The 57,671-nt window shown below is 54.7% G+C and carries 49 protein-coding genes; 13 read left to right on the forward strand and 36 right to left on the reverse strand.

Features of this window, described 5'->3' with window-relative positions:
- Positions 1 to 540: 540 nt before the first annotated feature.
- The 12 genes from G5221_RS18885 to G5221_RS18940 form a co-directional block, all read right to left on the reverse strand.
- Positions 541 to 1,620: a glycosyltransferase family 61 protein gene (locus G5221_RS18885; RefSeq protein ID WP_421263707.1), complete on the reverse strand. Its 1,080-nt coding sequence runs from the start codon at positions 1,618 to 1,620 to the stop codon at positions 541 to 543.
- A 70-nt stretch (positions 1,621 to 1,690) separates the two neighbouring features.
- On the reverse strand, positions 1,691 to 2,827 hold the full coding sequence (locus G5221_RS18890) for a polysaccharide pyruvyl transferase family protein (RefSeq protein WP_421263708.1): 1,137 nt from the start codon (positions 2,825 to 2,827) through the stop codon (positions 1,691 to 1,693).
- Positions 2,824 to 3,522 carry a CatB-related O-acetyltransferase gene (locus tag G5221_RS18895; RefSeq protein ID WP_421263709.1) on the reverse strand — a complete coding sequence of 233 codons (699 nt, stop codon included), beginning with the start codon at positions 3,520 to 3,522 and terminating at the stop codon, positions 2,824 to 2,826. The genes G5221_RS18890 and G5221_RS18895 overlap by 4 nt, the downstream gene beginning before the upstream one ends.
- 6 nt (positions 3,523 to 3,528) lie before the next feature.
- Positions 3,529 to 4,866, reverse strand: a complete 1,338-nt coding sequence (locus G5221_RS18900) for a glycosyltransferase family 4 protein (RefSeq protein WP_421263710.1) — start codon at positions 4,864 to 4,866, stop codon at positions 3,529 to 3,531.
- Entirely contained in the window at positions 4,787 to 6,634 is a 1,848-nt protein-coding gene (locus tag G5221_RS18905; protein ID WP_421263711.1) for a glycosyltransferase family 2 protein, read from the reverse strand. Before G5221_RS18905 ends, G5221_RS18900 begins: the two co-directional genes overlap by 80 nt.
- A 100-nt stretch (positions 6,635 to 6,734) precedes the next feature.
- Positions 6,735 to 9,179 carry a glycosyltransferase family 2 protein gene (locus G5221_RS18910; protein ID WP_421263712.1) on the reverse strand — a complete coding sequence of 815 codons (2,445 nt, stop codon included), beginning with the start codon at positions 9,177 to 9,179 and terminating at the stop codon, positions 6,735 to 6,737.
- 23 nt (positions 9,180 to 9,202) lie between these two features.
- Positions 9,203 to 11,200, reverse strand: a complete 1,998-nt coding sequence (locus G5221_RS18915) for a class I SAM-dependent methyltransferase (RefSeq protein WP_421263713.1) — start codon at positions 11,198 to 11,200, stop codon at positions 9,203 to 9,205.
- 245 nt (positions 11,201 to 11,445) lie between these two features.
- Positions 11,446 to 12,648, reverse strand: coding sequence for a sugar transporter (locus G5221_RS18920; protein WP_421263714.1), 1,203 nt, complete (start codon positions 12,646 to 12,648; stop codon positions 11,446 to 11,448).
- A 15-nt stretch (positions 12,649 to 12,663) separates the two neighbouring features.
- Positions 12,664 to 13,314 (reverse strand): ABC transporter ATP-binding protein, encoded by a 651-nt coding sequence (locus tag G5221_RS18925; RefSeq protein ID WP_421263715.1) that lies wholly within the window; start codon positions 13,312 to 13,314, stop codon positions 12,664 to 12,666.
- Positions 13,315 to 13,325: 11 nt separating this feature from the next.
- Positions 13,326 to 14,126 (reverse strand): ABC transporter permease, encoded by an 801-nt coding sequence (locus tag G5221_RS18930; protein WP_421263716.1) that lies wholly within the window; start codon positions 14,124 to 14,126, stop codon positions 13,326 to 13,328.
- Positions 14,127 to 14,190: 64 nt separating this feature from the next.
- Complete coding sequence (locus G5221_RS18935) at positions 14,191 to 15,960, reverse strand: polysaccharide biosynthesis/export family protein (RefSeq protein ID WP_421263731.1); 1,770 nt, start codon at positions 15,958 to 15,960, stop codon at positions 14,191 to 14,193.
- A 25-nt stretch (positions 15,961 to 15,985) separates the two neighbouring features.
- A complete protein-coding gene (locus G5221_RS18940) occupies positions 15,986 to 16,360 on the reverse strand; it encodes a hypothetical protein (RefSeq protein ID WP_201996467.1) in 375 nt (124 codons plus the stop codon).
- Between the two features lie 1,172 nt (positions 16,361 to 17,532).
- Between G5221_RS18940 and G5221_RS18945 the strand changes: the two genes are divergently transcribed.
- A complete protein-coding gene (locus tag G5221_RS18945) occupies positions 17,533 to 18,057 on the forward strand; it encodes an acyloxyacyl hydrolase (RefSeq protein ID WP_201996469.1) in 525 nt (174 codons plus the stop codon).
- Positions 18,058 to 18,226: 169 nt separating this feature from the next.
- Here the strand turns inward: G5221_RS18945 and G5221_RS18950 are convergent, their stop codons facing one another.
- The 11 genes from G5221_RS18950 to G5221_RS19000 all read right to left on the reverse strand — a co-directional run bounded on the left by G5221_RS18950 (position 18,227) and on the right by G5221_RS19000 (position 29,234).
- Complete coding sequence (locus tag G5221_RS18950) at positions 18,227 to 19,723, reverse strand: C69 family dipeptidase (RefSeq protein WP_421263717.1); 1,497 nt, start codon at positions 19,721 to 19,723, stop codon at positions 18,227 to 18,229.
- A 437-nt stretch (positions 19,724 to 20,160) separates the two neighbouring features.
- Positions 20,161 to 20,796, reverse strand: coding sequence for a maleylacetoacetate isomerase (gene maiA / locus G5221_RS18955; RefSeq protein WP_335875615.1), 636 nt, complete (start codon positions 20,794 to 20,796; stop codon positions 20,161 to 20,163).
- 139 nt (positions 20,797 to 20,935) lie between these two features.
- On the reverse strand, positions 20,936 to 21,931 hold the full coding sequence (locus G5221_RS18960; protein ID WP_421263718.1) for a fumarylacetoacetate hydrolase family protein: 996 nt from the start codon (positions 21,929 to 21,931) through the stop codon (positions 20,936 to 20,938).
- A gap of 10 nt (positions 21,932 to 21,941) precedes the next feature.
- Complete coding sequence (locus tag G5221_RS18965; protein WP_110302312.1) at positions 21,942 to 23,093, reverse strand: homogentisate 1,2-dioxygenase; 1,152 nt, start codon at positions 23,091 to 23,093, stop codon at positions 21,942 to 21,944.
- Complete coding sequence (gene hppD / locus G5221_RS18970; protein ID WP_335831288.1) at positions 23,086 to 24,222, reverse strand: 4-hydroxyphenylpyruvate dioxygenase; 1,137 nt, start codon at positions 24,220 to 24,222, stop codon at positions 23,086 to 23,088. Before hppD ends, G5221_RS18965 begins: the two co-directional genes overlap by 8 nt.
- 224 nt (positions 24,223 to 24,446) lie before the next feature.
- Positions 24,447 to 25,157 carry an HAD family hydrolase gene (locus G5221_RS18975; protein ID WP_421263719.1) on the reverse strand — a complete coding sequence of 237 codons (711 nt, stop codon included), beginning with the start codon at positions 25,155 to 25,157 and terminating at the stop codon, positions 24,447 to 24,449.
- Positions 25,157 to 25,816, reverse strand: coding sequence for a TIGR01621 family pseudouridine synthase (locus G5221_RS18980; RefSeq protein WP_421263720.1), 660 nt, complete (start codon positions 25,814 to 25,816; stop codon positions 25,157 to 25,159). The genes G5221_RS18975 and G5221_RS18980 overlap by 1 nt, the downstream gene beginning before the upstream one ends.
- 176 nt (positions 25,817 to 25,992) lie before the next feature.
- Complete coding sequence (locus G5221_RS18985; RefSeq protein ID WP_005337302.1) at positions 25,993 to 26,685, reverse strand: ABC transporter permease; 693 nt, start codon at positions 26,683 to 26,685, stop codon at positions 25,993 to 25,995.
- Positions 26,686 to 26,688: 3 nt separating this feature from the next.
- Positions 26,689 to 27,429: an ABC transporter permease gene (locus G5221_RS18990; RefSeq protein WP_005352911.1), complete on the reverse strand. Its 741-nt coding sequence runs from the start codon at positions 27,427 to 27,429 to the stop codon at positions 26,689 to 26,691.
- 211 nt (positions 27,430 to 27,640) lie between these two features.
- On the reverse strand, positions 27,641 to 28,414 hold the full coding sequence (locus G5221_RS18995) for an ABC transporter substrate-binding protein (protein ID WP_005337307.1): 774 nt from the start codon (positions 28,412 to 28,414) through the stop codon (positions 27,641 to 27,643).
- Between the two features lie 49 nt (positions 28,415 to 28,463).
- Positions 28,464 to 29,234 (reverse strand): ABC transporter ATP-binding protein, encoded by a 771-nt coding sequence (locus G5221_RS19000; protein ID WP_005337310.1) that lies wholly within the window; start codon positions 29,232 to 29,234, stop codon positions 28,464 to 28,466.
- A 532-nt stretch (positions 29,235 to 29,766) separates the two neighbouring features.
- Here G5221_RS19000 and G5221_RS19005 point away from each other — a divergent pair.
- Positions 29,767 to 30,669, forward strand: coding sequence for a lysine exporter LysO family protein (locus tag G5221_RS19005; protein ID WP_421263732.1), 903 nt, complete (start codon positions 29,767 to 29,769; stop codon positions 30,667 to 30,669).
- A 103-nt stretch (positions 30,670 to 30,772) separates the two neighbouring features.
- Here the strand turns inward: G5221_RS19005 and iadA are convergent, their stop codons facing one another.
- Positions 30,773 to 31,903 carry a beta-aspartyl-peptidase gene (iadA, locus tag G5221_RS19010; protein WP_421263721.1) on the reverse strand — a complete coding sequence of 377 codons (1,131 nt, stop codon included), beginning with the start codon at positions 31,901 to 31,903 and terminating at the stop codon, positions 30,773 to 30,775.
- A 66-nt stretch (positions 31,904 to 31,969) separates the two neighbouring features.
- Positions 31,970 to 32,752, reverse strand: a complete 783-nt coding sequence (locus G5221_RS19015) for an ABC transporter substrate-binding protein (protein ID WP_407704804.1) — start codon at positions 32,750 to 32,752, stop codon at positions 31,970 to 31,972.
- 385 nt (positions 32,753 to 33,137) lie between these two features.
- On the opposite strand from G5221_RS19015, the gene G5221_RS19020 reads away from it, so the two are divergent.
- Positions 33,138 to 33,746 carry an ACP phosphodiesterase gene (locus G5221_RS19020; RefSeq protein WP_216962089.1) on the forward strand — a complete coding sequence of 203 codons (609 nt, stop codon included), beginning with the start codon at positions 33,138 to 33,140 and terminating at the stop codon, positions 33,744 to 33,746.
- Positions 33,747 to 33,802: 56 nt separating this feature from the next.
- On the opposite strand, the gene G5221_RS19025 is transcribed toward G5221_RS19020, so the two are convergent.
- A complete protein-coding gene (locus G5221_RS19025; RefSeq protein ID WP_139444289.1) occupies positions 33,803 to 34,186 on the reverse strand; it encodes a DUF2069 domain-containing protein in 384 nt (127 codons plus the stop codon).
- The gene (gene arsC, locus G5221_RS19030; RefSeq protein WP_304520777.1) at positions 34,183 to 34,533 is read right to left on the reverse strand and encodes an arsenate reductase (glutaredoxin); all 351 of its coding nucleotides are present in this window, start codon (positions 34,531 to 34,533) and stop codon (positions 34,183 to 34,185) included. Before arsC ends, G5221_RS19025 begins: the two co-directional genes overlap by 4 nt.
- A gap of 60 nt (positions 34,534 to 34,593) precedes the next feature.
- Between arsC and G5221_RS19035 the strand changes: the two genes are divergently transcribed.
- Positions 34,594 to 35,076, forward strand: a complete 483-nt coding sequence (locus tag G5221_RS19035) for a TlpA family protein disulfide reductase (RefSeq protein ID WP_236283215.1) — start codon at positions 34,594 to 34,596, stop codon at positions 35,074 to 35,076.
- A gap of 100 nt (positions 35,077 to 35,176) precedes the next feature.
- Here the strand turns inward: G5221_RS19035 and G5221_RS19040 are convergent, their stop codons facing one another.
- On the reverse strand, positions 35,177 to 36,631 hold the full coding sequence (locus tag G5221_RS19040) for a M48 family metalloprotease (protein ID WP_367948260.1): 1,455 nt from the start codon (positions 36,629 to 36,631) through the stop codon (positions 35,177 to 35,179).
- A gap of 121 nt (positions 36,632 to 36,752) precedes the next feature.
- Here G5221_RS19040 and G5221_RS19045 point away from each other — a divergent pair, with 121 nt between their 5' ends.
- From G5221_RS19045 to G5221_RS19055, 3 genes are read left to right on the forward strand one after another with little or no spacing between them, the layout of a single operon-like run.
- Positions 36,753 to 36,986 carry a sulfurtransferase TusA family protein gene (locus tag G5221_RS19045; RefSeq protein ID WP_040066499.1) on the forward strand — a complete coding sequence of 78 codons (234 nt, stop codon included), beginning with the start codon at positions 36,753 to 36,755 and terminating at the stop codon, positions 36,984 to 36,986.
- Between the two features lie 25 nt (positions 36,987 to 37,011).
- Positions 37,012 to 38,082 carry an AI-2E family transporter gene (locus G5221_RS19050; RefSeq protein ID WP_421263722.1) on the forward strand — a complete coding sequence of 357 codons (1,071 nt, stop codon included), beginning with the start codon at positions 37,012 to 37,014 and terminating at the stop codon, positions 38,080 to 38,082.
- Between the two features lie 35 nt (positions 38,083 to 38,117).
- Positions 38,118 to 38,924: a MipA/OmpV family protein gene (locus tag G5221_RS19055; protein WP_113739277.1), complete on the forward strand. Its 807-nt coding sequence runs from the start codon at positions 38,118 to 38,120 to the stop codon at positions 38,922 to 38,924.
- A gap of 111 nt (positions 38,925 to 39,035) precedes the next feature.
- Here the strand turns inward: G5221_RS19055 and G5221_RS19060 are convergent, their stop codons facing one another.
- Positions 39,036 to 39,836, reverse strand: coding sequence for an alpha/beta fold hydrolase (locus G5221_RS19060; RefSeq protein ID WP_421263723.1), 801 nt, complete (start codon positions 39,834 to 39,836; stop codon positions 39,036 to 39,038).
- Between the two features lie 114 nt (positions 39,837 to 39,950).
- On the opposite strand from G5221_RS19060, the gene ppk2 reads away from it, so the two are divergent.
- Complete coding sequence (gene ppk2 / locus G5221_RS19065) at positions 39,951 to 40,766, forward strand: polyphosphate kinase 2 (protein ID WP_139442065.1); 816 nt, start codon at positions 39,951 to 39,953, stop codon at positions 40,764 to 40,766.
- Positions 40,767 to 40,877: 111 nt separating this feature from the next.
- On the opposite strand, the gene G5221_RS19070 is transcribed toward ppk2, so the two are convergent.
- The 5 genes from G5221_RS19070 to yejK all read right to left on the reverse strand — a co-directional run bounded on the left by G5221_RS19070 (position 40,878) and on the right by yejK (position 47,340).
- The gene (locus G5221_RS19070) at positions 40,878 to 42,014 is read right to left on the reverse strand and encodes an ABC transporter ATP-binding protein (protein WP_421263724.1); all 1,137 of its coding nucleotides are present in this window, start codon (positions 42,012 to 42,014) and stop codon (positions 40,878 to 40,880) included.
- A gap of 68 nt (positions 42,015 to 42,082) precedes the next feature.
- Complete coding sequence (gene malG / locus G5221_RS19075) at positions 42,083 to 42,973, reverse strand: maltose ABC transporter permease MalG (RefSeq protein ID WP_421263725.1); 891 nt, start codon at positions 42,971 to 42,973, stop codon at positions 42,083 to 42,085.
- 12 nt (positions 42,974 to 42,985) lie between these two features.
- Positions 42,986 to 44,638 (reverse strand): maltose ABC transporter permease MalF, encoded by a 1,653-nt coding sequence (gene malF / locus G5221_RS19080; protein WP_005333870.1) that lies wholly within the window; start codon positions 44,636 to 44,638, stop codon positions 42,986 to 42,988.
- Positions 44,639 to 44,713: 75 nt separating this feature from the next.
- Positions 44,714 to 45,895, reverse strand: coding sequence for a maltose/maltodextrin ABC transporter substrate-binding protein MalE (gene malE, locus G5221_RS19085; RefSeq protein ID WP_005333871.1), 1,182 nt, complete (start codon positions 45,893 to 45,895; stop codon positions 44,714 to 44,716).
- Positions 45,896 to 46,290: 395 nt separating this feature from the next.
- A complete protein-coding gene (gene yejK, locus G5221_RS19090; RefSeq protein ID WP_005333872.1) occupies positions 46,291 to 47,340 on the reverse strand; it encodes a nucleoid-associated protein YejK in 1,050 nt (349 codons plus the stop codon).
- A 73-nt stretch (positions 47,341 to 47,413) separates the two neighbouring features.
- On the opposite strand from yejK, the gene G5221_RS19095 reads away from it, so the two are divergent.
- Both G5221_RS19095 and G5221_RS19100 read left to right on the forward strand, forming a co-directional pair.
- Positions 47,414 to 47,641 carry a YejL family protein gene (locus G5221_RS19095; protein WP_005333874.1) on the forward strand — a complete coding sequence of 76 codons (228 nt, stop codon included), beginning with the start codon at positions 47,414 to 47,416 and terminating at the stop codon, positions 47,639 to 47,641.
- Positions 47,642 to 47,688: 47 nt separating this feature from the next.
- Positions 47,689 to 49,539 (forward strand): DUF3413 domain-containing protein, encoded by a 1,851-nt coding sequence (locus tag G5221_RS19100; RefSeq protein WP_421231720.1) that lies wholly within the window; start codon positions 47,689 to 47,691, stop codon positions 49,537 to 49,539.
- A gap of 85 nt (positions 49,540 to 49,624) precedes the next feature.
- Here G5221_RS19100 and G5221_RS19105 read toward each other — a convergent pair whose 3' ends face one another.
- Positions 49,625 to 50,491, reverse strand: coding sequence for a MetQ/NlpA family ABC transporter substrate-binding protein (locus G5221_RS19105; RefSeq protein WP_236303149.1), 867 nt, complete (start codon positions 50,489 to 50,491; stop codon positions 49,625 to 49,627).
- 527 nt (positions 50,492 to 51,018) lie between these two features.
- On the opposite strand from G5221_RS19105, the gene G5221_RS19110 reads away from it, so the two are divergent.
- The 3 genes from G5221_RS19110 (at position 51,019) to G5221_RS19120 (ending at position 56,173) form a co-directional block, all read left to right on the forward strand.
- Positions 51,019 to 52,893: a S8 family serine peptidase gene (locus tag G5221_RS19110; protein ID WP_421263726.1), complete on the forward strand. Its 1,875-nt coding sequence runs from the start codon at positions 51,019 to 51,021 to the stop codon at positions 52,891 to 52,893.
- 18 nt (positions 52,894 to 52,911) lie between these two features.
- A complete protein-coding gene (locus G5221_RS19115) occupies positions 52,912 to 53,370 on the forward strand; it encodes a serine protease chaperone (RefSeq protein ID WP_421263727.1) in 459 nt (152 codons plus the stop codon).
- Between the two features lie 421 nt (positions 53,371 to 53,791).
- Positions 53,792 to 56,173: a beta-glucosidase gene (locus tag G5221_RS19120; protein ID WP_421263728.1), complete on the forward strand. Its 2,382-nt coding sequence runs from the start codon at positions 53,792 to 53,794 to the stop codon at positions 56,171 to 56,173.
- Positions 56,174 to 56,268: 95 nt separating this feature from the next.
- On the opposite strand, the gene G5221_RS19125 is transcribed toward G5221_RS19120, so the two are convergent.
- Positions 56,269 to 57,246, reverse strand: a complete 978-nt coding sequence (locus tag G5221_RS19125) for a helix-turn-helix domain-containing protein (protein ID WP_421263733.1) — start codon at positions 57,244 to 57,246, stop codon at positions 56,269 to 56,271.
- Between the last annotated feature and the right edge of the window lie 425 nt (positions 57,247 to 57,671).

The following is a 57,671-nucleotide window of genomic DNA, read 5'->3' on the forward strand; positions in this document are numbered from 1 at the left end:
GGCATTAGGCATTAGGCATTAGGCATTAGGCATTAGGCATTAGGCATTAGGCATTAGGCATTAGGCATTAGGCATTAGGCATTATATACATACTAGCACGTGGATATGTGTAATAATATATCTCACAAACTCGTTTGCATGCTATATGTAGTACACCATGTATAGTTGAGTAAGCTCCATTGCTGAGGGGGGAGCCTATTATATACCAAAGATTGAAAATTAACTCTCGGTTAAATTTGTTATTCTAGACCATGAATGATGCCATAATCATGCTGTTTATTTGATAACTCAAGCTGCCAGCAGTACTGGTATTACAAGATATATAATAACTTCCTATACATTTATGGCGTGCAATCTATTTTAAAAATAGAGTGTCTTATTTTTAAGGATAGAACACATTGCTATTTTATTGTTATTCAATACAACAAACATCCTCTCCTAATAGGAAAATTCGTCGACTTAAATAAACTGTACGCATATAATAACTAAATTTTACTTTTGACACCAATGTAGTGAAGCCATCAGATGGACGATAAAAATTTACATTGATGATATACATTGTTTGACTCTATGTTCTAGAGCATCAACATCGAGTTCATATGGTGCATGTGTACTCCTATTATCAACGGCCTGCCCCCAAAAAACACCATATTTAAGCCCAAGAGAGGAGAAAAAGCTACAATGCGCATACGTCCACGAACGCTGGCTTTCGATATCTATAACCGATGTTCCAGGCTGGCAGAATACAACATTGAACATTGCGGCACCTGAAGGCCCAACAATAAACTTAGCAGCCGAAAAAGCCTCAACCTGTTCAGAAAATGTTAACTCACCTGGATATAAGATCGAAAAACCATGCCTAATAAGCATAGTAGTAACCGCATTTTCATTAACACATTTACGATTAGATGAATTCCCTCGAGAAACATACAACCGCTCTCCGAATCTAGAATTTTTAGCTCGAGGAATAATAGAAAAAGCGACCCGAGCGAATGTGGAAAGATAGCCACTTGTATTCAGAGCCATCGGATAAATAGCTCCAGACTCTAAAACATATTCATTCTCAGGATAATGACAAATAATATCCCCGTCATTAAACCCTATTGTTCTAATAGCTTGCCGCTGAGTTTCATGACTACAGTAAACCAAGATCTTTTGGCAGCCTAAAGATTTCAATAAAACAAGCTTGGGAATAACCCTAAATATAAAAGAGCCCCAGTTACTTGGCTCAGAAGCCACGGCTATACCAACTTTTTCCTTAATAGAAATACGACGACGTCCAGGTACATATGTAAATGCACCATCATCACTCATTTTTATCGGGACATCCCTATCTGAATTAAACATACTTGATATACGTGTCGGTGTAAAAACCTCATCAGTAAAAAAGTCACCATCATCATTTAACAACCATTTATGGCCAACTAAACGAACACCTGGATCAACATCTAAAGCCCCAGAAAGCATCTCAACAGTATCTGGTAACTTTGGCAGCGCCCTAGGCTCTAAATAGGGGTCGTCATTAAACTCTGGAATACACGTAACATTGTCAACACATCTCATATCAAAAAATAACTTTGCCCAGCTTACCGAAGATCTTGGATCAGTGATAAACTTCACTTAATACATCTCCTTTTACCAAAATATTGTAATGGAAAGTCATCCCCCTGCTTTACAGGGAGATGCTAGTTTAGTTACCGGCCAACTCTCTTAAATATGGAACAAATGGAATTTTGTTATCATTCAAAAAATCTACATATTTTTTAGCCAATACGATCCTGTTTTCATCAAAGTCTTTTTCGTTAAATTTAAACATTTCATGCAACTGCTCTTTATCTACCCCATTTGAAACCTTAGATGCTTCTATAAAAGGAATCATCATAGTCTCACATAGTTCTTTTGTTCTTGAGTCGTGTGCTATACAAACCGCGGGTATTCCCATTTGCAATGCAAGCATCACACCATGAATACGGACGCCAATCACAAAATCAAATCTACGAAGATGCTCCATCCACGCTGGTGCAGAGAAAAAGCTAATAGCATGATCCATTCGCCATTCGTTGAAATCATTCAACTCCATATTTGGCTTGCAATAGTCACGTATTTCTGTGAAATCACTCTCATATGTATTGGACACTTCCCCTCGACCAAATGAGACCATTGGCATAGGACTTTGAATAATATAGTCGTGATTATGAGTAAGAAGGGAGGTCAGTGATGATTCAAGCTTTCCTAAATGCTTCCATTTATAATGCCCAGCTGTTACCGCTATTCTTTTAAAGTTTTTCTCTGAATTTTTTTTAATCAGAGAACCTAAATTTTTGCTCTCATTTAAAAACAGTGTTGGACAACCTAATACTGTTGCACGCTCTGCTAATCCATATTTTTCTAATGCAGAAAGAGTAAATGCTCCACGGACGCCAATATTAGGACCATCACCGGGAGCTCTATTCATTACTGTTTTAAGCCAGCGTTGAGTACCTTCAGGTATATCGACAATACCACCAATATCTGCTTGAGCCCCCAGACCAAGTCCAATCAGTCTAGAATTATGCTTTCCTAATGCATCAGCAAAATAACCTAAGTCAGCGTGTTTACCTAACTGATTCGCAAGTGTAAGGACCCCTGTACATTTTTCATTGAAATATGCAGAATTTCCCTCCAACCATGACTTTGTGGGTAGATTTCCACCCAGATGGCGGGAGAGCGCATAACAAAATGCTAAGTTCCCAGTATTGCCACCAACAGCAGAATCTAGTTCTTGCTCATTCATCATTGGTGCATTATCTATTGATGCGGGAAGCCCATATATAAAAACATTGCTCACTTGATATCCTCATATTTAACTGACTTGAAATTAAATGGTATTAAATTCCCCTGACTTATTCTTTCTTCAAGCAAAGACAACGCATTTTCGATATTAGAAAAATCGATATTATTTATGGATGATATATTATATTCCCACCATTTAATATTGAGTAATCTTTTAATTAAATCATCGGAGAATCTATATTTTTTAACCTTAGCAGGAACACCAGCAGCGATGGCATAGGATGGGATATCATTAACAACAACTGAATGTGCTGCTATTACGGCGCCATGACCGATATTAACACCAGACTTGATAAAAACACCTTGACCTATCCAAACATCATTACCAATATTTACCGGTGTGTTTGACATAAACATTTTTTCTGGATTAATGTAGTCAAATTCGTTCCTTTTTAACCAATCACCCCAGCCGTGCAAATTAGGGACATATTGTATCATCGAAGATGACAACCAATCTGTCGGGTGTTGATCTGATGCAATATCCACACCAGATGCGATTGAACAATAACGACCAATCATGCAATGGCCTATTCGGCCACCATAGATGCCAGTAAAGGCACCTATGCTTATTTTATTGTTTTGTGCCAGTGTTGCTTGAATACAGACCGGAAGTTCAAATGTGCTATCTGGATGTAGTGTCGGCGTATTGGCTGGTAAAATAAGTCCATCAGGGCATCTTTGAATTGTCATTTTGCCTCACAGAGATAATAAAGCCAAGTGCTCATCTGCACACTCTTTATAGGTTAAGGGCCGTTTTATATTTGAAATAACACTATCAAATAGTGCATTAATATCTTCACGCGCCAACATCCTGCGCCACTCCAATCGATTCCCTGCTGAGATGGTCATGCCGTCAACATTATGCTCTATTTTTTCAGCCATCCCACCGATATCAGAAACCAGTAACGGGCGACCGCATACTTTTGCTTCCTGTATCACCATGGGTGAGTTTTCCCACCAAATCGATGGCACTATGACCCAATCAACTCCCGCCATGCGGGCTCGTAACTCATGAGGTTGATAGGGACCCACCCACTGTACCACCCCTTCTTTCATCAATGGCCCGCGCAAGGCTTCAATTTTTTGCTGGAACTCGGCAGATTGATATTCAAGGTTTGCGCCATGAACTTCTAGCACGACTTTTTTTCGCTCATATTCAGGCATCAGGGTCAGTGCCTCCAACAACACATCCAACCCCTTGTAGGGATTTATCTGACCAAAAAAGCCAAAGCGGTTGCGACTCTCTCCCTCGGCCAGCGGGCGGGGTGGAATTGCGGGTTCAGAAGATTGCCCATTTTCAATCACCACAATTTTCTCGGCGGGCAAGCCCCAGTCAATATAACGCTGACGAAGAAATTCTGAAGGCGACACAAATTGATCGACCAATGCAAAGTGCTTCATAAAGGTATGCTTGCGCATCCAGAACTCTTCGGGGGTACGATTAGGGAAGCAGCGGTGACACTCATCATAGCTTTCTCTGCTGCAGAGCTTGAAATCACCGGTTTTAATCATCTGACCATTATTGCTGCAGATCGCCATGTACTCATGCAAGGTCATGACGATTTGGATATCAGGATCAACCTGCTTGATAATCCGGAAAAATTCAAGCCCCATATGGGCATAGTGATGAACATGCACCACTGTCGGCTTCAATGCCCGGATGAGATCGGCAAACCAAGTGCTCAGACTCTCTTGGTGCACGGCTTTCATCATATGCCAATCATGCACTGCTTGTTCCCACAGATATTCATTTTGCCTGCGCAGGGTTATCGCACCAGTGGCCCCGCGTCCGCGATCGGCTCGACCAAGATACCATGCCTCTTCCACATCTTGATGCTGTTGATAGGCCTTGAACAGGTTGTAAGCCGCAATCTCACCACCACCCAGACTGAAATCCGGATGAGCATGGGCCATAACCAAAATACGCTGATTATTCATCATGTTCAGATCGCCTTTACCAATTTTTTGACAGTTTGTGATGTTTATTACTTTCAGCGAGCAGTGCTTGCCAGCGGGCCTGATGACGTGTTGCATTCAAAATAACGACCTTGGTTCTGAAATCACCTTCACCAAGGAGCTTGAACGATTGTCGCTCAAGATGAGTTAACTCAACGGTCGGTAAATAACCGATGGTAAAGCCCGCATCACGTAATTTCAGGCAGAGATCAGAATCCTCAAAATCCCCAATAAGATAACCGGTATCCCAACCACCTACGGCATCAAAATCACGTCGCCGCAACATCATACAGGCGCCGGTTACGGCAGGCACCGTCGTCAATGTTTGGTGCGGATCGAGTGAAGGATCCAGGCCCATATAGGGGTGGTGATTTACCCAAATGCCCAACTCTTCACGGCGCAGGAATGTCATTCCCGCATGTTGTATACCGCCATCGGCAAAAAGTAGACGTGGGGTAATCACACCTAACTCCGGTTGACTCTGGAGAGCCATCATCAGGTTCTCTACCCACCCCGCCTTACGAGGAAATGCATCGCTATTGAGGAACAGAAGAAATTCCCCTGATGCTTCACTAGCCCCCAGATTATTAGCGCCAGAAAAACCCCGGTTAACACTTCCCCATACCCATTTGAAAGGGATGTTGTAAATACGGTGGAGTTTTTCTGCCTGACTAGGGAAGCCCTCCACTAGATCCGGATCATCCAATACATAGATAAGCTCAACATGACGACTAAACCATCTATCTTCAGAAAACTCCATCAGCTGATGTTCGATAAAATCTGTTCTGCCATACAAGGGTACGATAATACTCACCTTTGGTATGGTAACCGGTGAGCCTAACTCATGGACATATACGGGAAGAGCAGACCACTGATCCTGTGTGTGTGACAGTAGTCGACTTAACAGAGGACTATCAACCTTGGCAAATCGCTCATGCAAGCTTGCAAGAGGGGTATGAATCGATGACAACCATTGTGCAGCTTCCACGGGATTATTTGACAACGGAGTGCAAACCAACGTAGCCAATACATGCACGCCGTCTTCACCCAGTACTTTCAAGCTGAGCTGCTGGCCAGGGTTGATTCCGCTCACATAGCAAATAAACCCACTATTTATCACAGGGTAATCTACTAGCTGAGCAATAGCTTGTCTTACATCAGCTCGGACATATCTGAATGCATTTTCAGTTGAATATATATTACCCTTCTCATCTTCCAACCAAGTTGGGACATTTTCAGCCATGGCAAACCAGCCAACAACACAACCTTCACCATTATTTCTACACGCTACAACCGCTTCAAAATGCGCTTTGGCAAACAAGCATGGTCCTTGAGCGCGAGGGGCTTTTGCTATCAATTTTGAAAAGGCTGGATGGCTTGGGTGGATGCCATTGAATTGCTGGAGCATTCCAAACTGGATCGCTACCTCATCTAACTTGGCTGATGCATTCTTATCAAATTTGATACCAAACAGCTCCGTAGGAACAGCACCCGGTGATGGTGCGACACCAATACTAACTACGCTTTTGATCTTCTGAATATCTAGTTGAATGGCAAATCCGTATTGTCCCCCGGGCACCAGACTTAGGCTCTCGGCCACATCAGGTCTTTCATGTCGTTGTAGTTCTGTTATTCTAGCCTTTCCCGAGATATGAAATATGGCATTTTCTTGACTGCACCATCCAATAACAATAGCTCGAGTGCCATCATGTATCGCTTGATCAACTTTAATATGATGCTCACAACCATCACTAATATGCACTCTTGTAGGATTTACTTGCACATCACATAGTACAGTGGAATCATTTATTGTAGATTTACAAAAATCAAATGTTTCTTTAATCATTTATCAGCCTTTAAATGTAAGATAATAGGCGCTTTATAATGGGCTATTTGCTACCACCCAACCCCGTGAAATAAAACAAGATAAAAATACTTTTAAAAAACTATTTTTTCGAAAAATAATTATCGATAGATCCAACACTGAAATCTTCTCGTTCCTTCGTCAGATGTGGGTTGTAAAATGGGTCCCGCTCAAGGTGTTTACCCCACTTGGATTTCATAAAATTCATCTCTTTATTAAATCGAGCAATTTTCTCTGGTGAATCTTCGGCGCCTCGGCTAACTGACTCATAGTGATAAAGCTCGGCATAAGGCGTCCAGATATTGCGATAACCCGCTTCGCGTACTTTCAGGCAAAAGTCCACATCATTAAAAGCAACATGCAGATTCTCTTCATCCAGCCCAGCAACTTCGTTATAAATCTCTTTACGAATAAGGAGGCAGGCTGCCGTGACAGCCGAGAGTGTTTGCGTCAGCAACAAACGACTGAAATAACCCGGATGGTGACGAGGATACTGTTTATGAGAATGCCCTCCTATCCCACCAATACCGAGGATCACACCACCGTGCTGCAAAGTATCGTTACTGTAATAGAGCTTGGCGCCCACACAACCGATCTCAGGTCGCAAGCAGTGGCTTACCATCTCGGTCAACCAATCTGGATTGATCACCTCAACATCATTGTTGACTAATCCGACGATAGAGCCCCTGGCATGGCGGACGCCAAAGTTGTTAATAGCCGAGTAGTTGAAAGGATGATCGTATCGTAATACCTTGACCCGGCTATCTTCCTGTTGGATCTGAGTAAAGAAATCGAGGGTCTCCTGCTCGACGCTGCCATTATCGAGGATCAGGAGCTCGAAATGGGTATAGGTACTGCGTTCGATGATGCTACGTACAGCGGTTTCGGTCAAAACGCGGCGATCTCGGGTCGGAATAAGCAAACTGACCAGAGGTGCCGGTTGAGGGATGGGATAACGAACCCGATAGGTATTAGGCGCCATGCCCGCCTCCACCGTTACACCTGGTTGCTGTTCCGCAAAATAATTGCGTAGTGCTTTAATGCCTGCATCCGTGGTGTAGCTCTTCTCTCCGGAAGCCATCGCCGTGGAGCCCTCTATCATACGCCAATGGTAAAGCACACGGGGAATATGAACGATCTGCTCTGCCGTTACATGAGGAAGACAACGCAGCAGTAGATCCTGATCCTGACTTCCTTCTACCCCCAAGCGGAACCCACCGATCTGTTGCAGCAGGGAGCGGCGATAGACCCCGAAGTGGGAGACGTAGTTTTGTGAGAAAAACAAATCCGGGTTCCAATCGCTCTTGAAATGAGGATCAAAGCGCTCTCCGCGACCATTGAGCTTGTCTTCGTCACTGTAGAGGATCTGAGTGTGAGGCTGTTCACTGATTGCCTGCGCCATAAACAGCAACGCATGCTCTTGCAGCACATCATCATGATCCAGCAAGGCCACAAAATCCCCTTTTGCAATATCCAAAGCACTATTAGAGGCCGCCGAAATATGACCATTTTGCTCACGGTAGACAACTTTTATCCTACTATCTTTGGCCTCATATTCGCGCAGCACCCGCTGCACATGTTCTTTCGTCGAGTGATCATCCGCAATACAGAGCTCCCAGCAGGAATAGCTCTGGACCAATACGGAATCAAGGCAGACTCGCAGGTATATTTCATCCGGGTTATAGACTGGAATCACCACGGAAATCAGTGGCTGCTTACTCATGCTCGCCAGCATTGCGACTACCTTATCTACGCTGGGCTGATTCGGTTTTTCAATGGTGTCAATCCATTCCTGATAATCCAGTGATGGGAATGAAACAAACAATTCGTTATAAAGTGAGAAGAGGTGATCTTGAGCATTTTTTCCAGTATTACAAGAAATGGTAGAACATAACGTTTTAGCGTCATTCTGACAATAAATGGGATGCTCCAACTGAATTTTTTGTATCAAACGTGCTTCTATCTCGTCTGCAGCGACAAAATTGATCTCAAATTTACTGATTGAAAATGGGCCTGATTGTTCTAGTGGGTCGAATCTCAAATTGAGCAGAGGGCGGTCAAGACGAAATAGGCGCTCGGTTTCGATATGGTTTTTATAGGGGAGCACGACAGTATCGAATTCATTAAAACCATTCCCAACATCGAGATAGAGCTTACCCAGCCCCTGCTTGTATTGACTGTGGATAGTTATCTTGAATTCAAACCAGCCAAGGCTCATGATTGGCCATCGATTAAGATCGACAATAAAAAAGGGGTCTTCCCCTTCTGAGCACCAGCCACCTTGTGTTTCGCTATCAATAGATATCTGATTGAGAGCTAAATATGGTATTACACTAGCTTTATTGATATATGACGGCTGTGTTGCCGGTCTCCAATCTGCGCAGGGTTGACGACCCAACAACCATCCGTAGCGTTTGAAATGTTCACTCGCAGAAAGACCGGTAAGTCGTACGTCCAGATAGGTATGTAGATACCAGTGCTCATCTAAATGAGCCATTACCTCGTCGTTATAGTGTTGGATCGTCATTTTTATGATATTTCCGCGCTTTCTCAGGTTTTTGGCAGGCAGTTACGCTGTTCAGCTTGCCCATGCATGATGTAGTGAAGAAGGGGATTGATGGCGCTCTGTGCAACATCAGGATAAGTATTGATATACCAGCTAGTGTCAAATACTGGACTCGGGTTGTAGCCCTGTTCAGCCCCCACCTCCAAGTAGTGCTCAAGGGCAGAGAGTGAGCTGTTTGCTACTTCAGGGTAGTGCTCACGGTACCAACTCTCATCAAACAATCCTGAGTTGACAATCAGCTCGATAGCACTTTTAGCAACGACGTTTGATTCATTTTTCTTCTTGAAGGGCCGAACAATAGCTCGAACAGGGGCGGTCAATTTCCAAGAAACACTTTTCTTGAGCCGCTGAGCACGCTCCTTGGCCTGCACCAGTTGTTTCTCTTTGCTCTCTAACTCTCGGGTAAGGTTCTCTGCATGGCGAGTGATAGCCGCTAACTCATTGAAACGCTCAGCAATATTGGCTTCTAGAACAATGCGTTGATCCGTCAGCGCTGAAACTTGTTGTTGCAGTTGTGTCAGTTCGTCTTTATGACGTTGTTCTGATGCATGCAGTCTCTGATGGCTATCGACCAAATCACGCTCAATTTGCTTGAACTGTGTTACCCAAGTATCCCGTTCACCTTGCAGCACTGTTTGCGCTTGACCAGATTTCCTGATCTGCTCGAGTGTTTGAGCAAGTTGTTGCGAGAGCTTAGTATTTGTGGCTTCCAATTGGTGCTGAAGATGGAGCGCCATATCGCGCTCTTGGACGAGGCGTGCTTGATGAGCCTTGGCTTCTGTTAGTCGTCGAGCTTGGGCAGCTAAATCAGCCTGCAATGTTGTCAATGCACTCTGTTGGGCATCAAGTTTGTGCTCTAGTGCTTGAGCCCGTTTCTGTGAGAGCACTGCATAGTCGGCCTCAAGTTGGCGCTGAGCATCCACTGCCAAATCTCGTTCCTGTGCAAGGCGAGCTTGGTGTGTCTTAGCTTCAGCTAGCTTATTATCCAAGTCGGCATACAAACTCTTCAGAGCGATATGTTTAGCTTCCAACATTTTCTCTCGCTCTTGATACTGTGCAAGCTTAATCTGAAGGGCCTCGATTTCTTGATGCTGTGAATTGAGCAGTGTGGTGATATGCCCTCGCTCAAGTGCGTGTTGCTCTTGTGCATATAACTGCGCCTCCTTATATTCACGGACCAGTCGTTCAATCTCCTGCTTGAGTTCAAGCTTGGCTCGACTATCACTACAAGCCTTACCTAAGCGGGAAAAAATTTCTTTAACTTGCAACAGAATTGATGGTTTAGAAGCAAGTGCATATAAGGCTTGCATTGTAACATTCTGCTTATTACCGACTCCGACCACACCAAGGCCATTACCGTGAGAAAACTCGAAATGAGGATATAGCACCTTAAGTTCATTAAAGAATCGAAAAACACCATTCCCTCGTTTTCGGGTATTTGTATCATGTATGATAACCACTGCTTTTTGAGAAAGTTTTGGCAACCAACTTTCAAAAACATGGTGTATAGCGTCAACAGTATATAACCCATTGATATGCAGTAGATCAATACTCTCTTTTTCGAAATTCTCTAATGCATCTTCAGGATTGCTTATAATTAATTTTGAAAAGCTAGAATAATTGTCTTGGTTATAATTTGATACCTGAGAATACAGCTTTTCACTATCAACACTATTATTTCCTTCTTCACTCCATGTATTGATCGCAAAACATTGTGTATCAAATTCAAGATTAGCTACCGCTTGGCAGAAAGAAAAATAGGAGCTTCCATCATGGGTTCCGAGTTCGACAATATTTCGTGGTTGAAGTACATCTACTAACCAGAATGCAAATGGAATATGTTCTAACCAGGCAGAATGAGCGAGATAAGTGGGCTCCCAAAATATATTGCGCTTCAAAATAAAGTCAATATTGGTATTCCATTCCTTTTCTAATGTAGTGGTTCTACTGGTTGTATCTCGATATTCTTGTTGGTTATCCATATTCCCTCTCGCATGCACGGAAAAGTACCGACAAAACCGTACCATTAAAAATTTTGGTTATTACATAGTGTTTATGTGGCGATATCGTATTGAAAAATCTATGTCCTATCATTTAAAGTTAGTAACTTGAAACCATCTTTTAGTATGATAATAATAGAATTACTCAATGACGTGATTTTATAAACTTTTATATTGATGTACTTACATAGTAACTAGTTGCGGCATCAATGTTTAAATGCCATTTTCTAATCCTGATGTTCACGCAAGGTCGCCAACCCCATCACAATCAGGCCGTAGAAGAGGCAAAGCAGTACGCCAACGGTAGCAAGGTTATAGAGGCGACGCGGATATTCGGCATCTTCAGCTAACGTCGGTTGGGTAATCACCAACAGATGCTTCAACTTGCGATATGCTTCAACCCTGGCTTGCTCCAGGCTGATAAGACCGGTTTTGTAGAGATCTGCAGCCAAGGTTGCCTGGGTTTGCACATCCAGATAGCCGGCGGTGATTTCATTCATGGCGTCCTTGTCCTGGCCGGTCAGCTTGGCACGCTCCTGCTCAAGTTGCCTGGTCAAGGCATCAACCCGGCTCTGGACCGAGACAACGGCGGGAGCGGAATCCTTCATATAGCTGCGTAGTTGTTTCAGCTCAGCCTGCTGGCGCACCAGTTCGCCTTCAATCTGGCTGACCACCCCCAAACGGGCGCTACTGGTAGACTCTGGGCTGATAAGTTGATGGCTGTTTTGAAAGGCCAACACCTTGGCTTTTTCATCTTGCAACCGTTGATAAGCCCGATCGACTTCCTTTTCTACAAAAGCCAGTTGATCGAGAGCCACCTGATGCCCCAACTTGTTGATAAAGCGCTCCGACTCTTTAAGCATTAGTCCCACAACCTGCTGACCATATTGGGGATCAAATGTCTGCAGCTCGACGGTTAACACGCCAGATAGTTCATCAAGGTGTAACGTCAGATGTTTACGGTAATAGTCGATAAAATCCTCTCGACTGCCCCCTTCTGGTAAACGTGAGAAATAATCGGCGCCATCACTCTGATAGTGTGCTTTAAGCGCAAGCTCTTTATCCAGCTTGGCTAACATATCCCATGACTTAAGATAATCCTGGATTAACAATACATCTTGATGATTGCTACCTCCAATACCCAACATGGACAGTGCATCGGGTAGCATTTTAATTTGGTCAGCCTGTTTAATCATCAACTCTGCCCGACTCACATAACGGTCGGATGCCATGAAACCAAAATAGAGTACGGCGATAGAAAAACAGAGTACGACCCAAAGAAAACTGCCGAGTTTCAGACTATGTTGCCAAGAACGATGGGCAATTTTATAACCACTCGAGTCAATAAAGAAACGCTTCGGCTCCTTACCAAGCTTGCGTATTTTGCGCACTAAGCGTGATGTTTTTTCTATTCTGATAGGTTGTGTCATTTTTGATTGTGCTTATTATAGACTTTGATAAATACGGATAGCATCGTCGATATTGTCAAATACCTCCAGTCTGCTATTTCGTAACAAAATACCCATATCACACTGTTGGCGAAGGTTTTTCATATCGTGCGACACCATGATAAGACTGGCGGTTTGGCGTTTTTCCTTAAAGACATCGATGCATTTTTGCTTGAAGCGAGCATCACCCACAGAGGTGATCTCATCGGTCAGATAAATATCAAAATCAAAGGCCATGCTGACAGCAAATGAGAACTTGGACTTCATACCGCTGGAGTAAGTTTTGATCGGCAGTTCATAGTGCTGACCGATTTCGGAAAACTCCTTTACCCACTCCTCCACAACCTGAGTATCACGTACGCCATGGATGCGGCAGACGAAACGGGTATTCTCTCGCCCGGTCATACTTCCCTGAAATCCACCACCCAGTGCAAGTGGCCAGGACACTCGACAAAGACGAGTGACCTTCCCCTTGTTAGGTGTATCCATGCCACCTAACAGGCGTAACAAGGTTGATTTACCCGCACCATTGACTCCCAGAATGCCGATATTACGATCCCGCGGCAGTTCAATATTTACATCCCGCAACACATAGTTGCGGCCAAATTTCGTCGGGTAATACTTGGATACATTATCAAGAATGATCATATCATTTCACGTTAACTGGCAATCAATCGCCGGCGATTGAGACGATAGCAGCTCATGGCAAAGGTCAGTAAAATCAGGGTCACGCTCGAGAAATACAACCAACTCACATTAGGACTGTTATAACCTGTAATCCAGCCACTTCTGATTAACTCACAAGCATGAACCAAGGGGTTCCACAAAAACCAGTGTTGGTATTGGGGGGGTATCGCAACCAGTGGGTTCATTACACAAGAGATAAACATCAATGGCATCATCAATAGATCAAGGAATTTGTTGGCTTCCTGAAATAAATTGCTAATGACACAGAAAATAATCCCCAGCGAGAATGAAAATACCATAAGTAGCAAGTAGCCGAGAATCACCTTAAGCGGGTCTGCTGGTATCGCATCAAACCCAAACCACAATAACCCTAATACCAAAATACAGCCCACGACCATACCAACCATGACCTCTAGCATAAAACGAGCGACAAAGGTGGCAAAAGGGGTCACTTGTCTATAACAAAATAGCCCCATGTTGGCGTTGACTGCAGATTTAAGCTGAGTCACGACCTTATTGAAAAACATAAACGGTAGATAACCCGCGGTAATAAAAACTTGGGCAGGGACACCACCAAAGCCACTTTGGCTTCTCATCCCAAACACCACGCTGAACAAACTAATCATTAATAATGGATCAAGTAATGCCCAGGCATAACCTAGCCGATAACTACCAAAGCGGGTTTTAAGCTCACGAATAAGTAAGCCAAAGACAACATCTCGCAACACTTGGAAGGATGTTCGCGGTGTTTGATTGAGAATCGGTTTATTCATGAAGTCGCTCTACCGTATAACAGACTCGCCGAAGGCGAGTCTGTTTTGCGCCGAAATTAGCGGCTTAGTTAATCGCTACGTTAGCAGCCACAGCGATCTGATAGATGATTTGAGTAATATCCTTGACCGACTGCATGGTTTTGCTGTCAACCTTGGGCAACACCAGGATCTGATCACCGGGCTGGACACTCCCCTTATCTTTAAACTCCACCAATCCGTTGGCATGAACCACGGCAATCCGCTTGTCATTGGCACGCTCGGTGAATCCACCCGCCCAGGCCACATAGTCATCGAGAGTCGCATTGGCGTTATAGACCACAGCCTGTGGCATCAAGACTTCCCCACCGACCTGAATCAGGTCCGTTCTGTTCGGTATGACAATCTGGTCACCCTGTTCCAACTGAATGTTCGCGACAATCCCCTTGTCTGCGACCACCACCTTGCCAAGAGGCTGGATTTTTCTGGCCTTTTCGACAAAGCGCATCACCAGTTCTGCCTCTTTGGCACGGATCGACGCTTCACCATCCGAGCTGGCAGGAGCAGTAAACACACTGCGCTCCAACCGGTTGAGCGACTCTTCCAACATCTCTTTTTGCCGCGCAGCGACACTCTTGCGCATCAGGTAGATGGATTGGTAATCGGCAAGCTGTGGGTCAATGGGAATATGGTTGAGCAGCTCATGCAGCTTGGTCTGCTTGCGCACAGTGAAATATGAGGGCCCCATATAGCTACCTGCGACCTGCACATCATAAACCTGTGCATGCATGTCATCATTGAACAAGACTTTGTCACCATCCTTAAGCTGGAGGCTGGCAAAATCCTTGTAAGGTAAATAGATGGAGAATGGACCACTTGGACGGTCACCTATCACCCCGACATGACTCACCTTGGCAAGCGGCAGTGCGTAGTTAACCAGCTCCGAGCCTAGCGTATTACGCTGAGTCAATTCGAAACGGAAGGGATTACGAACCTTGCCCGCGACATTTATCATCGGGCCCTGTGGCTCTACCAGGATGACATCCTGATCTTTAAAAGAGAGCTTGGGCATTTTGCCCTGCTGCATGAATTCATACAGATCGATTTTTTGGATGACCTGGTTCTGGCGTAATACCTTTATTTGACGATAGCTGCCGCGCTCCGAGTCGATCCCCCCAGCCCGCTTTAGAAAATAGAGCACACTGTCAGAGGATTGACCCGCATACTGGCCTGGCCGTATTACCGGGCCAGTGACAAACACACTCACGGGAGTTGTTGTCAGCAGGTTGACGTAGATATTGACATTATTTGTAAAAACATCGCCAATCCTGCTAGTCACCAGATTATTGACCTGGCTGGCAGGTACATTCTTGACATTTATCGGGCCGACATCAGGGATGAAAATATTGCCCTGATTATCTACCGTCACTACATTTGAAAAATTGACGGCACCCCAGATCCAGATATTAAGCTTGTCCCCTGGCGCTATCAGATAATTGTCATTCAAGCCATCGCTGCGTTCGGTCTCATAGCCACCGGCAAACAGATTGGCGCCATAAGGAGGAGGTAATCCAGCCTCTGCCAGGGGCAGTAATTTACGTACATCTGCCTCACCGGGTAACAACATCCCTTGACGATTCTGTTGAGTAAAACTCCCGGTCGTTGAACTTGTGTTGGCCTGCCCACTCAGTGCTGCTTGACCACCAAGCTGGGTGCCGGTGTTTTCAGCAGCCTTTCCTGAAAGGGTGTAACCAAATGATGATCCATTTGCTTGCGCTAAATCCGGGGCGGCAATGGCCATGGTTGCGCAGGATGTACTGATGAGAAACAGAAGTGTGCCGAGCTGATAAATTTTCATTTTGTTCAAAACATGTGCCTTCATTTTATTGCTCAGCAAGAAGGTTGCTGACAGAGGTCTGTTCCAGTTGAGGTATCAGATACCATTGTTCTTCAGTCTTGCATGCCGCGCGCCTTTGCGAATGGCCTTGCATGCTGTTAAACAACAACTCAACGCACTCAAGACCCAGAGCCGAAACATAGCGTTGCCCCAGGGTATAGGTAACATTGTTTCTACTGAATGCAGCGCCTTGTGGCAGTGTATTCAGCGCCTGCTGCAGATCGGGAGGCATGGCATACAATTCAGTAGCAACTGACGGGTTGACGAGAGGACGAGACGCTTCTACCTGCTTTGGCTCATATGCACAGCCACCAACTTGTATGGCTAACGATATGGCCAATAACCGGGTTGCAAAATTCATGTGTCAATATTTCCCATGGAGTCAAGTGTTGATCTGTTAAAGCCAGGTCGCCTTATGGTCTGGCAACGCTATTGCCGATCGACTCATTATCTTTCATGACCAAAAAACGAACTGACATGTGGCTGTTCATCCCCAGCCCTGCAACTGCAAAAGGGGGTTTTGAGTTCCTCATCAACAGACAATCTGCCGAGACTGCGAAGCGATACCAGGCAGTCTGAACAAGAGGGCTTTGCTCAAAAAATTACCATTTACAGCACACATTTCAGAATGTTCTGAGTGAATCGAGCAAGACACGATATATGATGGATCTCAGACAGAACAGCAATAGTCTCATCAGAAGTAGGCATGAGCTCTAAAATGAGCAATGCTGCTCAATTGCTGTAAAGATGTAGCGATGTTGATGCGAAACACTGTTTTTTTGCCATAGCTACCGCACGGCAATGACATCTTCCCGGACAAAAAACAGACAAAATGGATGTAAAACTAAAACAGGAGGGAAAATAACGATGCCTGCCAGCTCAAAAAGCAGACAGAAATTGATTGCAATGTAAGCACCCACCCCGTGCATGAGAACGTCACAATGTGACGTATATCATACTTATTCTCATTTTTTTCGAATGCTATCAATAAGCCACAATTGGGTCAACACTCAAAAAACTCACCTGCATTCTTCACACGACAAGGAGGGACACAAGACTCTGTTTTTAAAAGATTTACGCTCAAAGCAGCATTGGTAATAAATGTATTCGTACGGTGTAAATATTTTTGACGACAAGCAAGATTAATTTAGAAATTTCTTAATTATCCCTCGCCCCTCCAAAAAGAAATTAATTTTTTTGTGAGTTACATCCATTGAAGTTTCAATCAAAATATGGTTGGCAATACTTTATTCGAGTTCGGCAACCTCTCTGATATCCCCATCAATCCACTCAGCCATTGCCTGAAAAGTGACCACCATTAACATCACACATAACAAACTGTTCAAATAACGTTCAGCCAGACTCCATTTTTTCCCCGTTATTGAGAACATAAAAGCGATAGACCATTTATTCGCCAACATGGTTTTTTTTAGTTTTTCTGGCCGTGATTGACAGGGTTATTGCCTGTTGACTATGCCTGATATGTGTCCGATTGAATCGGCACCACAGGGTCTCAACGACATTGGAGGGGGCATGGACGCTAACACTCTATCAAGGATTGGCCTGCTGGTTTCACTGTTCACCAGCGCAGGGGCCGTGGCCAATGACAATATTCTTGCCCTGCAGCTGGGCAAGGCGTTCAGCAATGAAAAGCTCGACATCAAGATCGCCGATGCCAAGTTTCACCACATGTTCTGGCGCTGGGGAGACTCGGCCTGTCAATTTGGATTGGGAGTGCGTGGCGGTACCCTCAAGGTAGAAGATGAAGAGACAGCAAGACTGGGAGGCGGTGCCCGTATCGAATGCCAATGGGGTAACTGGGTGACCTGGATCCCCGGCGAAATGGTCTGGCTCGATCAGTATCAATTTGGCACCCGCGGCCACGGCTACAAGGATTACGGCGGCCCCTTGCAGTTCGCTCTGGGTATCGGCCTCGGTTACGCCATCACCAAGAATTGGCTGATCGGCTATCAGTATGAGCACATGTCCAACGCCTATATGTATGACAAGAACCCGGGGCTGGACAGCCATACCCTCCATATCGAGTACCGTTTTTAGCCAGACAGGCTTCGTCGTGCTCATCTGAACACTCTGCAAAAAAGCCTTCACTCCCGTGAAGGCTTTTCGTTATGTCGTCTTCTGATAACAAAGGTGACAGTGAGAAGATCACCATACTCAAGACATGGATGACGACACGCTCTGCCGCCTTACCACATCATGGGGGCAATCAGTCCTTTTTCGCCTTGTTGGCGAAGAAGATATCGGCCTGAATATCCTGGGTGCGCACCGTGAAGATCTGGTTGGTGAGATCTTCGGTCAGCGTTTCGGCCTCCTTCATCACTCGCAGATTGAAGTCGTTGAGCATGCTGTGGGCGGCGGCCTTGTCGGTTTTGACCGTTTTCAGATAGCTAGCTTCCATCTCTTTCTGCTCTTTGGCGATCTTCGCCTCCCAGCTCTGGTACGCCTGCTTCACTATGGGTGCCAATTTGGGGTAATCGGTCATCACCAGGGTCTGCAGCTTGCGATATTTCCAGTAGATGGAGTCGCTGTCAGCCTTGTCGCTGCCCATGGCATAGTGCGCCGGATAGGCTTCCAGACCGCTGTAGTAGGGAACGAAGGCGGTCAAGTCCGCCATGCCGAGGCCCACATAGGTCACCTCCCCCACCTCGCGCGGCATCCAGGGGCGTACCTGCATCACATGGGACTCGTAGGTGCGGAACACGCTAACGGGGCGCCACGGCTCCTGACCGTTCAACCCCTTGCTGTAGGGATCGTGCTCGGTGCCGTCATAGTGATTGCGCAGCACCGCCTTGACCTCCTCCAGCGTCATCTTCTTCTCGGGGGAGAGGGTGACCGGGAACTGGCGACCGGCATTCACCGCCTGCTTGAGCGAGGGGTTGAACATCTGCTGGATGGTCCAGACCCGCGGATCGTTATAGGTGCGATCCCGCTCGTCATCACGGGTATAGGCTTTCGAGAAGTTGAACGCCCCATCCTTTTGCGGATGGTAGAGCCCCTTCTCGGTGGCAAATTCGATCAGATTCTTCGAGCCCATCATGTCGGCACTGGCCGGACCGTACTGCTGCAGGCGGCCCTGATTGCCGGTGGCAAAGTAGTGATTTTTCGGCAGACGCTGCGCCATCCAGTGGTGGCCGGTGGCAGTCTCCAGATACCAGAGCTCGTTATCATCCACCACGGCGACGCCAAATCCCTCTCCCGCACCAATGGTTTCGATGATGTTGCCAAGCAAGGCGATCGCCTCGCGGGCCGACGTAGAGCGGGAGAGCAGCACATCGGGAATATCATCCTCGGTGATCCCCTTGTCTTCCACATAGGGGTCAAAGGCGAGCGCTTCGGGTGAGGCAAAAATAGACTCGGTGCCGCTCACCCCTACTCCCTTCTCATTGAACCCGGTGGCACCGTGCAGTTGGGTCTTCCAGTTTGGCACCGTGGTATAGCGCAGGGAGTTTTTCGGCAAGGGGTAGCTGAAATCATTGGCGCCGTTGTGGGCCTTGGAACTGTGCATACCGCTTTGCCCCTGCTTGGCCGGATGGATCACGAAATGCTGGGCTTTCAGGGCATCGCTGTCGGCGCTGCGGGCCACCATCATGGATCCATCGACGCTGGCCTCACTGCCAACCAGCAAGGTGGTACAGGCGAACGCCGACGAGAAGAGGGCAAGATTGATGGAGAGTGCGACGACGCACTTTTTGAAGGAATGCATGAGATCTCCTTGTTGCACAGAGTGGTTGCAAATAAACGGTGGCTCGCCAGTCAACCGGCCGCTGTCACAAGAGATCTGCGCGGTGACACGGGCCGGACGGTGCGGGCCATCAAACCGTAAACACGAAAAAAAGCAGCGTGGGTAAACCGTGGAAAGTAGAGAGAGCCAAGGCCCCCTGATAGGGCTGCTCCCCTTTCGCCTGTTCCGCTGGCGTGGCGATACTAGGCCCAATCAACGGGTTTGGGTGTGACCAGCAGCCCAAAACACCAGAGGAAAAGACTCAATCGATGCAAAATATTGATAAGTGTGACAGGTGCAGGATCCTTGACGACATTCAGCCGTCAACACGAGGTACTCAGGGGAAATAAAGAGATGACGGGTATAGCGCACGGGATGGCGTGTTGATGCCATCCCGCGATTTTCGTTAAGTCAGGTTGTCACTGCGCATCCGGCTGGTTGGCGGGGGCGGCCTTGATAAAGGCTTGCAACTGTTCGCAGTTGGCGACGATGCGGTTGATGGTCGGATACGCTTCCAGCGTCATGTCGTAGCGGCGAGCGTTGTAGACCTGGGGCACCAGCATGCAGTCAGCCAGGGTCACTTCGTTGCCGACGCAGTAGACACCGGCGGTGGTCATCAACAGCTGTTCGAGGGCGGTGAAGGTCTCGTCAATCCAGTGGCGATACCAGCGAGCCTCCTGCTCGTTGTTGGCCCTGAAGTGCTCTTCCAGATAGTTGAGCACCCGCAGATTGTTGAGCGGGTGAATATCGCAGGCGATCATGTTGACGATCTGGCGCACTCGGGCCCGCGCGTCGGGGGAAGAGGGCATCAGGGAGTAGGCTGGATAGGTCTCGTCAAGGTACTCCATGATGGCGACCGACTGACCGATCTGCACATCGCCATCCACCAGAAACGGCACCAGCCCTTGCGGGTTGATCCGGCGATAGGCCTTCTCGCTCTGCTCGCCTTGCCGCAAATTGATGGGATGCTGCTCGTAGGCGAGCCCCTTGAGCTGCAACACGATCCGCACCCGAAAACTTGCCGACGAACGCCAATAGCCAAACAACTGCAACATAATCTGTCCCTGCATCTTATCTGGGCCCGAAGCCCGGCAGGTGCTCGCCACCTGCCTCCTTGTGTATCCGGCACCGGTTGAGGGCTCGTCGTGATCCGGAAATATCCCGAATATCCTTGCCGCCAACCGGCGCTGGTCATCAACCTCCCTGACCGCTCGCGGGCACCACCTGTTGAGAGATGGTGCCAAACAGGTTTTGGCCAGAGCGATCTTCCATCGCGATCGACACTCTATCACCAAACTGCAAATAGGGGGTTATAGCTTGATCACAATCAAGAATTTCCAGCATGCGCCGCTCGGCGATGCAGGAGGAACCGGCGCTGCGATCGTAGTTGGAGACGGTGCCCGAGCCAATGATGCAGCCTGCCCCTAGTGGTCTGGTCTTGGCGGCGTGGGCAATCAGTTCGAAGAAGCTGAAGGTCATATCCACCCCGGCTTCTGGCGCACCAAACAGGGCACCGTTGAGGTGAGTCAGAAGCGGCAGATGCACTTTGCCATCACGCCAGTCATCGCCGAGCTCATCCGGAGTGATGGCCACCGGCGAGAAGGCGCTGGACGGTTTGGACTGGAAGAAGCCAAAGCCCTTGGCCAGCTCCCCCGGAATGAGGTTGCGCAGGCTCACGTCGTTGACCAGCATCAGCAATTTGACGTGGCTGGCAGCCCCCTGCGAGCTCACCCCCATCGGCACATCGTCGGTGATGATGGCTACCTCCGACTCGAAATCGCCCCCCCACTCCTCCGATCCCATCACAATCGGCCCACGGGGAGCCAAAAAGCTGTCGGAGCCCCCCTGATACATCAACGGATCGTGCCAGAAGCTTTCCGGCATCTCGGCACCGCGTGCCTTGCGCACCAGCTCCACATGGTTGACGTAGGCGCTGCCATCGGCCCACTGGTAGGCACGCGGCAAGGGAGAGAGGCAAGACGATTCGTCAAAGGGGAACGCCTCGGCCACGCGGCCCTCGTTAAGCTGCTGATAGACAGCCTCCAGCCTAGGGGCAACCTCGGCCCACTCATCGAGGGCGGCCTGCAAAGTTGGGGCAATCTCGCTCACCCGCACCGCCCGGGTCAGATCCCGGCTCACTACCACCAAAGCGCCATCGCGCTTGCCATTGTTCAATGTTGCCAATTTCATAAGCGATTCCTTATTTGCCGGCAGCTGCGTCCGGGCGCTGCCAGCTGGAGACATACCGGGTGTTCTCGATCCCTTCACAGAGGCTGCCGACGTTCAGCGCATCGCGGGTATCGAGCATCACAGCCACCTCGTCGGTGAACTTCTTGGCATAGGCCTGCCCTGCCGCAAACGCCTTGGGATGGGGGCCGTGGGTGAAACCGGCAGGATGGAAGGTGACCATGCCCCGCTCGATATTGTCCCGGCTAAAGAAATCCCCGGCGTGGTAGAAGAGCACCTCGTCGTAATCGTCATTGCTGTGATAGAAGGGCACCTTGAGGGCGCCGGGATCGCTCTCGATGGGGCGCGGCACGAAGGTACAGATCACGAAGCGGCTCGCCACAAAGGTCGAATGAGCCGACGGCGGCAGATGGTAGCGATGGCTCATCAGCGGGCGGATATCCCGCCAGTTGAGGCGCACCACGCACAAGTCCCCGTGCCAACCTTGCGCATCCAGCGGGTTGAAGGGCCAGGTGATGACCGACACCTGATCGTGGCGTTTGACCTGCAGCGACCAGGGATTCTCATCCTGCTGGGCCAAAAAGCGTTCATTGATGGCAGGCACATCCAGCGCCGCCGGGTCAAAGATGGCGTGATTGCCCACCAGCCCCTTGTCCGGCAACTGGTAGCTGTCGTTGGTCGCCTCGATCATCAGGATGAACAGGGGCGCTGTCGGCTCGATGCGCCACATGGTGCCACGGGGGATCACCACGTAGTCACCATCGCGAAGAGTCAGGTGGCCGTAGTCACAGAAGAACTCGCCGCTCCCTTCGTGGATAAAGAGCAGCTCGTCGCCGTCGGCGTTGCGCACCAGAAACGGCATCGCCTCGGAGAGCCGCCAGATGCGATAGCGGCAATGGGGGTTGCTAAGAATGTCGGGGGCCACCCAGGGGGAGAGGGAACTCACCTCCTCCTGCAGGGCATTGAGGTCAAACAGCCGTGGCCGCAACGGCCCCTCCCAACTGCTCCAGTCGGTGGGGGCATGCTTGTGGTGCATGTGGGTGGCGGGGCCGAAAAAGCCGCTGCGCCCCAGCTCGCGCTCATAGATGGCCTGTTCCGGCAGGTCGGCATGGGCCTGCCGGGAGTGGGTCCCCTCCCGATGGGGGAAGTTAATCCAGTTACGCATCGCTCGCTCCCTCTTTGCGGGCACCCTTCTCATCCTCGGCGCCATCCAGCACGCCGCGGCGGATCTGGTCCAGCTCGATCGATTCAAACAGTGCCTTGAAATTGCCCTCGCCAAACCCTTCGTTGCCCTTGCGCTGGATGATCTCGAAGAAGACCGGGCCTATCACGGTATCGGTGAAGATCTGCAGCAGGATGCCATCCTTGGTGGGGGAGCCGTCGATGAGGATGCGCAGCTCTTTGAGGGCCGCCAGATCCTCCTGATGCCCCTCAACCCGGCTGTTCACCTTCTCGTAGTAGGTATCGGGCGTCGGCATAAAGCCGGTACCACGGCTGCGCAGGGTGCGGATGGTGTGGTAGATATCGCTGGAGGCCATGGCGATGTGCTGGATCCCCTCCCCCTTGTACTGGCGCAGGTACTCCTCAATCTGGGACTTGTCATCCGCCGACTCGTTGATGGGGATACGGATCTTGCCGCAGGGGGCAGTCATGGCGCGAGAGTGCAGCCCGGTCAGCTTGCCCTCGATATCGAAGTAGCGAATTTCGCGAAAGTTGCCAATCCGCTCATAGAAGTTGGACCAGACATCCATATTGCCGCGATGCACGTTATGGGTCAGGTGATCGATCTCCATAAGACCGGCATCTACCTCTGCCATCCGGGACTGCCAGTCAGGGTAGAAGACAAAATCCACGTCATAGATGGAGCCCTTGTCGCCATAGCGGTCAACAAAGGAGAGCGTGCTCTCGCCGATACCGTAGATGGCAGGAATATTGAGCTCCATCGGGCCAATCTTGCCGACAAAGGGCTTGGCCCCCTTGGCGATGGCGAACTGCTGGGCCTTGCCCGCATCACTCACCCGAAATGCCATGCCGCAAACGCTCGGCCCGTGCAGGCTGGCAAACTGCTCCGCCTGGGAGTGAGGCTCGGCATTGACCACAAAGTTGATATCCCCCTGCCGGTAGAGCCAGCACTGCTTGTGTTTGTGCTTGGCGACCTCGGCAAACCCGAGCGAAACAAACAGGCTCTTGAGGGCGGCAATCCCCTTGGCATCGGGGGCTGTGTACTCGACAAACTCGAAACCGTCTGTGCCTAACGGATTGATGGTATGGGTGGCGGAAGAGGTGGCATTCATAGGGCGCTCCTTGCTCTTGATTCGGTTAAAACGGATTGCGACACCCAGCGGCGCGGCAAGTGTTAACAACTTGTTTCATTAGAAGCAGGGGGCAGCAGGAAGAAAAGAGGCGGGTTGCAGATAGTTTTTCGCAGCTGGCAGCAAAGAATGTAAATGGATTGTGACATTCAAGCTGCAGCCTTGCGGATCAAACGGTGACGACCCGCATGGCTGTCAGCTTTGCCTTACAGTTGCCAGTTTTTGACCATCAGATGGGGCAAGCAGGCCCGGGCCTTTTGCAGTCGCACAGGTGTCGGATTGATCAACCACGCCTCTTTCCCCAACCCCAGCAGCGGAAGATCGTGCAGGCTGTCGCTCAAGGCCAGCTCGGCATCGAGGGCGCAGATCTCCGGCAGCAGCTTGTGCTGACCGTGGCAGTAGAAGCGCGGCATCAGGCCGCCAAAACGGTAGTGCATCTGCGAGCCAATGATCCGGTGGGGCAACTGGCCGGGCAGTTGCTGATAGAGCTGGGCTCGCACCAGCGCGCAGGGACTGGCGGAGATCACCCAGCAGCGCGCCCCCTCGTGTTGCAGCAATTCGCGAGCTTGGCGATACAACCCCGGCCTGGTGCGGCAGTAGGCACGCACCAGCTTGCGCCAGCCCAAAGGGGAAAGCCCCAACGTGATGGCCCACCAGATAAGGGAGATACCGCGCCGCCGCTGGCTGGGTAGCAGCTGACTTGGCAACAAATAGACCAAACCACCCAGCGCAATCACCGGCAACAGCAACAGCGGCCAGATCCGGCGGCGCAGGATATAGCGCAGCAGACCGGCGTGGCTGTCGCCGGGAGCCAGGGTGTCGTCAAAGTCGGCCAGGATCCAGCGCGGAGTGCCCCCGTCAGGATCACGCTCTTTCGCTGAATGGATAATGGCGTCAGACGCTGGGCGCATCAGCATCAGGGCGCAAGGGCTGCGATGGCGGCCATGAGCTCGGGGGTGACAAATTCACTCCCCACATCGGGCGGGCAGACAAAATCGAATGGATCGCCCGCCAGCGTAAAACTCAGTCGCCAGGCGTGCAGATAGCCGCGATCGGCTGGCGTGCCGCCATAGCGCTCATCCCCGAGAATGGGGGCGCCGATGCTTTTGAGGGCAACCCGGATCTGGTGGGTTTTGCCGGTCTGAGGCTTGATGCGATAGAGCCGCAGCCCCTCGCGCACCGACACCGAATCGAACCAGCTGATGGCGGGGTTTTCCAGCGTGCGCACCAGCATCCAGCTGCCGCCACGCCCCTTTTGCATATCCCCCTTCACCCAGCCCTGCTTCTTCTTCGGTTTACGATCGGAGAGCGCCAGATACTGCTTGCTCACCTCACGGGCCGCAAAAGCCATGCTCAGCTCACGGTTCGCCTCTGTGGTGCGGGCCAGCAGCACCAGGCCGGAGGTCATCTTGTCGAGCCGGTGCACCGGATAGAGGGTGAGCCCGGTATCGGCCTTCACGCGATTGACCAGTCCCGGATTGACCGACTCCCAGTCGCCCTTCTCGTCATGCATGCCGATGCCGGGCTGCTTGTCGATAACCAGGAAAGCGGGATGCTCAAACAATATCCGGTACATAAAACCTCGGGAACTGGGGGATAAAGCACGCAGCCAACAGTTGGCGGCGCTCGGGAGTGCTGCATTCTCCCTGCTCGTCCGCCATTTGGCAAACCGGACGGGCGGAGCATAAAGATAAAAAATGACCCCGCCTGCAACAGGCGGGGCCATTTTCGGCCATCTTGGCAGATCACACCTTACACATTGCGCGGGCGCAGGTGGGCGTGCCAGCGCGCTTCCCACTTCTTGAACAGCCAGACGATGACAAAGGTGAGCAGCATATAGAGCAGCCCTGCGGTCAAAAACGCCTCGAACGGACTGTAGTAGCGGGAGTTGATGATCCGCGCCGCGCCGGTCAGATCGACGATGGTGATGATGCCCGCCACCGCCGAGCCCTGCAGCATGAAGATCACCTCGTTGCTGTAAGCTGGCAGTGCCCGACGAAACGAGTTGGGCAAAATGATCCGGGTCAGGGTCTGCCAGCGGGTCATGCCAAAGGCGTTGGCTGCCTCAATCTGGCCACGCGGCATATTGTGTACCGCCCCGCGCACGATCTCGGCGGTATAGGCGGCGGTATTGAGGGTAAAGGCCAGCAGCGCACAGAACCAGGCTTCGGAGAAGAGCGACCAGGCGGCACTGTTCTTCAGCCACTCCCACTGGGCGGCGCCGTAGTAGATGATAAAGAGCTGCACCAGCAGCGGGGTGCCGCGAAAGAAGTAGATATAGGCCCAGATCGGCCCCTTGATCAGCCAGTTGCGGCTGTTGCGCAGGATGCCCATGGGCACCGCCAGCATCAACCCAAGGATCAGAGAGAGGGCCACCAGCCAGACGGTGGTATAGAGCCCCTCCCAGTAGGTGGGCCACTCTTTGAGAATGATTGAGAAATCCATGGCTTACCTCGTCTTGATGGCATAGTGACGCTCGGCCCACTTGAGCGCCGAGGTGGAGACTGCGGTGAAGATCAGGAAAATTAACGCCACCGCCATGTAGAAGGTGAAGGGTTGCTGGGTCGAGCCCGCCGCTAGCGAGGCTTTGCGCACCATGTCATCGAGGCCGATGATGGAGACCAGCGCGGTGGTTTTCAGCAGCACCAGCCAGTTGTTGCCAAACCCCGGCAGAGCGTGGCGCATCATCTGGGGGAAGAGGATCCGCACAAACACCTGGGTTGCCCGCATGCCAAAGGCCCGTGCGGCCTCCAGCTCACCTTTGTCCACCGCCAGAATGGCGCCGCGAAAGGTCTCGGTCATGTAGGCGCCGAAGATAAAGCCTATGGTCGCGACACCGGCCACAAAGGGGCTGATGTCGATATAGTCCGGAAGCAGGGAGACCCACTCCTGATTGGGATTACTCTCCAGTAACCAGCTGTTGTAAGTCTCGTTGACCCAGGTGCAGATACCGTTGATCAGCACCTGGCCGCCAAAGAAGAGCAGCATCATCAGCACCAGATCGGGGATGCCGCGAATGATGGTGGTGTAGCCGGTGGCGATGGCCCTGGCCCACTTGTAGGGAGAGAGTTTGGCCAGCGCCCCCAGCATCCCCAGCAGCAACGCCAGCAGCAGGGAGGCCAGCGCCACTTCCAGGGTGACCCAGGCGCCCTCCAGCAGCGAGGCTTCGTATCCTTTCAAATCAAACATATGCAGCTCCATCGCCACTGAATCTTCACGCACCTGCTAACCAGAAGGCTCCATAGCAGTCCGAATGAAATATGTGCAGCTCCATTGCAATCAATGCGGGCCCGTAAACTCCCTCAGGGAGGTGACGGGCCCGATGACTACTGACGGGATCAACCTGTCGTTACTTGCCGTAGACGTTTTTGGACTTACTCGCCGTAAACGTCTCTTTGTTTTACTCTCCGTAAACGTCGAACTCGAAGTACTTGTCGTTGATTTCCTTGTACTTGCCGTTGGCACGCAGCGCCAGAATGGCGGCGTTGAATTTCTCTTTCAGATCCTTGTCAGCCTTGCGCACCGCAATACCGGCACCCTCGCCAAACCACTTGGGATCGGTCAGTTTAGGGCCGACGAATTCAAAGGCATCACCCCCCTCTTTCTTCAGCAGACCGTCGGTGATGGCGGCAGAGTCGGCCAGCACATAGTCCACACGACCGGATTTCAGATCGAGATAGGCTTCATCGGCCGTACCGTAACGCTTGATGGTGGCGTTGGGGAAGTTGTCGGTAATAAAGGTATCCATGGAGGTCGCACGCTGCACCGCGACGGACTTGCCTTCCATAAAGGCTTTGTCGAGCTGCACATCAGTGCCCTTCTTGGCGGCAAAGCGGGCCGGAATGTGCTGGTACTTCTGGGTGAAGTCCACCTTCTTCTTGCGCTCTTCGGTGATGTCCATGGTGGCGATAATGGCGTCAAACTTGCGTGACAGCAGCGCCGGAATGATGCCGTCCCAGTCCTGCTTGACCAGGGTGCACTTCACTTTCATCTCTTCGCACAGGGCGTTGGCGATGTCGATATCAAAGCCTTTCACCTCGCCACTGGGCTCGGTCCAGGAGAAGGGGGGATAGGCACCCTCAACCCCGATCCGGACCTCTTTCCACTCCTTGGCCATCAGGCTACCGGACGCGAGGGCAGTGACTACGGCTGTCGCCAGCATCAGCTTGTTCATGTATCTCTCCTTGATAAAACAGTTGATTGGGTAACCAGGCATCCCGCCATCAGTAGATGGAGGAGATGAATTGCTTGAACCGCTCGGATTTGGGATGGGCGAAAATCTCCTTGGGGTTGCCCTCCTCTTCCACCCGCCCCTGATGCAGAAACATCACCTTGTTCGATACATCCCGGGCAAACGACATCTCGTGGGTCACCACCAGCATGGTGCGTCCCTCTTCGGCCAGCTCGCGCATCAGGCCAAGTACTTCTCCCACCAGCTCGGGATCCAGCGCCGAGGTGGGTTCGTCAAACAGCATCACCTCGGGCTCTACCGCCAGCGCACGGGCAATGGCGGCCCGCTGCTGCTGACCACCGGAGAGGTGACCGGGATAGTAGTCGCGCCGCTCCCAGAGTCCAACCCGGTTGAGCAGTTGCTCTGCCTTGGCCAGTGCTTCGGCGCGAGGCACCTTGAGCACCTGGATCGGCACTTCGATGATGTTCTGCATGATGGTCATGTGTGACCAGAGATTGAAACTTTGAAACACCATGGCCAGTCGGCTGCGGATCCGCTCCACCTGACGCATATCCTCGGGCAACCGCTCGCCGGCGCGGCTGGTTTTCATCCGGATCAACTCGCCATGGAGCGAGACGGTGCCGGATGAGGGGGTTTCAAGCAGATTGATACAGCGAAGAAAGGTCGACTTCCCCGAGCCGGAGGAGCCGATAAGGGAGATCACATCCCCCTTGTGGGCGGTCATGTCGATGCCCTTGAGCACTTCGTGGGTGCCAAAATATTTGTGCAGATCACGTACTTCCAGTGCGGCAACGTCGCTCATCCATTACAACCTTGTCTGTCCCTAGACGCCGCAGGGGCGTGACTCAACCATCGTCCATTTAACAAAAAGTTAACCGATGGCAACCTTCAGCGAAAATATCACCCGGATAGTGAAAAAACAATACAGAACGAGGGTCTTCAGAGGATTCGCTCTATTTTTATTCGCTCTTTGCGTATTTTTCAGCACTTTGTTTGCATAAACAGCCGTTTCAATGGCTGTTCCGATACCGCCTTTTTATACCCCAATCATATCAGTGGCAAGAGAAAAGCGTGATGTATGCCAAACCGGCACCAAAATGGCTTTATGCACCCCCTTGCCGAGCGAAATATCGGCACCCCGATTGGATCAACTTGATTTCATTGGTGCACTCGGGCTCGCACAGAACCTTTTCAAACAGAGAGGTTGTGGCAAAAAAGTAACAATCCGCCCCTAAAAGGGCTGTTTTTGGCCATGAAAGCGAGAGATATGTGACACAGAGCCAATAAGTAATGATAAGGTGGTGTTTTTATCAGTTTTTGTGATCGAGGCCTCGATGCTGCTCAATGTGTTGCTGATCCTGTTGCCACTGGCAATCGGCTATCTGATTCCCCTCTCCTCTGCCCGGCTGATCAAGCTGGTCAACCAGAGTCTGGGCAAGATGGTCTACCTCATTCTATTTCTGATGGGGCTCGGGCTTGCCTATGTGGAGAACCTGGGCAGCAATCTAGCGGTGATCTTCAAGGTCGCCGGGGTGATGCTCACCGCGATCACGCTCTGCAACCTGCTGGCCCTCTGGTGGCTCGACAAGCGCACGCCGCCGACCCACGAGGCGAGCGATGCCAAGATGCCGGGCAAGCTGCACCTGTTGTGGGAATCCCTGCAGCTCTGCTTTGTGGTGCTCGGCGGCGTGCTGCTGGGTCTACTGGTGGATCTGCGCGCACTGCCCATCGACAAGTGGAGTGAGTGGGCCCTGATGCTGCTGCTGTTTCTCATCGGGGTGCAGATGCGCAACTCCGGCATGCGGCTGCGCCAGATCCTGCTCAACCCCTGGGGGATGAAGATAGCCGCCACCGTCATCCTCAGCAGCTGGCTGGGCAGCCTGCTGGCGGCCCAGTTGCTGGGTATGCCCTTTACCCATGGTCTGGCGATGAGCTCGAGCTTCGGCTGGTATTCGCTCTCCGGCATTCTGGTGGCCGACAAACTGGGGCCGGTGCTCGGTTCTGCTGCCTTTATCAACGATCTTGGGCGTGAGCTTATCGCCATTCTGATCATCCCGGTGCTGATGCGCCATCACCCCTCTGCCGCCATTGGCTATGGCGGCGCCACGGCGCTTGACTTCACCTTGCCGGTTATCCAGAAATCAGGGGGCATTCAGGTGGTGCCGGTGGCCATTGTCTCCGGCTTTATCCTGAGCCTGCTCGGCCCCATCCTGATCCTTGGGTTTCTGGCGCTCTAAGCCTGATTTCCACATTGCAGATAAAAAAGCCCGACCTTGTTGTCGGGCTTTTGCTGTTTGGAGCCACCACGCACTCGCACTGGCTGCGATATTACCCGCAGCCTTATTCGCGCCACAGGCCGCCACTCATCACCCTTTCGATAGCAAACGTCCGGTCGTGCACCAGCAGCAGATCCGCATCCTGCCCGACCCCGATACGGCCCTTGCTGCAGAGCCCCAGCGCCTGCGCCGGATTGCTTGTCACCACGGCCAACGCCCTCTCCAGCGAGACACCGAGCCGGGTCGCGCGCACGCACTGCTGCCACAGGCTGGCAATCTGGCCACAGCGCATTTCGATTAGCCGCCCTTCGCCATCAAAGCGCGGCAGGCTGGCGTTGGCATCCGAACTGAAGGTGATGCGCTCGGCAGGCACACTGGCGGCCAACAGCTCGAGGAGCGCATCGGCGGCAAGCCGCTCGCCATCCTCCAGCAGATCGGGAAAGCTCGAGGTGGTGAGGTCGACCCAACCTCCCGCCTTGCCCCACTCGATGGCCTCGGCAAAGAGCCAGGGGTTGCGGTTGCAGTGAGTGGGATAGAGTTGGCGCAGCGGAATGTCGGTCTCATCGCGCAGGGCCCGCAGGGGCGCCAGTGCCCCCTTGCCATCCCCGACATGGAAGAAGCTGACCCCGCTCTTGCCCGCAAGCAGCCCTGCCACCCGCGCCTCGCTGGCAAGCCTGGCCAGCTCGTCGTGGGTCGGCGCACTGGATCTGTGGTCACTGATGGCCACCTCCCCCACCCCCAATACCTCGGGGATCAGGATGATGTCCGACTCCACCGTACCGGTCAGAGTTTTGACAGGCAGATGGTAGGAGCCGGTATACATAAAGGCGCTCACCCCGGCGGCGCGAAACTCGCGCACCTTGCCGAGCACCTGCGCGGGGGAGCGGGTCAGGCTGTCTGTGCCAAGCGCCGCCACCAGGGTAGTGACACCGGCCATAAGCGCCTCGCTGGCCGCGAGTTCAGGGGTGCGAAAAGCAAAGCCCCCCTCACCACCGCCCCCCGTGATATGGGCCAGCGGATCCACCAGCCCGGGCACCAGATAGCGGCCACGACCATCGACCCGATGCAGCGGCCAGTCGGCGGGCACCGTCAACCCCTTGCCCATCCAGGCGATACGGCCATCGGCCACCAGCAGATCCTGCTGGCCAAGGTGGGTGGGGCTGAAGATCTCGGCTCCCTCGATCAGGGTCAACATGGCGATCCTCCTTGCACGATTGTCGCTTGCCCAATGAAAAGAGAGGGAGCAAGCTCCCTCCCCCCGTCAACCACCATATATATCGTACTTGAAGTACTTCTGGTTGATCTGCTGATAGGTACCATTGGCACGCAGGGCCTTGATCGCCTCGTCCAGCTTGCCCTTGAGCTCCTTATCGCTCTTGCGCACGGCGATCCCCATACCATCACCAAACCACTGGCGATCGGTCAGGGCGGGCCCCACATAGTCGAACTTGTCGCCCCCCTCTTTGCCAAGCAGCCCCTGCTCGATGGCAGAGGCATCGGCCAGCAGGGCCAGCACCCGACCCGCTTTCAGATCGAGATAGGCCTCATCGGCATTGCCGTAGCGGACGATGGTGACATTCGAGCCAAAATTGTCGGTCAGGTACTTGTCGTGGGTGGTGGCACGCTGCACCCCGATGCGCTTGCCCGCCATGCCTTCCGAGGTCAGCGTCAGCTCGGTTCCCTTGGCCGCCACAAAGCGATTGGGAATATGGGCATATTTCTCGGTGAAATCGACCTTCTGGCGCCGCTCGTCGGTGATCGACATGGCGGCGATGATGGCGTCGTATTTGCGCGACAGCAGGGCCGGGATCATGCCGTCCCAATCCTGCGCCACCAGCTCGCACTTGACCGCCATCTGCTTACAAAGGGCGTTGGCGAGATCGATATCAAACCCCTTGATCTCGCCCGACGCATCGGTCCAGGAGAAGGGCGGGTAGGCCCCCTCCACCCCGAAACGCACGGTTTTCCACTCCTTGGCCATGGCGGGGGTGGCCAGCAGGCTGGCAACAAACAGGGCTGAGAGGGTCAGTCTGATCTTCATCATGTGTACTCCATTACATAAAAAGCGCACAAGCGCGGACAATGCACCGCAGGCGAATGCATGCGATGACCAAAAGCGGCAAAATCTGGATGAGCGAGATCACGCCCGAGCGGGCGTCAGTGAACTGCTCCAGAGGTTCGATCTATTCGTCGAACCACTCGGAGAGATAGAAAGGCTTGAAGTAGAAGGCCAGAAAAAAGCCTCTGGCTTTGCGCATCATGGTGGTTTGTCGCGTCCTGTGACAAAGATGGAATCACCTTAGCACGCCCGAATTTTGCCCGGCAAGAGGCAGCCGCCAGGCAGTAGCAAAATCCCGACATGGTCAAGGCGGGCGGGATCCGTTAGGCTCGAAGCACCTTGCCATCCCATAACAGACCCACAGCGACCGATGAATTTTCTGGCCCATCTCCATCTGGCTGCCCACACCCGAAGCTCCCTCACCGGCAATCTGCTCGGCGATTTCGTCAAAGGCACGCTGCCCACGGGGCTTGCCGCCCACTTCGATGAGGGGATCTGGCTGCACCGCAAAATTGATGCCTTCACCGACAGCCACCCCGAGCACAAGGCGGCCGTCGCCTGTTTCGAGGCTCCCTGGCGCCGCTTTGGCGGCATAGTGGTGGATATGATCTACGACCACTGGCTGAGCCAGCACTGGGAGCTGGTCAGTACCGAACCCCTGCCCCGCTTCCTGCAACGCAGTTATGACCAGCTATTGGCCGATCACCCACGCCTGCCGGACGGACTGCCACTCCCCCTCAAACGGATGGCCGAGCAGAACTGGCTCGCCTCCTACCGCCACAGGGAGGGGCTGGGGCAAGCGCTGAATGGCATCGGTCGCCGACTGCGCCGCCCGGTACCACTGGGAGAGGCGCTGCAACTCCTCGATGAATCGCAGTGGCAAACATGCGAGGCGGGATTTCTGCGCTTCTATCCCGCGCTGATGGACTTTAGCCAGCAGCAGCTGGCCCAATATCGGGCAGCCCAAGGGGCACAGTGATCCCTCTGGATAAAGCAGCTTCCCCATAAAAAACGCCCCTTGCGGGGCGTTTGTCATCAGTTGGCTTCGTCTTTCTTTTTGCGAATGCTTAAGCCAAGTTCGCGACCACGCAGTCGGGCGTAATAGATGGTGCCGACAAAGGCGATGGTGGTGAAGACCAGCTCCACCACCGCCAGCCACCGCTCCCCCTCATCCGTGGTGATCAGGGTGAGGGCGTGCAGGAAATAGGGCATCAACACGAAGTTGCCCCAGGCGTGGGTGTAGGGGTTGCCCTGCACTATCCCCTTGAGAGGGAAGAGCAGCGGCACCGTCCAGATCACCGGCAGCAGCCAGGGGTTGAGGTCCGGATGGGGTGATAGCCACAGATGCCAGAGGATGACCCAGCCCAGCAGACCAAAAAAGCCGACCAGCGTCAGCAGACGGGCAAAGCGGGTGCTCACTTGAGGATCTCCAGCACCTGCTCCGGCGGCCGACCAATGCGGGCCTGACCATTCTTGATGACAATGGGGCGCTCGATCAGCTTGGGATGCTGGTGCATGGCGCTAATAAGGGCATCACTGCTGACATCGGCCAATCCCAGCTCCTTGTAGAGATCCTCCTTGGTGCGCATCAGCTGGCGCGGATCGTTAAAGCCGAGCAGAGAGAGCAGGTTGCGGATCTCATCTTCGCTCGGGGCCTGCTCCAGATAGAGCACCACATCAGGGGCGATCCCGTGCTGTTCCAGCAGAGCCAGGGTTTCGCGACTCTTGGAGCAGCGCGGATTGTGGTAGATTTGGGTCTCGCTCATGGTAACTCCCTGATTAATCGCAAGATGGGACTAGAAACGGCGCTATTGTAGGGGAAAGTGATGGTCAGGGTAAGCGGCAGTGGAAAGGAATTGAAACGAATTTGTTGGCTGATTGTGGCTGGCCTGCTGGGCGCATGCACACCTGCCCCCGAATTTACCGATGCAACAGGGCAGTCGGTCAGCCTGCGCCACTTTGCCGGCAAGCCGCTGCTGGTCAACTACTTCGCCCCCTGGTGTGCCCCCTGCCTGCGGGAGATGCCGCGCCTCAACGCGCTGGCGGCAGAAGGCCAGATCACCGTGGTGGCCATCAACTACGACCCGACCACCCCAGCAGAGCTGAACAAGCTGGCTGCGCAGTATCACATCAAGGTGCCCCTCCTTATTGCCAATGAAGATGCCAAGCTTCCCTTCCCTCGCCCAAGCGGCCTGCCCACCAGCTATCTGCTTGATAGCGAGGGCAAGCTCAAGCAAACGCTGGTCGGCGAGCTCGACCAGCAGCAGATCGAGATGCTCAAGGCGACCGCCAGCAGCATGAGTCACTAGCCCATCGCTGCTATCACCGTCATGTACATCACGCCACCGCCATAAACAACAAGGGCGCACCGTGGTGCGCCCTTGTTTGATAGGTCAATGCCAGGTTTCGTTAGCCCTTGAGGCTGTCGAGATCCTTCTTGGCCCGCTCCAGCTCGGTGATGCGCGCCTCCAGACGAGCCAGGGTCATCCGGTCGCTAGTGGTACCGCGCGCCACGATCAGTTCGTCGATGGCTGCCTGATAATCCCCGCGCAGCGAGAGCATCTCGGCCCGCGCCATATGCAGCTCGGTCATTCTGCCCGCCTTGCGATAGGCATCAGCCAGCAGGTTCCAGGCCAGATTGTTCTCCTCGTGGGCACGGGCATAGGGGTCAAGGATGGCGATGGACTTCTTGTAGTTGCCGCTCTCGAGGTAGGCGTTGCCGAGATTGACCACCACCACTTCGTTGTCCGGCATCCGGCTGCGGAACTTCTCGAGGCGCGCAATGGCCTGGGCACTGCGCCCCTTGGCCAGATCGATGTCAGTCTGGGCATCGACGATAAAGAGATCTTCCGGATGACGGGCCGCCAGCTCCTGCATCAGGGTATCAGCCTCGTCGGTGCGCTTGAGCTGGATCAGCGCCAGCGCCTTGCCATAGATTGCGGCATCCTTGAGCGGGTAATCCCCCTTCTGGATCCGGGTATCGAAGTAGCTCAGCAGCCCCTGCGGGGTATCTGTACCAAAACGCACCTGAATCCGCACCTTGGCCAGCCAGAAGTCGAGGCTGGGCGGCAAGTCGCGGCGGCCATAGCTGCCCGCCCGAGCGCGGGCCTCGCTGATCCGGGTCTCCGGCAGCGGGTGAGTGAGCAGCATTTCCGGCGGCTTGCTGGCGTAACGGTATTCGGCAGCCAGTTTCTGGAAGAAGTTGGCCATCCCCATGGGGTCGAAACCGGCATCATAGAGGGTCTTCATGCCGATGCGATCCGCTTCATATTCGTTGTCGCGGGTGTAGTTGATGGCCGACTGCATGGAGAGGCCCAGCGTAGTCTGCAGCGCGGCGATACCGGCAGTCGGGTTGATCACCGCCAGCGCGATGGAGCCCACCAGACCGGCCAGGGTCACTGCAGAGCTGCTCGCCTGCGCCTCCATGTAACGGGCGATATGGCGCTGAGTCACATGGGTGATTTCGTGGGCCAGTACCGAGGCCAGCTCGCTCTCGCTGTCGGCGTAGAGGAAGAGGCCGGTGTGCACCTTGACTCGCCCGCCGAGGAAAGCGGCCGCGTTGATGCTGGGATCATTGATGAGGAAGAAGGTAAACGGGAAACGCACCCCATCGGCGTTGGTCAGCAGTCGCTGACCCAGATCGTCAATGTACTGGCTCAGCACCGGATCATCGATGATCGGCAAACCCGCACGAGCAAAGCGCATAAAAGCGTTGCCGTAACGCACTTCCTGCTCGATGGGCAGGGCCGCCACCCCGGCCGTGCCGATGTCGGGAAGCTGATTGTTGGCCTCGGCATGAAACGTGGCGCCCATCAGGGAAGCCAGCAGGGGAAGCGATGCCATCAGGGGGGAAAAGCGTGCCACGTTATCTCTATCTCCATCAGAAAGGGCCTCGGCAGAATACCCTTGCCCATCAAGGGCTACAAGCGTTGTTTCACGCTCTTATCACGGCCATAATAGCGGCCACCTGCCTGATGGAGCCCCCATGGAAGTTCTCGACCTGACCCCCTGGCGTTGCCCCGAGCCGCTGATCCGGCTCAAGCTCTGGTTAAGGAAGGCCCAAAGCGGTCAAACCGTCACCATCCGGCTGGCCGATGCGGGCTCGCGGCAGGATATTCCGGCCTATCTGCACCGTCAGGGCCACCATGTCGAGATGCAGCAACAACCGGACAATACCCTCTCTTTGCAGTTGGTTGTCGGGGCGAAACAACCATCTTGAGCCCCAGTGATGTAAGGATGCCGTCATGTTAGAAGTATTGAAGCGCTGGTATCAGACCCGTTTTTCCGATCCCGATGCCGTTACCCTGTTCCTGTTGCTGGTGTTCTGCTTTGCCATCATCTGGCTGTTTGGCGATCTGCTGGCCCCCCTGCTGGTGGCACTGGTAATGGCCTACCTGCTGGAGTGGCCGGTCGCCCGGCTGCAAAAAGCGGGGCTGTCGCGCACCCTGGCCACCAGCATCATCCTGATCCTCTTTATTGCGGTGGCTGTGGCCTCCTTGCTGGGTCTTATCCCGACGCTGGTGAGTCAGGGGATCAATCTGGCCAAAGAGGCGCCCGCCATGCTGACCCACGCTCAGGATTATGTGCGCACCCTGCCCGACCGCTACCCCGAGCTCATCGACGTCAGTCTGGTGGAGACCGTCATCGATAATATTCGCCAGCGTATCCTCAGTGGCGGCGAGCATCTGGTGAGCGCCTCCCTCAGCTCGCTGGTCAACGTGGTTGCCATCATGATCTACCTCATTCTGGTACCGCTGATGGTCTTCTTTATGCTCAAAGACAAGCGGGTACTGATGGGCAGCCTGCGCCGCTTTCTGCCGCGCAACCGCACCCTGGTCAACCGGGTGTGGGTGGAGATGAACAACCAGATCATCAACTACATCCGCGGCAAGGTGATCGAGATCCTGATCGTCGGGATTGCCACTTATATCCCCTTTGCGCTGATGGGATTGCGCTACTCGGTGCTGCTGGCGGTCGCGGTCGGCTTCTCGGTACTGATCCCCTATATCGGCGCCGCCGTGGTGACTGTGCCGGTCGCCATGGTGGCCCTGTTCCAGTGGGGGCTCACCCCCGAGTTCGCCTGGCTGATGGTGGCCTATCTGGTCATTCAGGCCCTCGATGGCAACCTGCTGGTACCTGTGCTCTTCTCGGAAGCGGTCAACCTCCATCCGGTGGCCATCATCATCGCCGTACTGGTGTTTGGCGGCTTGTGGGGATTCTGGGGGGTCTTCTTCGCCATTCCCCTCGCCACCCTGGTCAAGGCGGTGATCAATGCCTGGCCAAAACGTGAAGAGATGCCCAGTGCCGCAAAATAACTGGCTTCCCCTGCAATCGTGACAACGGAGTGTCCATGACCTTTTTTCGTCAAATCAGAGCGGCAGGGCTGACGGCCCTGCTCCTCGCTGCCGCCCTCCCAGCGCGTGCCGATATCGATCTGGGCGCCATGGATCTGCTCACCAGCGACAGCCCAACCAGTCCGGTGCCACAAGGCTTTGTCGCCGGAGCGGCGCTCATCGGGGGGCAGGCCCGTTATGAAGCACAAGATAACAGCCTCTACGCCATCCCCGGCTTTATCTATTTTGGCGACCAGTTCATGTTTCTGGGGGATCGGGCCCGCTACTACTTCCACAAGGATGATAACGTGGCCCTCTACGGCTATGGCCGGGTCCGTTTTGGCAATCTGGATCCCGAGGACTCGCCCGTTTTCAGTGGTATGGAGCAGCGAAAATGGCAGCTGGAAGGCGGGATCGGTGGCAACATCATCACCCCCTATGCCCTGCTGACCGTTCGTGCCAACAGCGATGTCACCGGCCGCAGCAAGGGGCAGGAGCTGCTGCTGTGGGCCGACTTCCCCATCCTGCGCGACAACCTGCTGATCATGCCGGGGATGGGGCTGATGCTGCGCAGCGACAAGATGGCCAACTACTACTTCGGCGGCATCTCCGAGAGCGAGGCGACTGCCCAGCGGCCCGCTTGGGATACCGGTACCACCCTATCCCCGATGGCGGCCCTCATCACCAGCTACCGCTTCAGCCCCAACTGGATTGGCATGTTTGCCATGAACTACGAATGGTATGATCGGGACATCAAAAACAGCCCCATCGTCCAGCACGATGGCGAGCTCTATGCGGGTTTTGCGCTGGGCTATATCTGGTAACAGTTATGAGTCTTGAACCGTGAGACACGACCAAACAAAAGGGAGCCCTCGGCTCCCTTTTTCACGACCATCAGGCTGGTAGTACAGCCTACTCAGGCTGCCCATTCAGGCTTACAGCGCTGCCAGAAATTCGCTCAGTTGCTGATTGACGAAGGCCGGATTTTCCAGCGACGAGATGTGGCCGGCTGCCGGGATCTCCCTGAACGGGCAACCCAGTACCTCGGCCATCAGATAGCCCTCCAGCACCGGGCGCGCCTTGTCCTCGCAGCCGGTCATCACCAAGGCAGGCACCGTCATCTCTTCCAGCCACTCGATGCGATCTTCGCGGGTCACAAAGCTGCGGCCCACCGCCACCATGGCGGCAATCTTCTCGTTTGGCCAAGCGGCCAGACGCGCCTTGAAGCCACTCATCAGCGCCTCATCAGGCTGATTGGCAAAAAATAGCGGCGCCACCTGTTCGATGATGGGCGCCGGCACGGTGCCGAGCTGCTCGATCATCGCCAGCATGCCGAGGTAGCGCTCGCAGGTGATCTGCGGCTCGAGGCCGACAAAACTATCCATCAGCACCAGACCCTTGAGGCGGTTTGGCACCATGCGCGCCAGCTCCACACCCCACATGCCACCGATGGAGAGGCCCACCAGCACGAACTCGTCGACCCCGAGGGCATCGAGCAGCGCCAGATGATCGCGCGCCAAGGTTGCCAGGGTGCAGGCACCCTCGGGCAGTGCATCGGAATCGCCGTGGCCCCACAGCTCGGGAACGATGCAGCGATAGCTACCTTTGAGCGCCTCGATTTGCGGCGCCCACATGGCGCTATCCCACAGGTAGCTATGACCAAACAGCAGCACCGGCCCTTGCCCTTCATCCAGATAGGCCATCCGGCGGCCCGCTATCTCCATAAAATGCTTCATGTTATCTCCTGTTGCCAGCGATGGGCGGGCAGTGTATCACGTCCCCCTTGGCAGTCGACTCTCCCTGGTGCAAGCTGAAGTGACGGCAAGAAGGGACTCAAAGAGGAGAAGAAGATGCCGAAGGACAAGAGCAAGAAGCGGCCACGTCTGGACAAGAAGTGCTACGAGCACCACCTTGCCCATCTGCAGGAGGAGCTGGTCAAGCTGCAGGAGTGGGTCAAGCAGGAGGGATTGAAGGTAGTGGTACTGTTCGAGGGACGGGACGCCGCGGGTAAAGGGGGCGTCATCAAGGCGATCACCGAGCCGCTCAACCCCCGGGTCTGCCGGGTCACGGCGCTGCCCGCCCCCTCCGATCGGGAACGCTCCCAGTGGTACTTTCAGCGTTATGTGGCCCACCTGCCCGCCGCTGGCGAGATGGTGCTGTTTGACCGCTCCTGGTACAACCGGGCCGGAGTCGAGCGGGTGATGGGATTTTGCAGCGACGCCGAGTATCGCGAGTTTCTGCGCGCCTGCCCCGAGTTTGAGCGGATGCTGATCCGCTCCGGCATCACCTTGATCAAATACTGGTTCTCGGTCAGTGACGAGGAGCAGGAGAAGCGCTTTAAAGAGCGGATCAACACCCCCATCAAGCGCTGGAAATTCAGCCCGATGGATTTGCAGTCCCGCTCGCGCTGGGTGGAATACTCCCGCGCCAAGGATGACATGTTCACCTACACCGACACCGAGGATTGTCCCTGGTTCGTGGTGGAGGCAGATGACAAACGCCGTGCCCGCCTCAACTGCATTGCACATCTGCTGAGCAAGGTGCCCTACGAGGCGATCCACTACGAGCCTATCAAGCTCCCCCCCATCAAGACCGAAGGGTATGAGCGCCCGCCGCTGGCCAGCCAAACCTTTGTACCCGATATTACCGCCGAACTCGAGGCTTGAGCCGGGTTACCTTGCCTATCTGCATGTTCAAATCGCAGGCAATAAAAAGCCGGTCTGACGACCGGCAAAAAGGCATTGATTATTAAGAAAGGAAAACCAGCACAACAAAAATCAGGTACGGATATATTTGGCGGTACGGGGGAACGCCTGCTCCTTGGCATCGAACAGATAGCAGGCTTCGGCCGGAATACCCACGCTGTAGGTCTGACCGGTCGCCACATCCACATCCGAGGTGGCCTTGACGGTAAAATCGTGACCATCCACATCCATATAAACGAATGACTCGGCGCCCAGGTGCTCGGCCACCTGCACGATCCCGCTCACCTTGCTGTGTGCATGGGGGTGATCCAGCGGCATCAGATGCTCGGGGCGAATGCCCAGCTCCACCTTGTCACCCACAGCGCCACTGCGGGCATCGACCCGGGCACGCACGGTATCGCCAGAGGTCAACTTGACCAAGCACTCCTGCTCGCCAATCTCCAGCAACTCGCCCGCCAGGAAGTTCATCTTGGGAGAGCCGATAAAGCCCGCCACGAACTTGTTGTCCGGGTTGTGGTAGAGATCCAGCGGTGAGCCGAACTGCTCCAGGTTGGTGGCAACCTCGGCCTTGAGCGGGCTCAGCACAACAATCTTGTCGGCCAGGGTCATCGCTTCCACCTGATCGTGGGTCACGTAGATGATGGTGGAGTTAAGCTCTTTGTGCAGCTTGGCGATCTCGATCCGCATCTTGACCCGCAGCGCGGCATCCAGGTTGGAGAGCGGTTCGTCAAACAGGAACACTTGCGGCTGCTGCACGATGGAGCGACCGATGGCGACCCGCTGACGCTGACCACCGGAGAGCGCCTTGGGCTTTCTGTCCAGCAGCGGCTCAAGACCTAGGATCTCGGCGGCGCGCATCACCCGCTTGTGGATGTTCTCTTTGTCCATCTTCTTGAGCTTCAGACCAAAGGCCATGTTCTCGTAGATGTTCATGTGCGGATAAAGGGCGTAGGACTGGAACACCATGCCGACGTTGCGCTCTACCGGTGGCACGTCGTTCATGTAGCGACCGCCGATGGTCAGCTCACCGCTGGTGATGTCTTCCAGACCCGCGATCATCCGCAGCAGGGTGGATTTACCGCAGCCGGACGGGCCGACGAAGACGATGAATTCGCCCTCCTTGATGGAGAGGTTGATGTTGCGCAGGGTGTCCTTGTGAACAGCCGGATCGTAATTTTTGCGAACGTTGTTGAGTACTACTTCAGCCATGACGAGCTCCGCTCTTGAATCTTTGCAAATCGTGATAGCGGGGGGAGTCAGCTCCCCCGGCCATAAACTTAACCTTTCACACCACCAGCAGTCAGACCGCCAACCAACCAGCGCTGTGCCAACAGGAAGACCACTGTGATGGGGAAACCGGAGAGCACTGCGGCCGCCGCGAAATCACCCCACAGATAGTTCTGCGGATAGAGGTACTGCTGGGCCCCGACCGCCAGGGTCAGATTGTTCACATCCTGCAGCAGGATGGAGGCCATGGGCACCTCGGTAATGGAACCGATAAAGGCCAGAATAAACACTACCGCCAGGATGGGCACCGACAGGGGCAACAGGATCAGACGGAATGCCTGCCACGGGGTTGCACCGTCGATGGCCGCAGCCTCCTCCAGGGAGGAGTCGATGGTCTCGAAGTAGCCCTTGATGGTCCAGACGTGCAGGGCGATACCACCCATGTACGCTAGGATCAGGCCACCGTGGGTGTTGAGACCGAGCCAAGGGATGTAGTCACCAATCTTGTTAAAGAGCGCGTAGATGGCTACCAGCGCCAACACCGCCGGGAACATCTGGAAAATCAGCATGCCCTGCAGGATGGTGGACTTGCCACGAAAACGCAGGCGGGCAAAGGCGTAAGCACAGGTGGTGGAGAGCGTCACGATCATCAGGGCAGTGATGCCGGCGATCTTGATGGAGTTCCACAACCAGGTCAGCACCGGGAACGGCGGCGGCGTGATGCTGCCGTCGGCGTTGGTGATGGACATGCCCAGCGCCAGCTTCCAGTGATCCAGCGTCGGATTGGAGGGGATGATCTCCCCTACCGCGAAGTTACCGTTACGGAACGAGATGGCGATAACCATGATCAACGGGAAGATGATCAGCGCCAGGAAGCCCCACATGACCAGGTGGGTTACCCACACCCGGTATTTGACTGATTTGGGTTGTACGATTGCCATGTTGAAGCCTCCTTACAGCTGCTTGTCGGCTTTGGACAATTTCAGGTTGAGCAGCGCCAGCGCACCCACGATGAGGAAGATAGCTGTGGCGATGGCACTGGCCAGACCGTAGTCCTGACCACCCGATCCCTGGAACGCAATCCGGTAGGTATAACTCACCAGCAAGTCGGTGGTACCAGCCGGGGTGCTGGCGCCGATGATGTCCGGCGCACCGTTGGTCAACAACTGGATAAGCACGAAGTTGTTGAAGTTGAAGGCGAACGAGGCAATCAACAGCGGTGTCAGCGGCTTCATCAGCAGCGGCACGGTGATCTTGAAGAAGTTCTGTACCGGGCCGGCACCGTCCATGGCGGACGCTTCATAGAGATCTTCCGGAATGGCTTTGAGCAGGCCCATGCAGAGGATCATCATGTAGGGGTAGCCGAGCCAGGTGTTGACAATCAGGATCATCACCTTGGCCAGGAAGGGGTTGGTATACCAGTCCGGCTTGATGCCAAACGCCGCTTCCAGGAACATGTTGATCTCACCGAAGTTCTGGTTGAACAACCCCTTGAACACCAGAATGGAGATAAACGCCGGGATCGCATAGGGCAGGATCAACATGACCCGATAGAAACCGCGCCCCTTGAGCTCTTCCCACTGCACCAGACAGGCCAGCACCATGCCGATAGCCAAGGTGAAAGCGACGGAGCAGGTTGAGAAGATCACGGTCCAGATGAAGATCTGCAGGAAGGGTGACTGGATGCCCGGATCGGTGACGATGCGCGCGAAGTTCTTCCAACCGACGCTCACCACAAAGCCCGGAGCAATACCCTTGCCGACAAACTGACCCTGTTCGTCGATGTACTGATAGAAGCCGGTCTCGCCATTGGGCAGCATCAGCTCGCCATTCTGGGTATCACGCAGCAGGTTGCTGTCTTTGATCACCACGCCGGACTTGAGCACGGCACCATCCATCAGACGGGTGTAGTGCTGCTTCTGGGCGGCAAACTTGCGCAGGCTGCTCAGGGTCAGGTGGGTACCGCCATCCGGCAGCACCAGATCAAGGTCACTCAGGTGAGTACGATGCTCAACAATGGCGCGGATCGGTGCGGCCTTGCTGGCCGCTTCGCCAGTGAAGGGCTGCAGCTCGACCACTTGCTGGGTGTTCTGCACACGGCCCTCGCGGGACGCCAGCTCACGGGCCTTGTTGGTCATCAGGGAAACAGGTTGGCTGATAAAGGATTGATCATCCTGTGTCAGCAGCAGCTGGAACTGGCCGTTGTCGCCACCCAGCAGGGTAAAATCGAATTCACCGCCCGCCACCTTGTAGGTTTTCTTCAGGTGGTAGTCCCGCGCCTGCTCCACGGAGAGCAAGTTGGACCCCGAATAGTTGGTGAAGGCAATGCCAATGGTGTAGGCAAGAGGGAAGATGATAAACACAACCATGCCCGCAACACCCGGAAAGATGTAGCGATGGGCATAGGTCTTCTTGTTCATGAAGACATACAGACCGACGGAAACCACCACCAGATCCAGCAGCGCGAATACCCACTCGCCACTGGCGTACATCATCACGGCTGCGTAGCCGTTGAGGATGGCAACCAGGGCCGCTATGGTCCACTTAAGCCAGGTGTGCTTATCCTTCGGACCGGCATAGGACTCAACAGAAGGTACTACTTCCATGCCAATTAACCTTTATAACGCCAAGAGAGATTTGAGAGAGTGGGAGGCCATGACGGCCTCCCGGGTAGTGCGTGCTTACTGAACGATACGCTTGGCAGCGGTATCCAGAGCTTCGTCAACACCCTGACGACCGGAGGTCACGTTCTTGAGGGCAGTTTCGAAGGAAGACCAGAAACGGCTCATCTCGGGAACGGATGGCATCGGCTCGCCAGCCTGGGCGTTCAGCATGGTGGCCTTAATGTGCGGATCGGATTCCAGGGTCTTCTGGAAGGATTTCAGCGCAACGGCACCCAGCGGCTTGTCGGCGTTAACCGGCGCCAGACCGGCATCGGTCAGCAGGTAGTTTTCCAGGAACTCGATAGCCAGATCCTTGTTCGGGCTGGCGGCGTTGATGGTGGCACCCAGTACGCCAACGAAGGCTTTGGCCGGCTTGCCGTTCAGGGTCGGCAGCGGCGCTACGCCGTACTTGATGCCGCTCTTGTCCAGGTTGCTCCAGGCCCAGGGACCGTTGATCATCATGGCCACTTCGCCCTTGTTGAACTTGGCGTCCATCACACCGTAGTCGATGCCTTTTTCCAGGTGACCGGACTTGATCATCTCGGAGATGTAGCCCACACCCATCTTGGCACCTGCGTTGTTCACGCCGGTATCTTTGACGTCATAACCGGTAGCGGTTTTCTTGAAGGCGTAACCACCGTTGGCAGCCACCAGCGGATAGCTGAAGTACGGGGTGTCATAAGCCCACATGATGGCGCGCTTGCCGTTTTTCTTCAGAGTCTCGTCAATCTTGGCGATCTCTTCGAAGGTTTTCGGCGGCTCGGGCAGCAGGTCCTTGTTATAGATCAGGCTGACTGCTTCCATGGCAACCGGGTAGCCATAGGTTTTGCCATCAACAGTCATGGCATCCCATGCCAGCTGTTCAAATTTGCCTTTGGTGGCAGCGTTCGGCGTTACCGGAACCAGCAAACCGGCTTTGACCCACTCACCGTAACGGTCGTGAGCCCAGAAGAAGATGTCCGGGCCGTTGCCAGTGGCGGCGGCTTGCTGGAATTTCACTTCAACCTGATCCGGGTGAGCCACAGTAACCTTGATGCCGGTTTCTGCTTCAAACTTCTTACCCACTTCAGCCAGACCGTTGTATCCCTTGTCACCGTTGATCCAGATGGTCAGCTGGCCCTCATCGATGGCAGCAGTAGCAGAGCAAGCGACGCCAAGAGTGGCCAGACCGATCAGGGATGACAGCAATTTCTTTTTCATGAGCCTTTCCTTGTATTAGTTCCGCGCTGTAAGAGCATTGTGTGCGAGATGAATATTATCCCAAGCGGCAAACGGCTCACATGACGCAACTCGCATTTTTGAAATGCAATTACGTATTTCCTTCCAGAAAGTTTTGAAAACATTTTCTTGTTTCAGGGGGTTAGCGCCATTTATTGGCATATTTCTCGCCAACACAAGAAATTAAATTACCAAATAGAAATAAAAAGACATGAATGAAAGGGTTTTCACCTCATTGAAAACCCTTTCACATGGATAATTCTGTTTAATTTGTTAACAAAGCACCGAGTTGCTTTCGCTACCCCCTGCCCCATTAAATAAAAAGACACCGCAGCGAACTGCGGTGTCTTTTTGCCAAAAATGAAGGCCGGATCACATTATGACTGGCGCAGCAGCTGATCCTTGAGATTGGGCGGCACACCCTTGATGGTCAGGGTGTCGGTCTGGGGATCGTAAAAGATCCGGCTGTTCAACAGCTTCTGCTCAAAGCTCAAAGTCAGACCGCCGCCGGAGCCGACAAACTTGGTCAAACCACGCAAGGTAGAGCGATCCGCCGGGAAGCGCTCTTCCAGCTCATACTCCTGACCGATAAAACTGTAAAAATCGAGGTCACCGTCGCCGGGCAATTCTGCAGACAGCTCCTTGATTTCGATCTCTTCACCGGCGCTCGCCTGTTCGGTGCAATATTTGAAGACCTGCTTTTTATAGTCATTGCGCTCGGTCGGTTCGAGCTGACGACTGTCGCAATAATCTTCGACCGCCTGCAGCAAGCCTTTATTTTGTACCTTGGCATCCATGCCCTCGCGGGCACCCAGCAGATCCATAAAGAAGTCGCCCAGTTTGCGACCAATGCGCCCCTTGCTGAAGGTGATATAGCGGCGCGAATCAGGTTGGGTTTTCCATTCGGTCAAATCAATGCGGGCCACCAGATTGAGTTTGCCGATATCCAGATACTGGATATGGCGTAATTCCAGCGCTTCGCTGACGGTGACGCTCTCCTTGCCCTCCAGCAGAGCAATCAGCAGATAATCGACCCCGACGTAGTTATATTTGGCAAACAGCAGCACCCCCTGCTCATCGAGGGCGTGCTCCACCAGCTGCTTGACCAGCATCTGGGTCACGGTGACCGAAAAGGGAACGAATTCGGTCTGCTCGTCGAGTAGCTGTTCGAGGGCGATACGAAACGCGGGTGAAGGCTGCTTGGGAGCCTCTTCACCGTCGGCCAGCTCGGCGACGGCGGCCTCGGGGTCGGCAAAGAAGCCAAAGCCCTTGCCCCCCTTGCCGTTGTAGATCCGATGCAGTTCCGCCATCAGTCCCTGTACCGCCTCATCAGGGGGCAGGGTCTGGCTGCGGGTATCGGCGTGGGGTTGACCATCGCCGCCCTGGCGCAAGGAGTGAAGAATGATCTTGTCGATATCGAGACTCATGTCACAAAGCCATAGTGTTAGCCGAAAGGGTGAAGTATTATAAGGCGCTTTGAACCGAGATGAACTGAAGATTATGCCTATCGTATCAAAGTACAATAACGAGCAATTTGACGCCCTGATGAACGACCTGATCACCGCGCTGGAAAAGCATAAAGCGCCGGTAGATCTCAGCCTTATGGTGCTTGGCAATCTGACCACCAATATCATCAACGGTATGGCACCGGCCCAACGCCAGGCCATCACTGAAAAGTTTGTCCAGGCCCTGACCGCATCGGTCGATAATCGCCACGACGCACACTGAGTCCCCGACTCTGTTGATTTGACGTTTCTCAACGCAGATGGATCACTATGGTCGAAACCGGTAACCCCTATCGTGATAATGTCTCTCGCCTGATCACCTGGGGGCATTGGTTCTCCTTCTTCAACATTATTCTGGCCATGCTCATCGCCACCCGTTATCTGGGTGCCATCAGCTGGCCATCGACCACGCTTGGCGTGATCTATCTCGTTGTAAGCTGGATTGGCCACTTCTCGTTTCTGAGTTTTGTCACCTACCTGTTGACGATCTTCCCGCTCAGCTTCGTGCTGCCCAAGGAGAAGTCGTTGCGGTTCATCTCGGCCATCATCGCCACCCTGGCGCTGGTGCTGCTGCTGATCGACACCCAGGTATTCCGGCTGTTCAAGTTCCACCTCAACAGTCAGGTATGGCAGTTGCTGCTGGATCAGGCGCAGACCGAAGAGGGCTCAATCTGGAGCATCATCTTCGTTGCCGTGCCCACCATCTTCCTGCTGCAACTGCTGCTGTCGGCCTATGTCTGGCGCAAGATCAACAAGCGCAAGCGCCGCCAGTACGGCAATCAGGTGGGGCTGGCCCTGCTGATCTGCTTTATTCTGACCCACGTGGTCAACAGCTGGGCCGATGCGACCCTCTATCAGCCGATCACCATGCAGAGAGCCAACTTCCCCCTCTCCTACCCCATGACGGCCCGCTCCTTCCTGGCCAAACATGGCTGGCTGGATCTGGATCAATACGAGAAGCAGGCTGCTTCCCAGGGGGATAACAGCGACAGCCGGATGCACTATCCGCTGCGCCCGCTCAACGTCAACGCCCCCCTGACTCACAACAATCTGCTTATTGTGGTGGTCGACTCATTGCGTTTTGACATGCTCAACAACATCAACATGCCCAATCTGCAGCGCTATGCGGATCAGCATCTGACGTTCCGCAATCACCTGAGTGGTGGCAACGATGACCTTATGGGCATGTTCAGCCTCTTCTACGGGTTGCCCGGCCACTACTACAAGGACATCAGCAGCGACAAGCGTCCGCCGGTGCTGTTCGACGAGATGCTGCGCCAGGATTACCAGTTCGGGCTATTCGGCGCGATGGAAGATGCCCAGAAGTATCGCAAGAGCATCCTCGCCGGTCTGCGCAAACAGGTGTTTGTCTCCGAGCAGAGTGACGATGGCAAGCTGCTGACCGACTGGCAGCAGTGGCTGGAGAAGCGCTCTCCCGAGCGTCCCTGGTTCTCGCTGGTCTATCTCTCGAGCCCCGGCGACTACCAGTTGCCCGCCACCATGAAGGGGCCGTTCCAACCGGAGCTCGCCAACTTCAATCCGGCGACCGCCTATCGGGCGGAGAACCTGCAAAAACTGGAGAACCGCTACAAGAACTCGGTCTTCTATACCGACCAGTTGCTTGAGCAGATGCTGACCAAATTGCAGTCGCAGGGGATGGACAGCAACACCATCGTCGTGATCACCTCCAACCATGGTCAGGAGTTCAACGACACCCGCAGCAACAGCTGGGGCGCAGGCAGCAACTACTCACCCTATCAGGTGCAGGTACCACTGGTACTGGCCTGGCCGGGGCGCGGCAGTGACGTTCGGGAACAACCAAGCAGCCATTTCGATCTGGCGCCGACCCTGATGCAGGGGATGCTGGGCGTGCGCAATCCGGCGCGCGATTACAGCGTTGGCCGCTCGCTGTTTGATACCAACCCGCGCAACTGGCTGCTGGCCGGGGATCAGAACGACTTCGCCATCTATGAAGGGGACACCATCACCCACTTCAACAAGCAGGGTGACTTCGAACTGCTGGAGCGCAACAGCTATCGCCCGATCAAGCACGGCACCCCGGATATGGGCGCCATGATCCAGGTGATGAACGAGCTGAACCGCTTCTATCGCAACCAGTGAAGCGCCCGTTAATGGCTTGCTACCATAAAAAACGCCCCGAATTCGGGGCGTTTTTCGTTGTATAGCCGGGCCACGTTCACGACAGTTAGCCACCCCACCCTTGCGGGTACTTGTAGCCGACGAAACGCTTGGCTGCATAGGCTTTGAAAGCCGCCGAGTTGTAGGCCGCCGCCACATCTTTGGCAAACGGCTGCTCCGCATCTGCGCTTTTCACCACCACCCAGTTGATAAAATCGTAGCTGCGCTCCAGAAACAGTCCTTCACTGAACGGGATACCGCTGGAGGCAGCAAAATTACCGTTGATCACCGAGAAGTCCACATCCTCGCGCGAGCGGGGCAACTGCGCCGCCTCCAGCAGTACCAGCTTGAGATTGTGCGGATTGTTCACCACATCAAACTCGCTCGCTTTTAGCGGGTTTATCCCCTCCTTGAGAGTGAGCCAACCAAGATCCTGCAGCATCAACAGCGCCCGCGCCTGATTGGTGGGATCGTTGGGGATGGCCACCGTGCTCCCCTTTTTCACTTTGTCGAGTGCTGCCAGCTTGCCGGAGTAGAGCCCCATCGGACCGGTTGGCACCTGGGTAATGGGTGCCAGCGACAAGCCGCGATCTTTGGCAAAACTCTCCAGATAAGGTTTGTGCTGGAAGCAGTTCACATCCAGTGATCCGTCAGCCAGAGCAATATTGGGGGTCACATAGTCGGTGAACTCCACCAGCTTGACCTTATACCCCTTGGCCTCCAGCTGCGGCTTGATGGAGTCGGTCACCATGTCGGCAAAATCCCCCACCGTAGTACCAATCACAATCTCCTGTTTGGTCGGCAAGGACGCATCGGCGGCAACCGCGGAAAAAGAGAGGCTCCCGACCGCTATCGCGGCAATAAAGGTGCTGGCGCCAGCAGTGGCGCGCAAGGAAGCAGTCAAAGGAGAAGATAAGAAGGAACGAAACGGCATAGGGACTCCCAGTCAGGTACGCATCAAGCTATGGGACTGCGGCGGGGCCGCCCTCAGAAGTAACGCCCTTCACACCGCAGCAATCTAGCCATCCAAACGGCTATTTAAGTTACCATAACAGAGCCATCCACCGCCGCCAAGCAATAAACCACTGACCCACCCCCACCTTATCACTCTTGCAGGCTCACCCGAACGCATACCAGCACTCACATTGGCACACACCACCATGCCGTTTATTTCCAAGAGCGCACGAGCGCCCCTCGGGATTGCCCCGAATCGAGATGGCTGCGGCGAAGGAGAGTCGCGAGAGGAGTGAATTACAGATAAAAAGATCAGTAGCAAACGGTGAGAACCATTCTCAATAAAACACATAACCAGCGTCATTGGAATACCTACCATAAACCAGATCGGATTTCTTTGAACCTCATTGCGTTTTTTGAAAATGGCTCTTTTTGAACCCCTACCACCCGTGTATAGATTTCCGTCGCACTCAGGATGGTGCGATCCAAGATGGAGTTAAAAAAATAATGAAGCAAACATCGTTAGCACTGGCGATCACAGCACTGCTGTCGACCCTGCCCAGTGCGCTCGTTCAGGCAAATGAAGGTTGTGCGCCGCTCACCGGCAAGGAGAACGGCATGGATATCGGACGCAGCAGCACCGAGCGCTGCCTGCCAGGTACCAATCCCCTGCAGGATCAGCAGTGGTATCTGCTCAACAGCGGCCAAGATGGGTTCAGCGCCCGTGGCGGCATAGCGGGCAATGATCTCAACCTCTGGTGGGCTCATCGCACCGGCGTGCTGGGCCAGGGAGTCAATGTGGCCGTGGTGGATGATGGTCTGGCCATCGCCCACCCGGATCTGGCGGAGAACGTGCGTCCGGGTTCGAAAAACGTGGTAACCAGCAGCGATGACCCGACACCGACCGATCCGGATTCGGCCCACGGCACGTCGGTCTCCGGCATTATTGCGGCGGTAGACAATGCCATCGGTACCAAGGGGATTGCCCCGCGAGCCCAGCTGCAGGGGTTCAACCTGCTGGATGACAACAGCCAGCAGTTGCAGAAAGATTGGCTCTACGCCCTTGGCGACAGCGATGCCAGCCGCGACAACCGGGTGTTCAACCAGAGCTACGGCATGAGTGTGGTGGATCCCCGCTCTGCCAACTCTCTGGATCAATCCCAGCTTGATCGTCTGTTTGAACAACAGACCCTCAAGGCGCAGGGCGCGGCCTATATCAAGGCCGCCGGCAACGGCTTCAACAAGATAGCGGCGGGCGGCTATGTGCTTAACCGCACCGGCAATGGTCCCAAATTGCCGTTTGAAAACAGCAACCTCGATCCCTCCAACAGCAACTTCTGGAACCTGGTGGTAAGCGCGCTCAACGCCGATGGCGTCAGATCCTCCTACTCCAGCGTCGGTAGCAACATCTTCCTGAGCGCAACCGGCGGCGAGTACGGCACCGACGCTCCGGCGATGGTGACCACGGATCTGCCCGGCTGCGACATGGGTTACAACCGCACCGACGATCCCAGCACCAACCGGCTGCACGGCAACCTGCAACTGGATGCCAGCTGCGACTACAACGGCGTGATGAACGGCACCTCCTCCGCTACCCCCAGCACCTCCGGCGCCATGGCGCTGCTGATGTCCGCCTACCCGGATCTGTCGGTACGTGACCTGCGGGATCTGCTGGCGCGCAGCGCAACCCGGGTCGATGCCACACAAAAACCTGTGATGGTCAGCTACACCAGCAGCACCGGCAAGGTACGCGATGTGAAAGGGCTGGAAGGGTGGGAGCGCAATGCCGCCGGCATGTGGTTCAGCCCGACTTACGGTTTCGGTCTGATCGACGTCAACAAGGCCCTTGAGCTGGCAGCCAATCACCAACCCCTCCCCCCGCTGGTACAACTGCCATGGCAGAAGATCAATGTCACCGGCAGTACCGCTGCCATCCCGGATGTGGGCAACAGCCCGACCAGCTCGACAACCCGCATTGCCACACCATTGACGGTAGAAGCGGTTCAGGTGATGGTGAGTCTGGATCATCAGCGCCTGCCCGATCTGCTGATCGAACTGGTCTCCCCCGCCGGCACCCGCAGCATCCTGCTGAGCCCCCTCAACAGCCTGGTCGGCCAATCTCTCGACCAGCAGCAGCTGGGCTTTGTGCGAACCAAGGGATTGCGCGACATGCGGATGCTATCCAACAAGTTCTACGGCGAATCGGCGCAAGGCACATGGCGACTGGAAGTAACCGATGTTGCCAACGGTACCCGTCAGGTCTCTCTGCTCAATCGCGAAACCCGTGAGCGTACCACCCTGACCGAGCGCAACAATCGCCAACCGGGCAAGCTGATCTCATGGTCCCTGCGGGTCCTGGGTCACGATGCCAACCGCAGCTAACACGCTAGGAGTATTACCATGAACAAACCTGTTACCTTGCTTCTGGCAACCCTGCTGGCCCCCCTCTCGGGACAGCTCTGCGCCCAGGAGTCCGTCACCATGGATGGCAAGCAGTACAGCACCATAGAGGTGAACGGCCAGACCTACCTCATTCCCGACAACGGCAGCAAGAGGCGGGTCGCCCGCAGCCTTGACAGCAAGGTCCCGCAACAGACCCTGCGCCGCGGTGACGTGTTGATGCAAGGGGCCGCCAGCCCGGAGCTGACTGTAAGCGGTACCCTGCTGGTGGAAGCCGATGACAACCAGGCCAGCGCGCTGGCCAGCCGGCACGGCCTGCGCTTCAAGCAGAGCAGTGGTGGTATCGCCCTGCTGGAAGCCAAGCCGGGCACCGATCTGAACGCCGTCGCCACGGCGCTCAAGCAGGAGGGGGTCAACGTGCAGATTGAACTCGCCGGGGCCCTCAAACAGCCCAAGTGAGCCGTCCCGGGCCATTGCCCGGGCATCTCAGCTGATCTTCGAGGGGGCCGCCGGCCCCCTCGCGTGTTGATCGCAGCCATCCTCATTAGCCGTCAGGCCATCCGTTTTATCCGCATCTCCCCTGCCCTTTCCCCTCTTGCCACCTCCCACCTTTGCTTTGGCACCGCCTTTCGATACGACCTTGCTCACAACTCGGCCCCCTTGCTCCCGCCGGCACATTTCTCGCTCCCCCGGGGCAAGGCGGCCATCGCCCGGCTTGTTAACCTGCCTGCAGCCAAACGCCGGCCCACCGGCCCGTTCGGCCTTCCTTGCGATATCCAATGGCAGCCGCCAGCAGAGCGGCCCAGCCCGGGCGGGTGCCTTGCGCCCGGTGTCGATATCTCCTTTGTATTTTTATTCAGACAGTTACGAGGACGTCTTCATGCCTATCACCACAAAATTGAAAGCGGTTGTACTGGGTGTCAGCCTGGCGCTGGCCGGCATGCTGGTCGGTTGCAACCAGAATGACTCGGATCCCCTGGTCAAGGACGATGCCTATTACCGCGGCCAGGCCGAAGCCATGGTGGCCAAGCTGACCCTGAGCGAGAAGCTGGACCTGCTCTCCGGCCCCGGTTACGGCAGTGCCAACGGCGCCATCAACGTCAAACAGGACGTGCCTGGCGTGGCGGGTTACATCAACGGCGTACTGCGCAGCGCGGACGGCATCGACATTCCGGCCCTCAAACTGGCGGACGGGCCGGCCGGGGTGCGGATCAACGCCAACCGCGACGGTGACAGCGCCAGCTACTATGCCACCGCCTGGCCCATCGGCTCACTGCTCGCCTCCAGCTGGGACGTCAAGCTGGTCAAGGCCGTCGGCGAAGCCATGGGGGACGAGGTGCGCCAGTACGGGGGCGATATCCTGCTGGCTCCGGGCATGAACATCCAGCGCAACCCGCTCAATGGCCGCAACTTCGAGTACTACTCGGAAGATCCCCTGCTGACCGGCAAAATCGGCGCCGCCATGGTCAACGGGGTGGAGAGCAACGGGGTGGGCACCACCATCAAGCACTACTTCGGTAACAACTCCGAGACCAACCGCAACCAGATCAACGACATCGGTGAACCGAGAACCTTCCGCGAGATCTATCTGCGCGGCTTCCAGATAGCGGTGGACGAGGCCCAGCCCTGGGCGGTGATGACCTCCTACAACAAGGTCAACGGCACCTATGTCAACGAGCGCAGGGATGCGGTGACCGACCTGCTGCGCGGCGAGTGGAAGTTTGACGGCCTAGTGATGTCCGACTGGTTTGCCGGCGACGTGGCCAACAATGCCTACAAGCAGGTGCTGGCGGGGCAGGATTTGATCGAGCCGGGCAACGTCAAGGAGCAGTTGCAGCAATCCATCGAGCACGGCGATCTCTACGAGGCCAAGGTGAACGAGGCCGCCATCCACATCCTGACCCAGGTGATGAAGAGTCCCTCCTACAGCCAGTTGGTCATCAGCAACAGCCCGGATCTGACCGCCAATGCCAAACTGGCCCGTCAGGCCGGCGCCGAGAGCATGGTGCTGCTGCGCAACGATGCCGCAGCCCTGCCGCTGGCGACAAGCAGCAGCCTGGCCAGTTTTGGCATCAACCAGATCAACACCTACAAGGGCGGCACCGGCAGCGGGGATGTGAACGCCGCCAGCACCACCACCATCGCGCAAGGACTGGCGGCACGCTTCCCGGTCAACGAGGCGTTGCAGAGCTACTACCGCGATTTTTACGAGAACAACAAGGTCTATCACGAGGGACAGTTTGGCGCCAAGGGCTACTATACCTGTGCCGAGGCACCGATCAGCGGCGATCTGGCAGCCCTGATCGCCAATGCGGCCGCCACCCAGCAAGCCGCCGTCATCAGCATCGGCCGCCAGGCCGGGGAAGGGGCGGATCGCAGCAGCGGCAAGGGGGACTATCTGCTCGGTGATGACGAGCGCGCCCTCATCGACGCGGTGAGCAGCGCCTTCCACGCCCAGGGCAAGAAAGTGGTGGTGGTGCTCAACGTCAACGGCGTCATCGACACCGCCCAGTGGAGCGACAAGGTGGATGGCATCCTGCTGGCCTACATGGCCGGCCAGGAGACCGGTCACGCGGTGGCGGACGTGCTCTCCGGCGCGGTCAACCCGAGCGGCAAGCTGGCCCAGAGCTTCCCGCACAGCTACGCCAGCGTTCCCTCCGCCGGCACCTTCCCGGGTGAGGACACCGACGGGGACGGAGAACCGGACGATCTCTACTACAACGAGGGGATCTACGTGGGCTATCGCTACTACAGCACCTTCGAGCAGGCGGTCTCCTACCCGTTCGGCTTCGGTCTCTCCTACACCAGCTTCAGCTACACCAGCCCCGCCATCGCCAGCAATACCTTGGAGGGCGGCAGTGCCGGCAACCTGGTGCTGACCGCCACCATCACCAACACCGGTGCCGTGGCAGGCAAGGAGGCGGCCCAGGTCTATGTGACCGCCCCCGAGGTCAAGCTGAAGAAACCGCTCATCGAGCTCAAGGCCTTTGCCAAGACGGCGCAACTGGCACCGGGGGCCAGCGAACAGCTGAGCTTCACCATTCCGGCCAGCATCCTCGCCAGCTTCGATGAGGCCAGCAACCAGTGGATCGTGGAGCCGGGTCGATATAGTGCCTACATCAGCCCCTCGTCGGATGTCTCCGCCAGCACGCCGGTCAGCTTCACGGTGAGCAAGGAGATCGTAGTGAGCAACACCACGCCGGGGGCACTGGCACTGCCGGCCGGAGTGGATCCCGCCAGCGTCACCACCATCACCCGCTAACAGAGGCAGGCACGGCCGGGCCCCCAGCCCGGCCTTGTCCGACAATGGCCCAGCAATGACCCGACCACGGGACCGGCCTTGCGCCGGTCCCGTTTTTATTGGCGGGAGTTGCGATAGGCCAGCGGCGTCATCCGGGTGTTGGCCTTGAAGAAGCGGTTAAAGGCGCTCTGGGACGAGAATCCGACCCGATCGCTGATGTTCTGTAGCGGTTGATCACCCTCCCCCAGCAAGCGGCAGGCTTCGCTCACCCTCGCCTCCCTGAGCAGGGTGGAGAAGCTGCTCCCCTCCCCCTGCAATTTGCGATTCAGGGTCCAGCGGCTGACATTCATGGCCGTGCACACCTCCTTGAGCAGGCTCTCGTCGCTCTCCAGCCCCCCTTCCCGGATCTTGTGGCGGATCCGCTCCCCCACCAGACAGGCAAAGGGGGCCCGCTCGGCGATGTCGGCACAGATCTGCGCCAGCTGAGCCAGTTGCAGATGACCCAACGGCTCGTTGTAGCAGTGGCTGGGACAGTCGAGTTGGGCGTTGTCGATGGTCAGGGTGTTTTCCTCCTGCTCCCAGCGGCAGCGGGTGGCGAAGAACTGGTCCAGCAACTGATGGCGCGGTGGCGGCCGCCCCGTGAAGCCCACCGAGACCCGGGGATCCGCCAGATAGACTCGCAAAATTCGGTAGAGCATGATGAAGTTGGGGATAGCCTGACTCGCCCCCAGGCTGGCGGGCCCCTGATTGACATACAGGTATTGGCTGGCCTGCGCCCCCCGCAGCACCCGCAGCTCGTCACAACTGCCGATGATGGGGCGATAGGCCAGCAGCACCTCAAGCGCAGCCCGCGGCGAGGGCTGATTCAGGCACAAGCTGATAAGGGGTGGATAGTGCTGGTAGAGCTGGCCGATGTCGTAGGAGAGGATGGTTTCGTGAAAACTGGCCAGATAGGGCTGCATCAGTTGCAGCATCCGGTAGTGGCTATGGGCCGGCAGCCGGCCCTGCTCCCGCTCGATGTCGAACGACGTGAGGCCGCCCGCCATCAAAATGGCATCGGGATCGCCCCCCTGCTGCTGGCAGGCTCCCAGCATTCGTCTGATCACCTGGTTTGATACGCTCTGTGACATCTGCCGTCCTGGCCTCCGTGCTGACAGGAAACTGCTCGTGATCTCCACCTTATCGACTACTGATCCGCCCCCCATCGCACAGGGTTAGGGGATCAGGGGCCATTATGGGGCGGTCACAGGACGAGCAGATGTAACGGAGTGTAAAAGCACGGGCCAGCACGCATATTTACTCCCTATCGTCAGCCTCACTCATTAAGAGAGGCAGTCCGGCAGGAATCGAACAAGAGCAGCGATAGTCAACCAGTCGCCCACCGCGATAGGGAAGAGAATCACCCATATCAGGAGGCATACGACGAGCCGACCGGGTTTCACACGGAGTCGGCCCCATCCATCTGTTGAGCTGCATGGATCAGATGTGCCCGTTCATTATTCAGAGGCGGGCGGCAGAG

It is taken from the genome of Aeromonas sp. 602200 (assembly GCF_049173895.1).
In the GTDB taxonomy this organism is placed as follows: domain Bacteria; phylum Pseudomonadota; class Gammaproteobacteria; order Enterobacterales; family Aeromonadaceae; genus Aeromonas; species Aeromonas veronii_A.

Coding starts and splice junctions, on each gene's coding strand:
- G5221_RS18895 (WP_421263709.1), bottom strand. CDS start 3,522: ATGACAATTCAAAGATGCCCTGATGGACTTATTTTACCAGCCAATACG.
- G5221_RS18900 (WP_421263710.1), bottom strand. CDS start 4,866: ATGCAACACGTCATCAGGCCCGCTGGCAAGCACTGCTCGCTGAAAGTA.
- G5221_RS18905 (WP_421263711.1), bottom strand. CDS start 6,634: ATGATTAAAGAAACATTTGATTTTTGTAAATCTACAATAAATGATTCC.
- G5221_RS18910 (WP_421263712.1), bottom strand. CDS start 9,179: ATGACGATCCAACACTATAACGACGAGGTAATGGCTCATTTAGATGAG.
- G5221_RS18915 (WP_421263713.1), bottom strand. CDS start 11,200: ATGGATAACCAACAAGAATATCGAGATACAACCAGTAGAACCACTACA.
- G5221_RS18920 (WP_421263714.1), bottom strand. CDS start 12,648: ATGACACAACCTATCAGAATAGAAAAAACATCACGCTTAGTGCGCAAA.
- G5221_RS18925 (WP_421263715.1), bottom strand. CDS start 13,314: ATGATCATTCTTGATAATGTATCCAAGTATTACCCGACGAAATTTGGC.
- G5221_RS18930 (WP_421263716.1), bottom strand. CDS start 14,126: ATGAATAAACCGATTCTCAATCAAACACCGCGAACATCCTTCCAAGTG.
- G5221_RS18935 (WP_421263731.1), bottom strand. CDS start 15,960: ATGAAAATTTATCAGCTCGGCACACTTCTGTTTCTCATCAGTACATCC.
- G5221_RS18940 (WP_201996467.1), bottom strand. CDS start 16,360: ATGAATTTTGCAACCCGGTTATTGGCCATATCGTTAGCCATACAAGTT.
- G5221_RS18945 (WP_201996469.1), top strand. CDS start 17,533: ATGGACGCTAACACTCTATCAAGGATTGGCCTGCTGGTTTCACTGTTC.
- G5221_RS18950 (WP_421263717.1), bottom strand. CDS start 19,723: ATGCATTCCTTCAAAAAGTGCGTCGTCGCACTCTCCATCAATCTTGCC.
- maiA (WP_335875615.1), bottom strand. CDS start 20,796: ATGTTGCAGTTGTTTGGCTATTGGCGTTCGTCGGCAAGTTTTCGGGTG.
- G5221_RS18960 (WP_421263718.1), bottom strand. CDS start 21,931: ATGAAATTGGCAACATTGAACAATGGCAAGCGCGATGGCGCTTTGGTG.
- G5221_RS18965 (WP_110302312.1), bottom strand. CDS start 23,093: ATGCGTAACTGGATTAACTTCCCCCATCGGGAGGGGACCCACTCCCGG.
- hppD (WP_335831288.1), bottom strand. CDS start 24,222: ATGAATGCCACCTCTTCCGCCACCCATACCATCAATCCGTTAGGCACA.
- G5221_RS18975 (WP_421263719.1), bottom strand. CDS start 25,157: ATGCTGATGCGCCCAGCGTCTGACGCCATTATCCATTCAGCGAAAGAG.
- G5221_RS18980 (WP_421263720.1), bottom strand. CDS start 25,816: ATGTACCGGATATTGTTTGAGCATCCCGCTTTCCTGGTTATCGACAAG.
- G5221_RS18985 (WP_005337302.1), bottom strand. CDS start 26,685: ATGGATTTCTCAATCATTCTCAAAGAGTGGCCCACCTACTGGGAGGGG.
- G5221_RS18990 (WP_005352911.1), bottom strand. CDS start 27,429: ATGTTTGATTTGAAAGGATACGAAGCCTCGCTGCTGGAGGGCGCCTGG.
- G5221_RS18995 (WP_005337307.1), bottom strand. CDS start 28,414: ATGAACAAGCTGATGCTGGCGACAGCCGTAGTCACTGCCCTCGCGTCC.
- G5221_RS19000 (WP_005337310.1), bottom strand. CDS start 29,234: ATGAGCGACGTTGCCGCACTGGAAGTACGTGATCTGCACAAATATTTT.
- G5221_RS19005 (WP_421263732.1), top strand. CDS start 29,767: ATGCTGCTCAATGTGTTGCTGATCCTGTTGCCACTGGCAATCGGCTAT.
- iadA (WP_421263721.1), bottom strand. CDS start 31,903: ATGTTGACCCTGATCGAGGGAGCCGAGATCTTCAGCCCCACCCACCTT.
- G5221_RS19015 (WP_407704804.1), bottom strand. CDS start 32,752: ATGATGAAGATCAGACTGACCCTCTCAGCCCTGTTTGTTGCCAGCCTG.
- G5221_RS19020 (WP_216962089.1), top strand. CDS start 33,138: ATGAATTTTCTGGCCCATCTCCATCTGGCTGCCCACACCCGAAGCTCC.
- arsC (WP_304520777.1), bottom strand. CDS start 34,533: ATGAGCGAGACCCAAATCTACCACAATCCGCGCTGCTCCAAGAGTCGC.
- G5221_RS19035 (WP_236283215.1), top strand. CDS start 34,594: ATGGTCAGGGTAAGCGGCAGTGGAAAGGAATTGAAACGAATTTGTTGG.
- G5221_RS19045 (WP_040066499.1), top strand. CDS start 36,753: ATGGAAGTTCTCGACCTGACCCCCTGGCGTTGCCCCGAGCCGCTGATC.
- G5221_RS19050 (WP_421263722.1), top strand. CDS start 37,012: ATGTTAGAAGTATTGAAGCGCTGGTATCAGACCCGTTTTTCCGATCCC.
- G5221_RS19055 (WP_113739277.1), top strand. CDS start 38,118: ATGACCTTTTTTCGTCAAATCAGAGCGGCAGGGCTGACGGCCCTGCTC.
- G5221_RS19060 (WP_421263723.1), bottom strand. CDS start 39,836: ATGAAGCATTTTATGGAGATAGCGGGCCGCCGGATGGCCTATCTGGAT.
- ppk2 (WP_139442065.1), top strand. CDS start 39,951: ATGCCGAAGGACAAGAGCAAGAAGCGGCCACGTCTGGACAAGAAGTGC.
- G5221_RS19070 (WP_421263724.1), bottom strand. CDS start 42,014: ATGGCTGAAGTAGTACTCAACAACGTTCGCAAAAATTACGATCCGGCT.
- malG (WP_421263725.1), bottom strand. CDS start 42,973: ATGGCAATCGTACAACCCAAATCAGTCAAATACCGGGTGTGGGTAACC.
- malF (WP_005333870.1), bottom strand. CDS start 44,638: ATGGAAGTAGTACCTTCTGTTGAGTCCTATGCCGGTCCGAAGGATAAG.
- malE (WP_005333871.1), bottom strand. CDS start 45,895: ATGAAAAAGAAATTGCTGTCATCCCTGATCGGTCTGGCCACTCTTGGC.
- yejK (WP_005333872.1), bottom strand. CDS start 47,340: ATGAGTCTCGATATCGACAAGATCATTCTTCACTCCTTGCGCCAGGGC.
- G5221_RS19095 (WP_005333874.1), top strand. CDS start 47,414: ATGCCTATCGTATCAAAGTACAATAACGAGCAATTTGACGCCCTGATG.
- G5221_RS19100 (WP_421231720.1), top strand. CDS start 47,689: ATGGTCGAAACCGGTAACCCCTATCGTGATAATGTCTCTCGCCTGATC.
- G5221_RS19105 (WP_236303149.1), bottom strand. CDS start 50,491: ATGCCGTTTCGTTCCTTCTTATCTTCTCCTTTGACTGCTTCCTTGCGC.
- G5221_RS19110 (WP_421263726.1), top strand. CDS start 51,019: ATGAAGCAAACATCGTTAGCACTGGCGATCACAGCACTGCTGTCGACC.
- G5221_RS19115 (WP_421263727.1), top strand. CDS start 52,912: ATGAACAAACCTGTTACCTTGCTTCTGGCAACCCTGCTGGCCCCCCTC.
- G5221_RS19120 (WP_421263728.1), top strand. CDS start 53,792: ATGCCTATCACCACAAAATTGAAAGCGGTTGTACTGGGTGTCAGCCTG.
- G5221_RS19125 (WP_421263733.1), bottom strand. CDS start 57,246: ATGCTGGGAGCCTGCCAGCAGCAGGGGGGCGATCCCGATGCCATTTTG.